The following is a 46,055-nucleotide window of genomic DNA, read 5'->3' as shown; positions in this document are numbered from 1 at the left end:
GGTTTTCTGGGCACAAAAAAAGCAGCGCAAATGCGCTGCCTGTTTATCAACTCCCCGCCGAAGGGTTTATTCGTATTCGCTCATCGGTACGCAAGAACAGAACAGGTTACGGTCGCCGTACACGTCATCCAGACGTTTCACGCTCGGCCAGTATTTGTTCTCACGCACACCGGCGATTGGGAACACCGCCAGCTCGCGGCTATAGGCGTGCTGCCAGTCACTGACCAGTTCGGCCTGAATGTGCGGCGCGTTCACTAATGGGTTGTCTTCCAGCGGCCATTCACCTTTCGCCACCCGATCAATCTCGCCGCGGATAGCCAGCATCGCGTCGATAAAGCGATCCAGCTCTGCTTTGCTTTCAGATTCGGTAGGTTCAACCATCAGCGTACCCGCTACCGGGAACGACATGGTCGGCGCATGGAAACCGTAGTCGATCAGACGTTTGGCGATATCCATTTCGCTGATGCCGGTCTCTTCTTTCAACGGACGAATGTCGAGAATACATTCATGCGCCACGCGGTGATCGCGACCGGTATACAGCACCGGGTAAGCGTCTTTCAGACGGGTCGCAATGTAGTTGGCGTTCAGGATCGCCACCTGGCTCGCCTGCTTCAACCCTTCTGCGCCCATCATGCGGATATACATCCAGCTGATTGGCAGAATTGAGGCGCTGCCGAACGGTGCAGCGGAAACTGCGCCCTGCTGGGTGGTCACACCGTCGATCTGCACCACGCTGTGGCCCGGAACGAAAGGTGCCAAATGCGCTTTGACGCCGATTGGCCCCATGCCTGGACCGCCACCGCCGTGTGGGATACAGAAGGTTTTATGCAGGTTAAGGTGTGAGACGTCCGCACCAATGTAACCTGGGGTGGTGATGCCCACCTGAGCATTCATGTTGGCGCCGTCGAGGTACACCTGGCCGCCGAACTGGTGAACGATCTGGCACACTTCACGGATAGTTTCTTCGTACACGCCATGGGTCGACGGGTAAGTCACCATGATACAAGACAGCTCTTCACCCGCTTGCTCGGCCTTGACGCGCAGGTCGTGCAGATCGATGTTGCCATTCTTGTCGCAGGCCACCACTACCACGCTCATGCCCGCCATTTGGGCAGAGGCCGGGTTGGTGCCGTGTGCAGAGCTTGGGATCAGGCAGATATGACGGCCCGCTTCGTTACGGCTTTCATGGTAATGACGGATAGCCAACAGCCCGGCGTATTCACCCTGCGCGCCGGAGTTCGGCTGCATGCAAACCGCGTCGTAGCCGGTCAATTGCACCAGCCACTGTGACAGCTGACCGATCATCTGCTGATAGCCTGCCGCCTGTTCTGGCGGGCAGAACGGGTGCAGCTCAGAGAACTCAGGCCAGGTAATCGGGATCATTTCCGCCGCGGCATTCAGCTTCATGGTGCAAGAACCGAGCGGGATCATCGCCTGGTTGAGCGCCAGATCCTTGCGTTCCAGACGGTGCATATAACGCATCATCTCGGTTTCGCTGTGGTAGCTGTTGAATACCGGGTGAGTCAGGATCGGATCCTGGCGCAACATACCCGCCGGGATCGATTGGCTATTTTTGCTCACCGCCGCGTCCAGCGCGTCGATGTCCAGACCGTGCTCGTCACCCGCCAGCAAGGCGAACAGCGTTTGCACGTCTTCACGTGAGGTCGCCTCGTCCAGCGTGATGCCCACCGCACCGTGAATATCGGTACGCAGGTTGATGCCGAAGCTCAAGGCGCGTTCCAGCACCGCGGCCTTGTCTTTCACTTCCACCGTCAGGGTATCGAACCAGGTTTTGTGACGCAGTTGCAGCCCGGCCTGTTGCAGCCCGGCGGCCAGAATGTCGGTCAGGCGATGGATACGCCCGGCGATACGTTGCAGGCCTTGTGGGCCATGGTACACCGCATATAGGCTGGCGATGTTGGCCAGCAGTACCTGCGAGGTACAGATATTTGAGTTGGCTTTTTCGCGGCGAATATGTTGCTCACGGGTTTGCATCGCCATGCGCAGCGCAGTGTTACCGGCAGCATCGCGAGAAACACCAATGATGCGACCTGGCATCGAACGTTTGAATTCGTCACGGCAGGCGAAGAAGGCCGCGTGTGGGCCACCGTAACCCATCGGCACGCCAAAGCGCTGTGCGGAGCCGAACACCACGTCGGCGCCCTGTTTGCCCGGTGCGGTCAACAGCACCAGTGCCATAATGTCGGCAGCCACGCTGGTACCGATTTTGCGGGTTTTCAGCTCGGCCAGCAGTTTGCTGTAGTCGTGCAGTTCACCGGTGGTACCGACCTGTTGCAGCAGCACGCCAAACACGCCCTGCAGCTCCAGCACTTTCTCGGCTTTATCGACGATCACTTCAAAACCGAAGGTGGCGGCACGGGTACGTACCACGTCCAGCGTTTGAGGATGCACGTCGTCAGCCACGAAGAAACGGTTAGCGTCTTTCAGCTTGCTGGCGCGTTTGGCCAGCGCCATCGCTTCGGCGGCCGCGGTCGCCTCGTCCAGCAATGAAGCCGATGCCAGATCCAGACCGGTCAGATCGAGCGTCACGGTCTGGAAGTTCAACAGCGCCTCAAGGCGGCCCTGCGACACTTCCGGCTGATAAGGGGTATAAGCGGTGTACCAGCCCGGATTTTCCAGCATGTTGCGCAGGATCACCGGCGGTGTCAGCACCGCGCTGTAGCCCATACCGATATAGGATTTGTAGCGCTGATTCTGCGAGGCAATCGCCTTCAGTTCGGCCAGCGCCTGATGTTCAGTAGCCGCATCGCCCACCGGCGGCGGCGCAGGCAGTTGAATGTCTGCCGGCACAATCTGTTGGATCAGCGCGTTGAGCGAGCGTGCGCCCACCGCTTCCAGCAACTGCTGCTGTTGTTCTGCAGAAGAGCCGATATGGCGTTCGATGAACGCACCGCTGTGTTCAAGTTGGCTGAGTGTCTGAGTCATTGCTACAAATTCCTGAATGCTTACGGGGTACGGGATATAGCCTGATCTATAACTAAAACGCCCCGGCCAATGGGCCTGGGGCGTTACAACAGTTACTCGTCGATAGAAGCCTGATACGCACCGGCATCCAGCAGGTTGCCGAGTTCGGCACTGTCAGAAGCCTTGATGCGGAACAGCCAGCCTTCGCCGTACGGGTCACTGTTAACCAGCTCCGGAGAGCTTTCCAGCGCATCGTTGGCAGCGATGATTTCGCCGCTGATAGGTGCATAGATATCGGAAGCGGCTTTCACCGATTCCGCTACTGCGCAGTCTTCGCCAGCGTTAACCGCGGTGCCCACGTCAGGCAGGTCGACAAACACCATGTCGCCCAGCAGTTCCTGCGCGTGTTCGGTAATGCCTACCACGTATTCGCCGTTGCCTGCGTCACGCACCCACTCATGGGATGTTGCGTATTTCAATTCTGTTGGCACATTGCTCATCGCCAGCTACTCCTTCGAAGAAATAAAGAATCAATAAACAAAAAATTAATTAGTCAGTGGCTTACCGGCACGCACAAATCCAGGTTTGGTGACCTTGACCGGCATTTCACGGTTGCGGATCTGAACGATGGCCTGCTCGCCGATACCGGCGGGTACGCGGGCCAGGGCGATGCTGAAGCCCAGGGTCGGTGAGAATGAACCGCTGGTGATCACCCCTTCATGCGTCTGACCTGCTTCATCGGTGAAACGCACCGGCAGCTCATTACGTAATACGCCTTTTTCCGTCATGATCAAGCCGACCAGTTGTTCGGTGCCCACTTCGCGCTGTTTTTCCAACGCTTCACGGCCGATAAACTGACGGTCTTCCGGCAGCCAGGCAATGGTCCAGCCCATGTTGGCAGCCAGCGGCGAAATCCCTTCATCCATCTCTTGCCCGTACAGGTTCATACCCGCTTCCAGGCGCAGGGTGTCACGCGCCCCCAGGCCAGCCGGCTTCACGCCCGCCGCCAGCAGTTTCTGCCAGAAATCGACCACCTGCTCTTTCGGCAGGGCAATTTCATAACCCGCTTCGCCGGTATAACCGGTAGTGGCAATAAACAGATCCCCGGTCTGTACGCCGAAGAACGGCTTCATGCCTTCAACCGCGCTTTTTTGTTCCGGGGTAAATAAGGTGGCGGCGCGCTCTTTGGCCTGTGGGCCCTGCACCGCAACCAGCGCCAGATCGTCACGCACCGTCAGCGCTACGCCGTACGGAGCTGCGTGTTCTTCGATCCAGGCCAGGTCTTTGTCGCGGGTGGCGGAGTTCACCACCAGGCGGAAATAGTCTTCAGTAAGGAAGTAAACGATCAGGTCGTCGATCACACCGCCAGACGCATTCAGCATGCCGGTGTACAAGGCTTTGCCAGGTTGAGTGAGCTTGGCGACGTCATTCGCCAGCAGGTAACGCAGGAACTCGCGGGTGCGGGCACCGCGCAGATCCACAATGGTCATATGGGAGACGTCGAACATACCGGCATCCTGACGCACGGCGTGGTGCTCATCGATCTGGGAGCCGTAATGCAGCGGCATCATCCAGCCATGAAAATCTACCATGCGCGCACCGCACGCCACGTGCTGGTCGTACAGTGGGGTTTGCTTTGCCATCTTTTCCCTCATTTCACTCAGAAGCTGAAGATAGGGTGCTGCTACGCAATACATCAGATAATGGCTCGCGGCCGGATTGCGTGGCGCACTGACTGCCCAACAGAAACGCTGCGCCGAACGTGCAAAAACTGCGGCTAACCGCCGCGACGCAAACGATACCTTTGTCCTGACGTTATCACCGAACGACCCCATTAACCATAAGTTAAAATAGGCTTGGCGTCGCTCAGGGCCAGTAAAATGCCGGGCTAGTGTGCAGAGTTTTTGACTGGAAAAATGCGCTTTAAGGCACAAAACCAACAATTAAAGCACCAAAAATCCGAAGTTATATAACAAACCCAAGGCCGGATACGGAATTTCGACTTTTGATAACCGAACATGGAATTAGAAAAACTAATGGCAAAACCGGCCTGGAATTAGATTATTTCAAATGAAGGGTTATATAAGAAAAAGCTATGGGTATAAGGCGCAGGGCTGCGCCTTTGAGAATCGATGATATCGCGGGGAAAATGAGGCAGAGAGGCCTGACGACCTCTCTCAGGCTGCCGTCAGGCCAGCCATTCCGGCAGGTCATTCAGGCCCATCGCCTGACGCACCAGCTTGGGCTTCACGCCCGGCAAGCTGTCGGCCAGGCGCAGCCCGACATCACGCAACAGTTTCTTCGCCGGGTGGTTACCATCAAACAGTTCGCGGAACCCTTGCATGCTGGCCAGCATCACCGCAGCACCGTGTTTGCGACGGCGTTCGTAGCGGCGCAGATACAGGTGTTGACCAATATCCTTGCCCTGACGTTGCAGACGGCGCAGTTCGGCGATCAGCTCTGCCACATCCATAAAGCCCAGATTCACCCCCTGCCCGGCCAGCGGATGCACGGTATGCGCCGCATCGCCCACCAGCGCCAGACGGTGCGCGGCAAAGTTGCGGGCATAACGCCCGGTCAGTGGGAAGGTCTGACGTTCACTTTCCAGGGTGCAGGCACCGAGGCGCAGGTCAAAAGCCATCGCCAGCTCACGGTTAAACTGCTCCGGCTCCAGTTGCTTCAGGCGTTCAGCCTCCTCCGGTGCCACCGACCAGACGATCGAGCTTAAATGCGGATCGCTGAACGGCAGAAACGCCAGAATGCCATCGCCGTGGAACACCTGACGCGCCGTCGCCAAATGCGGCTCTTCGGTGCGGATCGTGGCCACCAGCGCATGGTGGCGGTAATCCCAGAAGGTCAGCGGGATATCGGCATGCTGACGTAGCCAGGAATGGGCACCATCGGCCCCAATCACCAGTCGGGCGGTCAGCATGCGGCCGTCTTCCAGAGTGATGAAAGCGTCGTTCTCGCCCCAGGCCACCTGCTTGAGCGCCGCAGGCGTCATCAGCGTGACGTCGCTCAGGCTTTCCGCCCGCTTCCACAACGCCTGCTGGATCACCGAGTTTTCGATGATATGGCCAAGATGATTAAAACCGCATTCGTCACCACGAAAGGCTATTTTGCCGAAGCTGTCGCGATCCCAGACTTCCATGGCGTTATAGGCGCTGGCGCGCAGGGAGAGGATCTCGTCCCACACGCCAATGTGCTGCAGCAGGCGCTCGCTGGCGGCATTGATGGCGGAAACGCGCAGTTCCGGCTGTGGTTGCGGCGGCGTCATATCCGGTTGCTGCTGTTCCAACACTGCAACGCGCAGACCGCTGCCCTGCAAACCACAGGCCAATGCCAACCCCACCATACCGCCGCCGGCGATAACCACGTCAAATGATTGCATGCTGCTTAATTTCCTTAAATGACTCGCTGTGCCATTGCCCAGCGCTTTGGGCACAGCATGCTGCGCCTGTGCTTATACACCGCTTAGCGATCCACCCAGCCCAAAGTACGTTTGGCAAAGGCGTCCCGCACCGACGGTAACTGGGCCATCGCCATCAGACCCAGATTACGACCGACCACCAGGGGGTCGTAGCGATTGGCAAACAGCCGGATCAGGCCGTCTGTCACACCAATGGTAGCCTGCTGATCTTGCTGTCGCCGTTGTTGATAACGCCCCAACAGCGCATAGCCACCGGGATCTTCTCCGGCCTGCTGCGCCTCGGCCAGCGTTTCCGCCAGCGACATCACGTCACGCAGGCCAAGATTGAACCCCTGCCCGGCGATCGGATGCAGCGTCTGTGCGGCATTGCCCACCAGTGCCAGCCGGTGGCTGACATGCTGATTGGCGGTCAGCAGGCTGAGCGGGTAGCTGTGGCGTTTGCCGGCGCGAAGAATACGCCCCAGACGCCAGCCAAACGCCTGCTGCAATTCACTGATAAAACGCTCATCGTCCCATCCGTCGACCTGCTCGCGATCTTCACGCGCATGGCACCACACCAGTGAGCTGCGCCCCTGAGACATCGGCAGTAAAGCCAAGGGCCCGTGACGGGTGAAGCGTTCAAAAGCGCGCCCCTGTGGATGCTCTGCAGTGGTGACGTTGGCAATGGTAGCAAACTGCGGATAGTCACTTTGCTGCCACTGCAGATTACAGGCCTGTGCCAGCGCCGAACGTGAGCCGTCCGCCGCCACCAGCAGTTGCCCGCTGATACGCTGACCGTTATCCAGCAGTACTTCGGCCTGCTCTGCTGTACGCACCACATCGACCACCCGGGCCGGACAGTGCAACGTCACACCCGGTGCCTTGGCCAGCAGCGCAAACAACCGTTGACCGGCATCGTGCAGCTCAATCACCTGCCCCAACGCATCGACCTGGTAATCCTGCGCGTGCAAATTAACAAACCCGGCATGACCGCGATCGCTAACGTGCACCTGGGTAATGGCCGTCGCACAGTCGCGCAGCGCCGGCCAAACGCCAATGCGCGTCAACTGCTGACAGGTGCCCTGCGCCAAGGCAATGGCGCGGGCGTCAAATCCCGGATGGCTGCGGTCGTCCGGTCGGGTCGCTTCGACCAGGTCAACCGCCAATCTTCCCTGAGTCAGCGAGGAAATGGCCAGCGCCAAAGTCGCCCCCGCCATACCGCCGCCAACGATGATTACACTCATGCTGTTACCTTGCCGCCGCCATCAGTGCTTCGATGGCATCTGCGTCTTTCACTACGCTGGCCGTCAGATTCTCAATGCCGGTGGCGGTGATCAGGATGTCGTCTTCAATACGAATGCCCATGCCACGATATTCTTCCGGCACATCAGCATTCGGCGCAATGTACAGCCCCGGTTCGACGGTCAGCACCATGCCCGGTTCCAACGTACGGTCGCGATCTGGCGTACCGTAATGGCCGACATCATGCACATCCAGCCCCAGCCAGTGACCCAGGCCATGCATGTAGAACGGACGATGTGCCTGTTCGGCAATCAGCTGCTCGACTTCGCCTTTCAGGATCCCCAATTCCACCATCCCGGTAATCATGATGCGTACGACTTCATCGTTGACCACGCGGATGCTGATGCCCGGTTTGAACATCTCCAGCGCCCGTTGCAACGACGCCAACACGATGTCATACACTGCGCGCTGCGGTCGGCTGAATTTGCCGTTGACCGGGAAGGTGCGGGAGATGTCGCCAGCATAGCCTTTGTACTCGCAACCGGCGTCGATCAGCACCAAATCGCCATCGCGCAATTCACTTTCGTTCTCGGTGTAGTGCAGGATACAGGCGTTGTCACCGCCACCGACAATGGTGTTGTAAGACGGGTAGCGGGCACCGAAGCGGGTAAACTCATGATGAATTTCCGCCTCGAGCTGATATTCGAACATGCCGGGACGGCATTTCTGCATTGCACGGGTATGGGCCAGCGCGCTGATCTCACCGGCGCGACGCATAATCACCATCTCTTCCGATGACTTGAACAGACGCATTTCGTGCAGCCACGGACGCCAGTCGGTCAGAGTTGCCGGTGCCTGCAGGTTCTGGCGGAAACCCTTGCGCAGCTTGTCCAGCGCAGCAAACAGGATTTGATCGGCATAGTCGTATTGGCCCTGCGCGTGGTAGATCACGTCCAGGCCATTGAGCAACAGGGGTAATTGGTCGTTGATTTCATCGAACGGCAGCGCGCGGTCCACACCCAGCTTCGCCGGGGCAGCCTCTTGGCCCAGACGGCGGCCAAACCAGGTTTCCGCCGTCAGATCGCGCACCCGGTTGAACAGCACGCTGTGGTTATGCATCTCGTCACTCTTCACCAGAATCAATACCGCGCCCGGCTCGTTGAAGCCGGTCAGGTACCAGAAATCGCTGTTCTGACGGTAAGGATATTCGGTATCTGCACTGCGCGTTGCTTCCGGCGCAGAGAAAATAATCGCCGCGCTGGCCGGAGCCATTTTCGCCAACAGCGCCTGACGGCGGTTGTTGAATTCCTGCTGAGTCATCACCTTCTCCTGAAATCAATCTGCCTGTGCTCACGACCTTAAGGACGTGAAATAGGATGTTTAGTGCAAGGTCGGTTTGGCATTTTCCGGCGCCGTCGGCTTGCGGCGAGTAAATTCGGTGTGGCACAAAATGGCCGCCATCCGCACATACTCCACCACTTCCTCCAGAGAGTGCTCAAGCTCTTCCTGGTCTTCATCTTCTTCATAACCGAGTTGGGCGATGTTACGCAGATCGTCGATCGCCTCACCCAGCTCGTCTTTCACCTGGGCCAGTTTCGGCTGCATCATGCCAAGGCCGAGCAGGAAATGGTTCACCCAGCCGCTCAGCGCGTCGGCGCGATCAAACACGCTGACCGTTTCGCCTTCCGGCATCATCAGTTGGAACATGAAATCGTCGTCTTCCAGCGTTTCACGCGTAATTTCATGAAGTTGCTGAAGCGGCAAGCTTAGCGCCTGCGGGAAGGCTACGCCTTCATTAGTCAGATCATAGACCAGTGATTGCCAGCCGGCGTCACGGCTGCCACCGCACAACAGGCCACTGATCAGGCCGTGCATTTCTGCTGCGGTCAACGCCACCGCTTGCTGGTTAAGGGCAAGGGTCAAAGATTGGTAACTTGGAAATGTATTCTGTATAGACATGCGCATTCGTCATCGTTGGCAGGATAAGTTCGTGTTATGCTACCACCAAGGTCCGTCGCTGTGCCAGATAAGCACGACACCTCAGTGGCTAGTTATAATCGTGATGCGTCAGAATTCACACAGTACCGGCAGGGAACAAAATGAAGCTAAATACGCATTTTGAAACCCTTTTTTGACTGGTAATGTCTGTCGCGGTAGATTACAACCAGGTACTGAAAAAGGGGTTGTATCTTGGTACCGAGGTATATATAGTGGCGCCCGCTTTGGTGGCCCGGTAAGGGTAGACTGGGGCTGGCGCGAAATTTAGGCAGGAAGGTGGCATGTCTGCACAACCGGTAGATATTCAAATTTTTGGTCGCTCTTTAAGAGTCAATTGCCCGCCAGAACAACAAGATGCGTTGAACATGGCAGCGGTCGATCTTAACGAACGGTTGCAAGATCTTAAAGTTCGCACTAGAGTCACAAATACTGAGCAGCTCGTTTTCATTGCAGCATTGAATGTTTGTCACGAACTTGCTCAAGAACGGTTGAAAACCCGTGATTATGCGTCCAATATGGAACAACGCATTCGCATGCTACAACAGACCATTGAACAGGCTTTGCTTGAACAGGGTCGCATCTCTGAACGTCAGGATGCACAATTCGAATAACTTAAGTTGCTGAAATCCTGGATTTCGGCAATGAGTAAAAAATTTCTCTGAGATGTTCGCCAGCGGGCCAGTCCCCTGAGCCGATAATTAGTACCAACAGAATGTGATGATCCGCGATCGGTGTGCATGCTCGGCCCGCCGAGAAGCCTTAAGATTGCGACAGCACGTTCACCTTGAACCATGGGTTCAAGGGTTACAGCCTGCGACGGCATCTCGGAGATTCCCCTTCCTCAGCGGTAAGTGTGCTGACTATGTCTTTTCAAGCCCAGTATGCCCAACAGCGGCAAAACATCCGAAACCAAATCCGTCAACTTCGACGCGCCCTAACACCCGAACAACAAAATAATTTCGCCCTGCAGACGGCTGAACGCATCGCTGCGCATCCGCGCATCCAGGCGGCACAAAGCATTGCGGTGTTTTTGTCGTTCGATGGCGAGCTCGATACCCGTCCGCTGATTGAACGGTTATGGCGGCAAGGCAAACAGGTTTATCTGCCGGTGTTGCACCCGTTTAGCCCCGGCAATCTGCTGTTCCTGCGCTACACCCCGGAGACGCCGCTGGTTAACAACCGCTTCAATATCCTTGAGCCACAGCTCGATGTGCGCAACGTCTTGCCGATCGGCTCACTCGACGTGGTGCTTACGCCACTGGTGGCGTTTGACAGTACGGGTCAGCGTTTGGGGATGGGTGGCGGTTTTTACGATCGCACTCTGCAAAACTGGCAACATCTCGGCCCCTACCCGATCGGGTTGGCACATGACTGCCAGCAGGTGGAACAGCTGCCGGTGGAACATTGGGATATCCCGCTGCCGGAGATCGTTACCCCATCGCAGAATTGGGTATGGCGGATAGCCGAATAGCAAAAGGCCGGATAAATCCGGCCTTGGTTATTACAACGCGTTCAATCAGAGCAGCAAGCGAGCACGGATAGTGCCGGCAATCGCCTTCATACGTTGCAGTGCCGCGTCGGCACGTTCGGTTTCAGCTTCGATGTCGATCACCACGTAGCCGATTTCCGGACCGGTTTGCAGGTACTGCGCGGCGATGTTCACCCCTTCTTCAGCGAAGATCTGGTTAATCTGCGTCAGTACGCCAGGACGGTTTTCATGGATGTGCAGCAGACGGCTGGCATTAGGGCCATGCGCCGGCAGTGACACTTCCGGGAAGTTAACCGCCGACAGCGTCGAACCGTTGTCGGAGTATTTCGCCAGCTTACCGGCCACTTCGTCACCGATGTTCTCCTGCGCTTCCTGAGTCGAACCACCAATGTGCGGGGTCAGGATCACGTTGTCGAACTCGCACAACGGTGAGTTGAACGGCTCACTGTTGGTCGCAGGTTCTTCCGGGAAGACGTCGATCGCCGCACCGGCCAAATGCTTGCTGGCCAATACTTTGCACAGTTCAGGAATATCCACCACGGTACCGCGCGAGGCGTTGATCAGAATTGAGCCCGGCTTCATCAACGCCAGCTCTTCTGCACCCATCATATTCTTGGTCGACAGGGTTTCCGGCACGTGCAGCGTCACTACGTCGCTCATGTTGAGCAAATCGGACAGGTGGCGTACCTGTTGGGCATTGCCCAACGGCAGCTTGTTCTCGATATCGTAGAAGAACACTTTCATGCCCAGGCCTTCGGCCAGGATACCCAACTGGGTGCCGATATGGCCGTAGCCGATAATCCCCAGCTTCTTACCGCGCGCCTCAAACGAGCCCACGGCCAGTTTCTGCCATTCACCGCGGTGTGCCTTGGCGTTGGCGGACGGAATGCCGCGCAGCATCAGCAGCAACTCGCCCAGCACCATTTCGGCCACGGATCGGGTATTAGAGAAAGGTGCGTTAAACACCGGAACGCCGCGCTTGGTCGCCGCCTTCAGATCAACCTGGTTAGTACCGATACAGAAACACCCTACCGCCACCAGCTTTTCTGCAGCGGCGAAAACTTCTTCGGACAGATGCGTACGCGATCGGATGCCGACGAAGTGAGCATCGCGGATCGATGCCTTAAGCGATTCGGTGTCTAACGCACCTTTGTGATATTCAATGTTGGTATATCCGGCTGCCAGCAGATTATCTACCGTGCTCTGATGAACCCCTTCCACCAACAGGAATTTAATCCTGTCTTTCTCCAATGATACTTTTGCCATTTACCCGACCCTATGTTCAGACTTCAGAAGCGGCTGTTGTGAAACAGCACGCATCCAACATAACAAAAATAACGCAGGCGGCAATACAAACGATTGCCCGCCCGTCAGGACAAGGCTCAGCGTTGTTGCTGGTTTCTGGCAGAAAATGCCATAGGGAAAGAAATAGGCAGAAGCTTCGTGGAGCTATCGCTCGTAATGTGACATATGTCACCAAATTTAGCGCTTTTAATAAAAGATATTTTAACCAGTGAATTATGCGGCCCGGTGGGATCCAAGACCGCATACCTGTAGAGGGTTCTACATTATCCGATGACCTTCACGCCATCAGGCGTGCCGACCAGCGCCACGTCGGCGCCACGGTTGGCAAACAGCCCCACGGTCACTACACCGGCGATGCCATTGATTTTATTTTCCAGCGCAATGGCATCGAGAATGCTGAGATTATGCACATCCAGGATCACGTTGCCGTTATCGGTCAGGACATTCTGACGATACTCCGGCAGTCCGCCCAGCTTCACCAGCTCACGCGCCACGTAGGAGCGCGCCATTGGGATCACTTCTACCGGCAGCGGGAATTTACCCAGCACGTCGACCTGCTTGGTGGAGTCGACAATACAGATAAACTTGCGCGCGATGGCAGCAATGATTTTTTCACGCGTCAGCGCAGCGCCGCCGCCTTTGATCATCTGCATCTGGCGGTTGATTTCATCCGCGCCGTCGACATAAATATCCAGCGAATCCACTTCGTTGCTGTCGAACACGTGGATACCGAGGCTTTTCAGCTTGGCAGTGGAGGCGTCGGAGCTGGACACCGCCCCTTCGATCTGGTGTTTGATCGAGCCGAGCGCGTCAATAAAGTGGGCGGCGGTCGAGCCGGTACCCACCCCGACGATGGTGCCCGGGGTCACGTAATCCAGCGCTGCCCAGCCAACCGCTTTTTTCAGTTCATCCTGCGTCATAATATGTCCATTGCCTCTGTACGAAAACGTGTGCGTATTATAGGGTAAATCGCTATTTTTCACTTAGGCAGGATCACACTTCTTCACCCTGAGCCGCATTTTTAGGCGCGCCGCGGCAAGATGGCCCGGTGATTTTCCACCTGTAAAACACCAGAGATGTGGCATAGTGCCAGTATCAATTTACTTTAAGGGATATCTTTCCGATGAAACGCCCAGACTATCGAACGCTACAAGCGCTGGACGCGGTGATCCGTGAGCGTGGCTTTGAGCGCGCCGCGCAAAAACTTTGCATCACACAATCGGCAGTATCCCAGCGCATCAAGCAGTTGGAAAACCTGTTTGGCCAACCGCTGTTGGTGCGTACCGTGCCGCCACGCCCGACCGAACAGGGCCAGAAGCTGCTGGCGCTGCTGCACCAGGTGGAATTGCTGGAAGAAGAGTGGCTGGGCAACGACACCGGTATTGATACGCCGCTGCTGCTGTCGCTGGCGGTTAACGCCGACAGCCTGGCAACCTGGCTGCTGCCGGCGCTGAAGCCGGTGCTGACCGATTCTCCGATCCGTCTGAACCTGCAGGTAGAAGACGAAACCCGGACTCAGGAACGTCTGCGCCGCGGTGAAGTGGTGGGTGCGGTGAGTATCCAGCCTCAGCCACTGCCAAGCTGTCTGGTGGACCAACTGGGCGCGCTGGATTATCTGTTTGTCGCCTCGAAAGGTTTTGCCGAGCGCTACTTCCCGAACGGGGTTACGCGCTCCGCGCTGCTGAAAGCGCCGGCGGTGGCATTCGACCATCTCGACGACATGCACCAGGCTTTCCTGCAGCAGAACTTTGATCTGTCGCCGGGTAGCGTACCCTGCCATATCGTCAACTCATCGGAAGCCTTCGTGCAGTTGGCGCGTCAGGGCACCACCTGCTGTATGATCCCGCATCTGCAGATTGAGAAAGAGTTGGCCTCGGGCGAACTGATCGATCTGACACCGGGCCTGTTCCAGCGCCGCATGCTGTTCTGGCACCGCTTCGCGCCAGAGAGCCGCATGATGCGTAAAGTGACCGATGCCCTGCTGGAGCATGGTCGCCAGGTTCTGCGCCAGGATTAAATAGAAAAGGTTGCTGTTCAGGTTGTTTTTAAGCCCGAGATACCCGGGCCTAGCGCACCGAGGGTGCGCTCTCCCTAATAACGGGCTTTATCAGTAGTCTGAAAGACCCATCTTATACCCTAAATAATTGGAGTTGCATCAAGGCGGCCAAGGCAGGAGTCCCCAGGAGCTTACTCAAGTAAGTAACTGGGGTGACTGCCTGCAGCCAACACAGATGCAGCTTCAAGTATGACGGGTATATTATTGCGCCGCGTTGCGCTGCAACTCAAACACCACATCCACCTGATCGTCAAAGTGAATGCTTTGCTGTTCGTAGGTTTGCGCCGCGTCGCTTTCCGCCGCTGCACCCGCCGATTTATACATGCGTGCTACCGGCATCGGCTGGTAGTTGGCAACGTGATAACGAATGCTGTAAACCGGCCCCAGCTTGGCGTTAAAGCCTTTCGCCAATGAAGCCGCCTGCTGAGTGGCGTTCTCGATGGCTTTCTGACGCGCCTGCTCACGGTAAACGTCCGGTTTCGCCACGCCCAACTCAACGGCGCGGATCTCATTCAGGCCGGATTTCAACGCGCCGTCCAGCAGCTCGTTCAACTTATCCAACTGACGCAGCGTCACCTGCACCTGACGTACCGCACGGTAGCCTTTCAGCACCGATTCACCGGTTTTCAGGTAGTCATATTCCGGCTGGGTGCGCAGGTTGGCGGCGCTGATGTCTTTCTTCTCAATGTTATTTTTCTGCAGGAAATCAAAATATTGCGCTACGCGCTCATCAACCTGCTTTTTCGCCTGTGCGGCGTCTTTGGAAGAGACGCTGACCTCGATCGCCAGGGTGGCGATATCAGGCGTCGCGTCAACGCTGGATGTGCCCGAGGTCACCACGTGTGGCCCTTCCGGCACTTCTGCCGCTTGCAGCGCCAGAGGTAACGTCCCTAATCCAACCATTGCGGCCATAGCCAATGCTTTAAGCTTCACAGTGTCTCCTTGATGACAGGCTGTAACTGATTACCGGCCTTTCTCTACTGAGAACAGCCGGTTCCTTGGCATCAAACGTAGCATATCGCGCGGGCTTTTGAATTCGGATTAGTGACAAATTCTTATAAACCTGCCCCCTGCCAGGCCAACTGCAAAGCGATGCCCCACATCACCACGCCGACCAGCGTATTGATGATGCGCTGCACCATTCGGGTGTTCAGCCAGGGTGCCAGCCAGGAAGCCAGCAGCGCCAGCCCGAAGAACCAAACGATGGAAGCGCTCACCGCCCCCAAGGCAAACCAGGAACGAACATCCGGCGTCAGTTGCCCCCCCAGGCTGCCCAGCACCACAAAGGTATCGAGATAAACGTGCGGATTCAGCCAGGTCACCGCCAGCATGGTGACCACCAGCCGCCAGCGGCTCTGCTTCAATTCCTCAGCGGTTGCCAGTGCCAGTTGCCGGCTGAAGGCAGTGCGAAACGCGCCCCAGCCGTACCACAGCAAAAAGGCGACGCCGCCCCAGGTTACCAACGCCAGCAACAGCGGCGAACGACTCAGCAAGGCGCTGCCGCCGAAAATCCCCCCGCAGATCAGCACGATATCACTCAACGCACACAGCGACGCGACCATCAGGTGGTACTGACGGCGAATGCCCTGATTCATGACAAAAACATTTTGCGGGCCCAGCGGCAGGATCATCGCGGCACTCAGGGCAAAGCCCTGTAAAAAGACAGCTAACATGGTATTCCTCACAGAGAACAAAGCGCCGGGCAGCGGCGCGTATCGGTCAATACGCGCATCATAGGAGGAAAAAATTATTAGGTGAAATTGATATTTCTAATCAACTATCAGCAATGCTAATAATCAGGCCGGAGTAACAAACCCCAGCTCCTGAGAAATGCGCTGCGCGGTCGCCAGCACTGGCTTAATCAGGGCTTTGACGCCAATCTGCTGCAGCTTGGCAGTCGGTAGCGAAACCGACACCGCATAGGGCACCCGTTGCTGAATATCAAACACCGGCGCCGCCACGCAGGACACTCCCAGCTCATTCTCTTCGCGATCCATCGCCATGCCGCGCAGGCGGATATCGGCCAGCTCTTCATACATCTTCGGCAGCTCGGTGATGGTATTGCGCGTTAATGTCTGGATCTCATGCTGATGGGTTTGCCAGTAGCGATCGGGATAATCGCTGTTGCCGTAGGCCATAAAAATCTTGCCCATCGCCGAGCAGTACAGCGGCATATGCTGGCCGATATAGGCACGGGTACGCATCATGCCGGTAGTCGGCTCCAGCTTGTAGATCAAAATGACGTGGTCGTCTTCGCGGCTGGAGAAGTTGACCGTCTCCCCCACTTCCAGATTGAGCTGCTCCAGGTGCGGCGCAGCGACATGGATAATATTCAGCGAGGAAAGCGCCTTCTGACCGATAGAAATAAACTTGGTGGTCAGACGATAGCTGCCGGGCGACGGGGCCTGGGTGACATAGCCGCTGGTATGCAGCCCTTGCAGCAGGCGGTGGACGGTACTTTTGTTCATGCCGGCCAACTCAGACAGGTGCGCCAATGGGCAGCCGTTAGGGAAGTTACTCAGGATCTCAATCAGTTGCAAACCGCGGAACAGGCTTTGACTGCCCAGGGGTTTATCTTTCTTGTCATCTTTCTCGTCGACAGCTTTCAGGCTCATAGCGCAATTTCTCCAGTGTCGAGCCGCCAGCCAACGCCACGGCGTGGTAAACGGACCCTTTGCCGGGAATGTTACCCCAAGGCCCGCATCAGGTGAAGACGGAACGCCGTTTCATTGTCGGTAGCAGGTTAAAAATCCGCAACATTCCGCTAACTTCCGAAGTGAGTTGTGCGTCACAATTCCGCAAAGATATAAATAACTGATTGTTTTAAAAGGACAATTAAAACCTCTCCGGCTTTGCTTTAGATCGGCAATCGGCATATTATTTTTGAAATTGAATTTCGCATATTGAAATTTAAAGGCGATATAACAACCAATCAGCATCTCGCCGATCGCGGATGCAGGGACCAGGGGCGCATCACATGACACCAGATAATGCGGAACAACCCATTCTTAGCCTCAGCCATATTGTTAAACGCTTTGGCGGCAACGTCGCGGTGAATGACGTCAGCCTGCAGGTGATGCCGGGCGAAGTCCTGGCCCTGCTGGGCGAAAATGGCGCGGGCAAATCGACGCTGATCAAAGTACTGGCCGGGGTTTACCCACGCGACGGTGGCGATATTCAGTTTCAAGGGGCCAGCATAGCCTCCGCCGCAGCAATAAAAAGTGACAGCCGCCAGCCTATTGCCTTTATTCATCAGGATCTCGGGCTGATCGAGTGGATGACGGTGGCGGAAAATATGGCGCTGGTGATGGGTTTCCCGCGCCGCTTCGGCCTGATCGACTGGCGTGCCAACCGTCGCCGCGCCGTTCAGGCACTGCAGGATGTCGGCATCGCGCTGGATCCCGATGCCAGAGTTTTTGAGCTGTCACGCACCGAAAAATCGCTGCTGGCGATCGCCCGGGCGGTCGCGGTTAACGCCGAACTGCTGGTGCTGGATGAACCCACCGCGTCCTTGCCCGCCAACGATGTGCGCCATTTGTTCGCGGTGATTAACCGGCTACGTGCCAAAAAGGTCGGCATGATTTACGTCACCCACCGGCTGGATGAAGTGATCGAGATCGCCGATCGGGTCTGTGTCATGCGCGACGGGCGCTACGTGGCGGGCGGCAATACTGCCGACTACTCGCTGCGCGATCTGGTGCAGATGATCGTGGGTGAAGCGATGGCGGACGATCAGCGCGAACCCTTACCGGAGGATCGCCCACCGGTGCTGCAGCTCAATAACGTGGCGGTAGGCGATATCGGCCCGGTCAGCTTCACTCTGCAGCCCGGAGAAATGCTGGCGCTGGCGGGGTTGCGCGGTGCCGGTCAGGAAGAGATTGGCCGGTTGCTGTTCGGCCTGCGTCACGCCGATGAGGGCGAAATCCGCTTTCGCGACCAGCCTTACACCGCCAGCAGCCCACAGCAGGCTATGGCCCGCGGCGTCTCGCTGGTTGCGGGGGATCGCACCGGCGAAAGCCTGGTGATGTCGATGAGCGTGCGTGAAAACCTGTTTATCAACCCTGTGGCCAGCGGTCATAAACTGCTGTCACGCTACAGCCGCCGGGCCGAGATTGGCGCCAGTTGGTGGAAAGTACAGCTGTTCGACGTACGCCCCAAGGACGTCAATATCGATATCAGCGCCCTGTCCGGCGGTAACCAGCAAAAGGTGGTGATGGCGCGCTGGATGCACCTGGGCGCCCCGCTGTTGATCCTGGAAGACCCCACCGCCGGCGTCGACGTGGGCGCACGGGCGGAAATTTATCATCTATTAAATAAATCCCTGGAAGCAGGCGTGGCGGTATTGGTGATCTCCAACGACTTTGAGGAGATCGCCCATATCTGCAACCGCGCACTGGTGTTTAACCGGGGAAAAGTGGTCGGCGAGCTGAAAAATCAGCAGGTGTCATTCGCCAATTTATTGGAACTGGCCTCCGCCAGCTCCGGGGAAACCCTCGCGACAACGTTAGAATCTGAGGTGGGTCATGTCTAAAACATCTGTTAAATCAACGGCACTGGAGCAAAGAGTCAGCCTGTCACAGGACGGTACCGGCCCGTGGCTGATGCAGGTTCTCACCCGCTACGGCCTGCTGCTGCTGTGCATTGCGCTGGTGATCCTGTTTTCGCTGATCTCCCCCTCGTTCGCTTCAATGCTAACGCTGCAGGCGATCCTCTCCAGCAAGGCCAAGATCGCCCTGCTGGCGCTGGCGGCGACCATCCCGATGATCGTCGGCAAGATTGACCTTAACGTCGGCTTCGGCATCGTGCTGTGGCATATCCTGGCCATCACGCTACAGGTGGAATACGGTTTTTCGTGGCAGATGGCGGTGCTGACGGTGCTGGTACTCTCCGCGCTGTACGGCCTGTTGAACGGCATTCTGGTGGCGCTGGCGGATATCGACAGCTTTGTCGCCACCCTGGGATCCGGCACCGTGCTGTACGCCATTGCGCTGTGGCACTCCGGCGGGCGACAGATCGTCGGCGATCTGCCTGATGCCTTTACCGCCCTGCACCACACCGAGATCGGCGGGATCCCGATCGTGGCCTTCTACGTGTTGATCGTCGCGGTAGTGCTGTGGTTGATCACCGAACACACCCCACTGGGCCGTTGCATGTACGCGGTGGGCGGCAACCCGGCGGCCGCGCGGTTGAACGGCATTTCGGTCAATCGCTTTACCATCGGTGCCTTTATTGCCTCCAGCGTGCTGACCGGCTTTAGCGGAGTGTTGATCGCCGCCGAGCAAGGGGTTGGCCAGGCCAGCGTCGGCATGGACTACCTATTACCGGCGCTGGTTGGTGCCTTCCTCGGCAGCACCACTATTCGTCCCGGCCGGGTTAACGTCTGGGGCACCGTAGTCGGCATTGCCATTCTGGCCATCGGCATCGCCGGTATCCAGCAGTTCGGCGGCGATTTCTGGGTCGAACCGCTGTTTAACGGCGCGACGCTGTTGCTGTCGATCACCCTGGCGGGTTATGCCCAGCGCCGCCGGTTACTCAACCAAAAAGCGGTACAACGCATCCCAGCCACTCCGGCTGATAAAAATAACCAAAAAGCGATCAATCCTTAACCAGGAGTCCACCCTATGAAACGTCTTTGGATATTACCGACTACCCTGCTGCTGGCCGGCGCGGCCTCATCCGCCTGGGCCGATGCCTATCTTGATCAAGCCACGGCGGCGGTCACCAAGGCCACTGCCAGCGTGACCCAATGGGACGGGCCGACCAGCGGACCGAAGCTACAGGCCAACAAGAAAATCATCTTTATCGCTTCGGACATGAAAAACGGCGGTGTGCAGGGAGTGCAGGAAGGGCTGAGTGAAGCGGCGAAAGCGGCCGGCTGGAAATTGGAAACCCTGGACGGCGGCGGCTCGGTAAAAGATCAGCTGGCGTCGCTGAACCAGGCGATTGCCCAGAAGCCGGACGGCATCGTCATTGGCGGCTGGAACCCGAACGTGGCCAAGATCCCGCTGAAGAAAGCCATCCAGCAAGGAATAGTGCTGACCGCCTGGCATGCGGTACCTGAGCCGGGACCGATCGCCAAGTACAACGTGTTTTACAATGTCACCTCCGACTCCAACGAAGTGGCGCGCATCGCTGCCCAATATGCGGTGGTGCAGTCCGGCGGCAAGGCCAGCGTGCTGATCTTTACCGATTCGCTGTACCAAATCGCGTTGGACAAGGCCAATGTGATGAAAGAGGAAATAGGTAAATGCAGCGGCTGCAAGGTGGTCGAGTTTATTGATACCCCGCTGGCCGATACCGCCAACCGCATGCCGACCATGACCTTCAGCCTGCTGCAAAAATACGGCGACCAGTTCCAGTACGCGCTGGCCATCAACGATCTGTATTTTGATTTCATGGCACCGGCGCTGAAAACCGCCGGTAAAGGCGGCAAGAATGCGCCCTACAGCATCTCTGCCGGCGACGGCTCTATTTCTGCCTACCAGCGCATCCGTTCCGGGGGCAGCCAGTCGGCCACGGTACCGGAACCGCTCAAACTGCACGGCTGGCAGCTGCTGGACGAGTTCAACCGCGCCTTCGCCAAACAGCCGCCTTCCGGCTACGTTACCCCGGCGCATCTGGTGACCCGCGACAATATCACTGCCGACGGTGGCAGCAGCAATCTGTATGACCCGCAGAATGATTATCAGGGCCACTACAAAGCCATTTGGGGCGTGAAGTAAGCGGAGGTCAGCATGAATGAACTGATGGCGGACCACCCGCTTGAACGCCTGTGCTCACCGGCCATTTGGGCCGAGGGGCCGGTGTGGCTGCCGCAGCAGGATGCGGTGGTGTTCAGCGATGTGAAGGGCAACCGCATGTTCCGCTGGTCGCGACAGGGGGAACTGAGCCAGTGGCGCTCCCCGTCGCATTACGCCAATGGCAATGCGCGCGACGCCGAAGGTCGGGTGGTCAGTTGCGAGCATGGGCGGCGCGGCGTCAGCCGCACCGAAAGTAACGGCGAGGTACAGATGCTGGTCGATCGGGTGGATGGCAAGCGTTTCAACTCCCCCAATGACCTGGCGGTTCGCTCCGACGGCACCCTTTGGTTTACCGATCCGCCCTATGGCATTACCGGTGATGAAGAGGGTTACAAGTCGGAAAGCCAGGTGATCGGCTGCTACCTGTACTGTTTTGACCCGCGCGACGGCTCGCTGAACATTGCCGCCAGCGATCTACAGCGGCCAAACGGCCTGGCGTTCTCACCGGATGAGTCGCTGCTGTATGTGGCAGACATGTCGATCGTCGATTTCCCGACCCTTGGGCGCAGTGAACTGCGGGTATATCAGGTCAACGGACGTGAACTGGAAGCCGGTCGGCGTTTCGCCCAGGTTGCCCCCGGTTTCCCGGACGGTTTTTGTGTCGACAGGGCCGGAAACCTGTTTTGCAGCTGTGCCGACGGGGTACTGATCTTCGACAGCCAGGGTAAACAGCTCGGTAAAATCAATCTGCCGGAACGCGTCTCTAACTGCACCTTCGGCGGGCCGGACGGCAATGAGTTATACATTACCGCCACCACCTCGTTATACCGCATGGTGCTGAATACTCGCGGATAATGGGCAAAAATGAAGATCGCAGAGCGGGCCTGTTCCGCTCTGCTTTGCCACGTCTGAAACACGCCAGCAGGCCAAAACGTGCCGCCGATCACAAATTCACCAAGTTAATTTAACACACTGTTTTATATAAATAACTTTCTCCCCCCTCGCTTTGACTTCATCTAACCGCAGGTATAGCATTTATTTGAAATGCAATTTCGCATAATGAAATTTAAAGAACACAAAACAAACAAATGCGCCGTAGCGGAGAATCAGCATGAGAGTGAGTTACCCCGATCTGAAACAGCAATTCAAACGCGTACTTCTGGCGCGGGGCGTGGCCGAAGCCACCGCCGATGACTGTGCCGGTATGTTCGCCGACACCTCCGCCAGCGGCGTTTACTCCCACGGCGTTAACCGTTTCCCACGCTTTATCCAGCAGTTGGACGCGGGTGATATCGTGCCGGACGCCGAACCCAGCAAGCTGCTGTCGCTGGGTGCCATTGAGCAGTGGGACGCCCATCAGGGCATCGGTAACCTCACCGCCCGCAAAATGATGGATCGCGCCATGCAGTTAGCCGACAGTCACGGCATCGGCCTGGTGGCCCTGCGTAACGCCAACCATTGGATGCGCGGTGGCGGCTACGGCTGGCAAGCGGCGGAGAAAGGGTATATCGGCATTTGCTGGACCAATTCGGCAGCCGTGATGCCACCCTGGGGGGCCAAAGAGTGCCGTATCGGCACCAACCCGTTGATCGTGGCGGTACCGGGCAACCCAATCACCATGGTAGATATGTCGATGTCGATGTTCTCCTATGGCGCGCTGGAGCTGAACCGGCTGGCGGGCAAAACCCTGCCGGTGGACGGCGGCTTTGACAATGACGGTCAGCTGACGCGCGATCCTGCCACCATTGAAGAAAACCGGCGCATTCTGCCGATGGGCTACTGGAAAGGATCGGCGCTGTCTATCGTGCTGGATATGATCGCCACCCTGCTGTCCGGCGGCTCTTCGGTGGCGGAAGTGACCGAAGACAACCGCGATGAGTACGGCGTGTCGCAGGTGTTTATCGCCATAGAGATCGAACGGCTGATCGACGGTGCCACTCGCGATGCAAAACTGCAGCGCATCATGGACTACATCACCAGCGCCGAACGTGATAACCCGGAAGTGGCTATCCGCCTGCCGGGCCATAAATTCCCGCGCATTCATGCAGAAAACATGCGTGACGGCATCCCGGTGGATGAGCGCATCTGGGCGCGCATTCAGGCGCTGTAACAGGAGAATAACCATGATCTTCGGCCATATCGCCCATACCTCACCGGAGCAGTATCCGGCACCGGTGGCTAGCGCCATCGCCTATTTGCAAAGCACCGACTTCAGCGCCCTGCCCGCCGGACGCTATCAGGATCCCGCCACCGGCTACGTGGTGCAGGTGCTGGATCTGCATACCCAGCAGCCGAGCGATCTGCGGCCTGAAGTGCACCGCAAAAATGTCGACGTGCAGTTTCTGGTCAGCGGCACCGAATTGATCGGCGTGGCGGCAGATCGCGGCGATAACCTGATCCACCAGGAGTTACTGGCGCAGCGCGACATCATTTTTTATCAGGAGGTCGCGGATGAATCCTGGTTAACCCTGCAGCCCGGTAACTTTGCGGTATTTTTCCCGCAGGACGTTCATCGCCCGGCCTGCATTAATCAACAGCCCGGCGCTATTCGTAAAGTGGTGGTGAAAATACCGCTGGAATTATTTAGCGCCTAACCGACAGCAAAGAAATTAAAGATAAAAAACATCGGCCTGCGGGCCGTTGCGGGCGCCCCTACGCCTTAAACCACCAAAACAATAAAATCTGACTCTACAGGTGTACATATGAACACTGCCTCTGTTTCTGTCACTCAAAGCCAGGCGATCCCTAAATTACGCTGGTTACGGATCGTGCCGCCGATCCTGATTACCTGCATCATTTCCTATATGGACCGGGTGAATATCGCCTTCGCCATGCCCGGCGGCATGGATGCCGAGCTGGGTATCACCGCCTCGATGGCCGGGCTGGCCGGCGGCATCTTCTTTATCGGTTATCTGTTCCTGCAGGTGCCCGGCGGCAAGCTGGCGGTGTACGGCAACGGCAAAAAATTCATCGGCTGGTCGCTGCTGGCCTGGGCGATCATTTCGGTGCTGACCGGGCTGGTCAGTAACCAGTACCAACTGCTGTTCCTGCGCTTTGCCCTGGGCGTCTCAGAGGGCGGCATGCTGCCGGTGGTGCTGACCATGATCAGCAACTGGTTCCCGGACAAGGAACGCGGGCGCGCCAATGCCATCGTCATCATGTTCGTGCCGATTGCCGGTATTCTCACCGCCCCGCTGTCCGGCTGGATCATCACCGTCTGGGACTGGCGCATGCTGTTCCTGGTGGAAGGCGCGCTGTCGCTGGTGGTGATGGTGCTGTGGTATTTCACCATCAGCAACCGCCCGCAGGAGGCCAGGTGGATTTCAGCAGCGGAAAAAGACTACCTGATCAAAACGCTGCATGACGAACAACTGCTGATCAAAGGCAAAACGGTTCGCAACGCCTCGCTGCGCCGGGTACTGGGCGACAAGATCATGTGGCAACTGATCCTGGTGAACTTCTTCTACCAAACCGGGATTTATGGCTACACCCTGTGGCTGCCCACCATCCTCAAGGGGTTGACCAACGGCAATATGGAGCAGGTGGGAATGTTGGCGATCCTGCCTTATATCGGCGCCATCTTCGGCATGCTGGTGATTTCCTCACTTTCTGATCGTACCGGTAAACGCAAAATCTTCGTCGCACTGCCGCTGGCCTGCTTCGCCATCTGTATGGCGCTATCAGTGCTGTTGAAGGATCACATCTGGTGGTCCTATGCCGCGCTGGTCGGCTGCGGCGTATTCATCCAGGCGGCAGCCGGGGTGTTCTGGACCATTCCACCCAAACTGTTCAACGCCGAAGTCGCCGGTGGCGCACGCGGTGTGATCAACGCGCTGGGTAATCTGGGTGGCTTCTGTGGCCCCTATATGGTCGGGGTATTGATCAGCCTGTTCAGCAAGGACGTCGGCGTTTACAGCCTGGCGGTATCGCTGGCCATCGCCTCGGTACTGGCGCTGATGCTGCCGAACAAATGCGACCAAAGTGCGAGGGCCGAATAATGGACTATTGGCTGGGACTGGACTGCGGCGGCACCTTTATCAAGGCCGGGCTGTATGACCGTCAGGGCGCTGAGCTGGGTATCGCTCGCCGCAACCTGGAGATTATCTCGCCCCAGCCCGGCTGGGCGGAACGGGAGATGCCTGCGCTGTGGCACACCGCTGCCGAGGTGATCCGTGAGCTGCTGACCCGCAACCAGATTACCGCCGGAGATATTCAGGCGGTCGGCATCTCGGCGCAGGGCAAAGGCGCGTTTCTGCTGGACAAGCAGGGGCTGCCGCTGGGCAACGCCATGCTGTCTTCCGATCAGCGTGCGCTGACGCTGGTGCAGGAATGGCAAAAACAGGGCGTGCCGCAAGCGCTGTATCCGCAGACCCGGCAAACGCTGTGGACCGGTCACCCGGTGTCGTTACTGCGTTGGGTTCGGCAGCATCAGCCGGAACGTTATCGCCAGATTGGCAGCGTGCTGATGGCGCACGATTACCTGCGCTACTGCCTGACCGGCGAGCTGGCCTGTGAAGAAACCAATATCTCCGAATCCAACCTGTACCAGATGGCCGCTGGCCGCTATGACCCGGCGCTGGCACAGCTGCTGGGCATCGGCGACATCATGCCGGCACTGCCACCGATAGTGGGTTCAGGTGAGATCACCGGGCGAGTTAACGCGGCCGCTGCGGCGGCAACCGGGCTGCTGGCGGGTACGCCGGTAGTCGGCGGGCTGTTCGACGTGGTGTCCACCGCTCTCTGTGCTGGGTTGCGGGACGAAACGCGGCTCAACGCGGTGATGGGCACCTGGTCGGTCACCAGCGGCATTACCGACAAAATCACCGAAGGGTTCGACTACCCGTTTGTCTATGGCCGCCACGCTGAAGCCGGTCAATACATTGTGCACGAAGCCAGCCCGACCTCGGCCGCCAACCTGGAATGGTTCTGCCGCCAATGGGGCTTGCAGGACTACGCCCAGCTCAACGACTGGGTAGCCACGCTGCCGAAGGCCGACAGCAGCCTGCTGTTTGTTCCCTTCCTGTACGGCTCCAACGCCGGGCTGGGCCTGAGCGCCAGCTTCCACGGTCTGCAGGCCTTCCACCAGCGCGAACATCTGGTGCAGGCAATTTACGAAGGCGTGGTGTTCTGCCATATGACCCACCTTACCCGCATGCGGCAACGCTTCCCTGCGGCCACCGCTCTGCGCGTCACCGGTGGCCCGGCCAAATCCGCTCCCTGGATGCAAATGTTCGCCGACGTCAGCGGCCTGCCGGTGGAACTGCCGCAGGTGGAAGAAACCGGCTGCCTGGGTGCGGCCATGGCAGCGATGGTCGGCAGCGGCGCCTTCAGCAATTTCACCGCTGCCCAGCGGGCGTTGGCACCGCGTATCGAACGGGTGCTGCCGGATGCCGCCGCCGCAGAGGCTTACGGTAAAAAATATCAGCGTTATCAGGCGCTGGTAGCAACGCTGCAAACGCTCAATCAACCCGGTCAGGAGGCTCTATGAGCAATAAACCGCGCCTGCAACTGGCGCTCGATCACACCCGGCTGGACGCCGCCCTGCAGACGGCAGACCGCCTGCAACCGCACGTCGACATCATCGAGGCCGGTACCATTTTATGCATCAGCGCCGGTATTCAGGCGGTGAGCGCGCTGCGTGAACGCTGCCCGCAACATACGCTGGTGGCCGACCTGAAAGTAGCCGATGCCGGCGGCACGCTGGCGCAGCAGGCCTTCAGCCACGGTGCCAACTGGATGACGGTGATCTGCGCCGCCCCGTTAGCCACCATGGCCAGTGCGCTGGAAGTGGCGCAACAACACCAGGGGGAGATCCAGATTGAGCTGTTCGGCCGCTGGACGCTGGACGACGCCCGGCAGTGGCGCGAACTCGGTATCCGCCAGGCGATCTACCACCGTGGCCGCGACGCGCAGGCCAGCGGGCAAACCTGGAGCCAACAAGATTTGGATCTGATGAAAGCCCTGTCGGAGCTGGGCATTGAGCTGTCGGTTACCGGTGGCATCACACCGACCGATTTACCGCTGTTTAAAGACATCGCCGTCACTGCCTTTATCGTCGGCCGGGCGCTGGCGGAGGCCGCCGATCCGCTGGCCGCCGCCGGTCAGTTCCGCACCGTCATTGATGACATCTGGAGAAGTTGATATGCGCCAGCACCCGTTGGGAATCTATGAAAAAGCCTTGCCGAAACACCTGACCTGGCCCGAGCGGCTGGCACTGGCCAAGGCCTGCGGTTTTGATTTTGTCGAAATGTCGGTGGATGAAAGTGACGAACGGCTGGCACGCCTGAACTGGAGCAAGGAACAGCGGCTGTCGCTGGTCAGCGCCATGCTGGAAACCGGCATCAGCATCCCGTCGATGTGCCTGTCCGGTCACCGCCGTTTTCCGTTCGGCAGCCATGACGATGCGCTGCGCCAGCGCGCCTTCGAGGTGATGGAACAGGCGATTCAACTGGCGAAGGACGTGGGTATCCGCACCATTCAGCTCGCCGGTTATGACGTCTATTACGAGCAGCAGGACGAAAGCACCCTCGCCCGCTTTACCGAAGGCATGCAATGGGCGGTCGAACGCGCCGCCGCCGCCCAGGTGATGCTGGCAGTGGAGATCATGGACACCGCGTTTATAAACTCGATCAGCAAGTGGAAAGCCTGGGACGCCTGCCTGGCATCGCCGTGGTTCACGGTCTATCCGGACGTCGGCAATCTCAGCGCCTGGGGTAATGACGTGGCGCAGGAGCTGGCGCTGGGTATTGATCGCATTGCCGCCATCCATCTGAAAGACACCTATCCGGTCACCGAAAGCTCGCCGGGACAGTTCCGCGATGTGCCCTTTGGCGAAGGCTGTGTCGACTTTGTCGCCGTGTTCCGCACGCTGAAACAGCTTAACTATCGCGGTGCTTTCCTGATTGAAATGTGGACCGAAAAAGCCGAAGAGCCGGTGGCCGAAATCGTTCAGGCACGCCGTTGGATCGAACAAAAAATGCAACAAGGGGGTATGACATGCTAACGCTGCCGCAACTGAAGCAACAGGTACTGGAAGCCAACCTCGACCTGCCGCGCCACAATCTGGTGACTTTCACCTGGGGCAACGTCAGCGCGGTGGATCGCGAACGCGGGCTGGTGGTGATCAAGCCTTCCGGCGTGGAATATGAACACATGGCGGCCGGGGACATGGTGGTGGTCGACCTTGCCAGTGGGCAAACCGTCGAGGGCAGCAAAAAACCCTCTTCGGACACCGCCACCCACCTGGCGCTGTACCGCGAATTTGCCGATATTGGCGGCATCGTGCACACCCATTCGCGCCACGCCACCATCTGGGCACAGGCCGGGCTGGACATCCCCGCCTGGGGCACCACCCACGCCGACTACTTCTACGGTGCCATTCCCTGCACCCGGCTAATGACCGAGGCCGAGATTGCGCATGATTACGAACTGGAGACCGGCAAGGTGATTATCGATACCTTCCGTCGCCGTGGCATCAGCCCGAACGCCATTCCGGCGGTGCTGGTCAACTCACACGGTCCCTTTGCCTGGGGCAAGGACGCACACAGCGCGGTGCACAACGCGGTGGTGCTGGAAGAAATTGCCTATATGGGGATTTTCTCGCGTCAGCTGACGCCAGGCATCGGCAGCATGCAGCCCGCGCTGCTGGATAAACACTACCTGCGTAAGCACGGCAAGAATGCTTACTATGGGCAGTAGATTGGGTTAGCAGGGACTTTCTTCTAGTATCAATAGGTTTCACCAGATGCTTCGGCGTCTGGCGAAAACTGGTTAGAAAGTGCCTGGATTACCAATGACGATTTGGTCTAAACTGAATTTCTATACTAATGGAAACGCAAAAATTAATTCTATCTGCTAGATAGTGTTTTGAGCGGAGTAATAGGGAAATTCTGATGATTTACCAATGTTATTCATGTAATAAAACCTCCTTCGAAGTTAACTGTCCATGGTGTTCCGGAATGATGACAGTTACATCATCGCCATGGGGTACCAGAACCTCACCAACACCAGAGTCGGAATCTGATATACAACAGATGACTCCCCTTAACCCGGCCTTCTATCCAGAGTTTCAATACCAATCAAAAGGTATGTTGAAAGACTTATTTGGAAAAAAGAAAGAGCAATCGCAGCTCAACCAGTTACTGGGGAATGTTTTGGAAAAATATTCCAGCTTTAAAGATCCATACTTTACAAATTTCATTTATACATCCAGATTCTCTCATGATAAAAATTCAGAAAGAGATTATCCAGAAGATAATGGTATTTACTCGGAATTAAGCCTCTTCAGAGAAGTGCTCGCCAGGAAAGGTTTCAACGAGCTTGAACAATTACCTGTATTATTGGATAAACTTCTACTGACAACATCATTTAATGCTCTTTATTCTGGTTTTGCTAAGGAGGTCAAGAGGCATATTAAACCTACTCTAACCGAATCTTTAAAGTCATGGATAGAAGAGGCTGGCACAACCTTTCGGGCTGACCTCTCATTATTCTTTTTCTATCTTTGGAAAAATAAAGTAAACTTTTCATCGATAGAGTTTAATAATGATTCAGAAACCACTCCCAGCGTGCCATTGATCTCATTTTCTAATATTAAAAACTATCTATCTATATGCGAAAATATCTATTTTGACATTCTAGTTGATAGGTTAGCTACTCGACTTGAGCATTTCAATCCGAACAAATTTGTCACTATGTATTTGGTTGATGCAATGGATGGGTTTCAGTTTGAAGATTTCCTGGTCGAGATTTTCCAGACTATGGGATATGACGTTAAGGAAACCAAGAGAACTCAAGATCAAGGAGCGGACCTATTCGTTACTCGGTTTGATAAAAACATGGTCATTCAAGCGAAAAATTACTCTGGCTCTGTAGGTAACTCTGCAGTACAGCAAGTGATCTCCGCGAAAGCGTTTTACGGCTGCGATGAAGCAATGGTAGTTACAAATTCTTATTTTACCAAGTCTGCAAAAGAGCTGGCTGAATCTGCAATGGTTCGTTTGATCGACAGGGATGAACTACAGAATTATCTGGATGACTATAATCAGAAAATAATTGAGGATTTTCAATCAAATTCATAATAATTAATGCTTTCCTAGGCAATAATTAGCTAACTATTAGCTCAGGAAATCATTAACAGTAATGCAGGTCACCGGCAGTGGCGTTCAGCGTGGGTACCGTATTAGCCGCTCACCATGCTAATAATGTCGGCCTAGTGACCCGCTTCCATTTTATTTCCCATAAGAACCGGCCATAAACGTTTAACCGGGATCTGCTTATTTGTGGTGATAATACGAAAAATAAATTTCTATTTATGGTTGGCCGTGCATATTCCAGCGCGCAGACCCCATAACATCGTAAACATGCTGGTCAGCAAATGCTGGGAATTTGGCTCGCTTGGCAGCTTCGGCCAGGGCATCACAATAATCCTTATCTCCGCTCTTTATGATGAAATTCTGAAGGGTGCCATCAATTTTGAAATCCAGATGCACATTACATCTTTTACCATCCCAGGCATGGGGTTTTGTAAGCGCAGCATCCAGGGCCTTTTTAAGGCCAGACGCTTGCTCACCATAGATATCTTTATCAGTGACTTTACCAGAGCGGTCGTAAGTGCATGAAACAAGCGCACCCGTTTTCTTGCAATCTTTGGGGGTCAGAGGGGAACAGCCGGCCACAGTGGCTGATAGTAGTATCAGAACCAATATTTTTGTCATGATTAAGTCCGTTTATGATGATTGCCCAGAAGCTACGATTCCTGTCAGTTATTCAGATCATTATGCCACTGTCTACGGAGGGACGTTAATCTGACTTACAACCCCGCAAGAATAATGGGTGCATGTCAGACTGGAACATAACACCGTAATATATGGAATAAATAGGGATTATCAACGCACCATGATGTTGAAAACATCCGCTCATGATACCAAGCTGCCCGTGGCAGCCCACAGGACGCTCTGAACCAAAACCGTCGTCATTCGCCTGTCGGTTTAAAATTCGTTATCATCCGCACCCACTCTCCCTCTGGTTGGCCTGATGTCCAAGATTATCGATACCTTTATTGCCCCACCGTGCCATGACCAGATCGAGATCCTCTATCAGGACGAGAGTCTGGTGCTGATCAACAAACCCACCGGGTTACTCAGCCTGTCGGGGAAGAATCCGCAAAATCTCGATTCGGTGCATCATCGGCTGGTACAGCAATTCCCCGGCTGTACTTTGATCCACCGCCTGGATTTCGGCACTTCCGGGCTGATGGTGATTGCCCGCAATAAGGCTATCAATGCCGCCCTCTGCCAACAGTTCAGCCAGCGCACAGTGACCAAAGTGTACAGCGCACTGCTGTGTGGGCATCTGGACGACAACGAAGGGGTGATAGACGCAGCGATTGCCAAAGATCCGGCGCTGTTCCCGCTGATGTCGATTTGCGCCATCCACGGCAAGCCAGCTCGCTCTGGCTATCGGGTCATTGAACGCTTTTACCACGAGTTGGAAGACGGGAGATCACTGCCATTGACGCGGATACAGCTAACCCCGGAAACCGGGCGTACCCATCAACTGCGCATCCACTGCCAGCAGTTGGGCCACCCTATTTTGGGCTGTGACCTGTATGGCGGTCGCCTGCTGCCGGGTACCGAACAGACCCCGCGGCTGATGCTGCACGCCAGTGAGCTGCATTTTGTTCATCCTGTCAGCCAAGAGCCGATCAAAGCCCATAATGCCAGCCCGTTCTGAACGCGGTAGAAACGGCATTGATGTACCTGGAGCAGAGCTACAAAAATAAAACTGCCCTATTAACGACATGTTGTTAAGCTAATGCGAAGATTAATCGATAATTTGGGGAATGTGCTTCCCATATCACGGGAAACACAGGCTTTCACTCAAAGAGTAAAATGATGGAACTGAATCGTATTGGTGATATTGCGGCCTTCGTCGCAGCCGTTGACGCCGGGAGTTACACCCGTGCCACGCCAAGCGTTGGTCTTTCTCGTTCAGCTATCGGCAAAAGCATTACACGCCTGGAAGCACAATTGGGCGTGAGATTACTTAACCGGACCACTCGTCAGCTCAGTCTGACGGAAGAGGGGCGGATTATGTACGATCGCTGTAAGCAAATACTGGAAGACCTGGAGGAAGTTGATGCAACCATGGCTCTGCGCAGGGAAAAGCCCACCGGAACGCTTCGCCTGACGGCACCATTATCGCTGGGACAGCGTCACATACTTCCTGTTATCGACAGTTTTTTGAAAAAGTGGCCTGAGTTGCGGGCATATATCGTTTTTACCGATCGCTATGTTGACCTGATCGAGGAAGGATTCGATATTGCCATCCGCATTGGAGAGCCGAAAGATGACTCGCGGATACTGACCAGAACTATCGCCACTCAGCACATGGTCACCTGCGCTTCGCCGGAATACCTTTCCCTGCACGGTGTCCCTGTTGTGCCGGAAGATCTATCCAGACACGACATCATCTTCTTACGCAGTGCTGAAAAACGTCGTTCATGGCGCTATCAGACACCAGAGGGGTATTTCATTTACGACGGCCCAGGCCGTATGGATATCGACAGTTCAGAGGCCATGCTCTCCTCCGCTATCTCCGGCTTTGGTATCATACAGCTTCCTGACTACCTGGTATTTCAGTCTCTCGAAAAGGGAGAACTGACAGCCATTCTCACCGAGTATAAAACGGAACCTGAGCCAGTAAGAATTATTTACCCCAGTAAACGCCATTTATCCCCAAGAATTCGTGGTTTTGTTGACATGATTGCGGAAGACTGGCAAAGCAACGGCGTCCCCTGGAAAGGGCGTTGATTACATACTTGTTTTTTATTTAACTGCGCCAGCATTAATGACATGTTTATATTAATTCTGATAGTAACACCTGCGTGCAACACACCAAAATTATCTTTAATTATCAATATACCAAACCCGTTCATATAGCGAGCTGCCTTTATTTAAAATCCTTATGAGCAATTCCGTCCCGTCATATGGGAAGCACATTCCCGAATTTTTGCTTTATTGTGTTGCGACAGACTTAATTAAACTAATTAGCAGGTATTAATATGTCAAAACTTACACTGCCGCTGCACCTCCAACAACATACTGCTTTCAAACGTGTATTTCAGCCGGGTAAACTGACCTTTGGTCTTATTGCCCCCTTTAAAGGATATCCTGAAGGCCCGATTCCAAATATGGACGATCACCGCGAATTAGCGCAAATGGCCGATGAGGGTGGGATTTCTGCCTTGTGGGTACGCGATGTTCCTTTCTACGATCCTAATTTTGGTGATGTCGGTCAGGTCTATGATCCGATGGTAGATTTAGGCTACCTCGCTGCGATCACCAAAAATATCGCATTAGGCAGTGCCGGGATTGTATCTCCACTGCGTAATCCTGTGCTTACCGCCAAGCAAGCGGCGAGTGTGGATCGTCTGTCAGGTGGGCGCTTTCTTCTGGGAATGTCGAGTGGTGACCGTCCGGTTGAGTATCCAGCCTTTGGTTATGAATTTAACAATCGAGCCGATCGTTTCAGAGAAGCATGGGATGTTGTTCGTCTGCTGACTGAAAACAGTTTCCCCAAAGGCTCGACAGAATATTACGGCAACTTCAACGGCGGGATTGATTTAGTGCCAAAACCGACCGTTCCACGCCTGCCAATGATCACCATTGGCCGTGCCCGTCAGGAGATGTCCTGGTTCGCCAATCAATCTGATGCCTGGATTTGGCATGGCGTTGATCCTAAACGCTCGGGTGATATCGTGAATGAAATTGCCGAACTTGGAGATGGCAAGACATGGCATCCGTTTGGCTATTCGAACTTCCTGGATTTAAGTGAAAACCCGGATGAACCTTTACGCCTGTTCAATAATGTATTCATGAGCGCGGGCCGAAACACCCTGATGGAATACTGGAAGCAGCAGGAGAGCGTTGGCGTATCTCATATCGCGCTGAATCTCAAGCCAAGCAAGCGCCCGGCGAAAGAGGTATTACAGGAACTGATTGAGGATGTTTTACCGTCGTTTTCAGCAAATTCGTAAGCTAAATATCAGCATTTTAGAAACGCCAGGAGGTGGCCAAGACGTCATCCTCCTGGTTTTTTCAGGAACATTATTCCCAGTAGCGCCTGTCCCTGAGTATGAGCATCGAAGATGCGGAAACGATGGAGACAGCGGTTAAGCTTCTTACCATTGAAAAACTCATCAACATCTCCCCCTACTGCATCCTCCGCAAGCCCCAGGCTCTGGTGTATACTCGGGGCTCTACGCCATGCAAGCCAAAGCGGCTTTGGATCAGGCCCGTTTCAGCAAGAACCTGACGCCTACATTGCCCTCCAGCCAGCTCCACACTCGTCTATTCAAGTGGAACCTCCATGAGCCAAAACACCGCTCGTATCAGTGAGATCATCGACAACGCGAAGATCTCGCCTTACCAGATCCTGATCCTCAGCCTGTGCTTTCTGATCGTCCTGTTGGACGGTTTTGATACCGCGGTCATTGGTTACATTGCCCCTGCCCTGCGTGAAGAGTGGGGTCTGCTGCCTGCACAGTTGTCTCCCGCCTTCGGCGCGGGGTTGCTGGGCCTGTTAATCGGCAGTCTGATCTTCGGGCCGGTCGCCGATGCCATTGGCCGCAAACGCGTGCTGCTGGTCTCGATACTGATCTTTGGCGGGGGCACCCTGGCCTCGGCCTATACCCATTCCATCGAGTCGCTGACCCTGCTGCGTTTAATCACCGGTATTGGTTTGGGTGGCGCAATGCCCACCTGTATCACCCTCAGTTCGGAGTACTCCCCGGCACGTCGGCGGATGATCATGGTCACCCTGAGTTGGAGCGGTTTCACCGCCGGTCTGGCTCTGGGCGGTCTGCTTGCCGGGCAGATTATCCCGGCGTTCGGCTGGCGTGGCGTACTGATGCTCGGTGGTATTGTGCCGTTGTTGCTGCTGCCATTGCTGGCCTGGCAGATGCCCGAGTCCGTGCGCTTTATGACTTCCAGCCCAAAACATGCCGATAGGTTACGTCTGGTGGTCGAACGCATTACTGGTAAAAGCTGGGCTAGCGTGGCGATTATTGATGACGAGCGCCCAACGCAGGTCAGATCGCCGATATCGCACCTGTTCATCGAAGGCCGCGCGGTGCGTACCCTGCTGCTGTGGCTGGCCTTCTTCTGCTCGCTGTTCGTGTTTTACCAACTCACCAGTTGGCTGCCGAGCATTCTCCAGGATGCCGGTTACGATATCGTTCACGCATCACGCATTGGGGCGATGGTGCCACTGGGCGGCACTCTCGGGGCCATCCTGATGGCGCTGCTGATGGACCGCGTTGGGCCTTACCGGGTACTGGCCTTGTCCTACCTGGGTGCAGCGCTGGTTGTCGGTGCCACCGGCTATTTGATGGGTGATGTCTATACGCTGGCCGCCACCGTGTTCCTCATCGGTTTCGGCGTGGCCGGCGCGCAGAACGGTTTGAATCTGGTTTCCGCCACTATCTACCCCACTGCGGCTCGCGTCACCGGGGTAAGCTGGGCGATGGCTAGTGGCCGCTTCGGTTCCATCGTCGGTTCGATGCTCGGAGCCTGGATGATTGCCGCTGCGGGTTCCTCTGAAGTGTTCTTTATCTGGCTGGCGCTGCCGGTGTTGGTGGGCTCTGCCGCCATCTTCCTGCTCTACAGACTCAGTTTACACCGCCTGGCACCTGCGGTTGATTCTGCATTACCCAATTGACCCAATAAAAAAGCCGAGACCCATCTCAGTGATGTCGTCTCGGCCAGCAATAAAAAAGGGGCCTGGGCCCCTGTTCGTTATTCCGCTTTCGCGGTGGTCGCATCGTTGCGATACAGATGAACGTCCATCTGCGGGAACGGAATACCGATGTTGTTGGCATCCAGCGCGCGCTTGAAGTTCTCCATCAGATCGAAGTACACGTTCCAATACTCGGCATTGGTGGTCCAAGAGCGGGTCACGAAATTCAGTGAAGAAGGCGCCATCTCGTTCAGACGCACGGTCACGCCTTTGGCGTGCATGATACGCTTGTCGGCGGCGATCACATCGCCCAGTACCTTTTTCACCACATCGATATCGGCGTTATAAGCCACGCCGACCACGATATCCACACGGCGGTTCGGCTCGCGGGAATAGTTGATGATGTTACCGGCGATGATTTTACCGTTCGGTACCACGATGGTTTTGTTGTCTGCGGTGCGCAGCGTGGTGGAGAAAATCTGCACCTGGTCGACGGTACCGGCTACGCCGCCCAGATCAACATACTCACCGGCACGCAGTGGACGGAAGGCTACCAGCAATACGCCTGCGGCGAAGTTGGACAGCGAGCCCTGCAGCGCCAAACCGACGGCCAAACCGGCGGCACCCAGCACGGCGATCACCGAGGTGGTCTGTACGCCAACGCGCCCCAGCACAGCGATAAAGGTGAAGGCCAGAATGCCGTAACGCGCCATGGCCGACAGGAAATCCGCTACCGTGGCATCGATGCCGCGCAGCTTCATCACCCGGTTTACCGCATTGCTGACTATACGGGCAATGATCGAACCAATGATGAAAATAACGATCGCCGCGACGATGTTCACCGCATACTGAATCAATAAATCCTGGTTCTGCACCAGCCAGTTACCGGCACCGTTGATGCCGTCTACTACGTTCAGATCTTTCATTCGTGTCGTCCTAACTTTTCCCTAAGGGGATAAACTCGCAAAAAAGACTGACATAGGGCGTCAGTCGGAAACCACCGCCCTAGGTTAACCAACATTTCCGCAGCATGCCAACCGTAAGCGGTAAAAATAGCCGAACTTCCTCTATGCTGAACACAGCGCTATCACCTTTATCAGGATAAGGAACTTCGCTCGTTATGCACATTTCCTCATCGATTAAACACTATTGGCAGGTCCGCCCCAGGCTGCTGCTTTCCGTCGCTGCGGGTATCCTGTGTTATCTGCTGCTGCCGCACCGGCTCAATGAATTGCAACGATTGATGCTCGGCTGGAACATGTTGGCCTGGATTTATCTGTTGTCTCTCTGGCGGCTGATGCTGATCAGTACGCCGAAGCACATCCGCCAGCTCGCCCGCAGGCAGGATGAAAGTGCCAGCATGGTGCTGGCGCTGGTCAGCATCGGCTGTCTGGTGAGCATTCTGTCGATTCTGTTCGAGCTGAGTACCGCCAAGCAGGTCAGCGACTCGCTGAAAACGCTGCATCTGGTGCTGACCGGTGCCACGCTGGTGGTGTCCTGGCTACTGCTGCCCACCGCATTCACCATGCACTATGCTCATCAATTTTATCGTCAGGACGCACAGCAAGATCCGCTGCCGTTGCTGTTTCCCGGCGATCTCAAAGAACCGACCTATTGGGACTTCGCCTATTTCTCGTTCACCATTGCCGTGGCGTCGCAAACCGCCGACGTGGCGGTCGGCGCGGCCGAAGTGCGCAAAATCGCCCTGCTGCAATCGGTGATTTCCTTTGTCTTCAACCTGGTGATCCTGGGGCTGTCAATTAACGTTGGCGCCAGCCTGCTGAGCTAGAAACGAAAAAGGCTCCCCGAGGGGAGCCTTGATATCAGCAGCTAACCGAGATTACAGAACGTCTACTGCGTTCAGATCTTTGAAAGCCTGTTCCAGACGAGTAATCATCGAAGTCTGGGCTGAACGCAACCATACGCGTGGGTCGTAGTATTTCTTGTTCGGCTTGTCAGCACCTTCTGGGTTACCCAGTTGGCCTTGCAGATAGCCTTCGTTCTTTTTGTAGTACTGCAGGATGCCGTCCCAGGTTGCCCATTGGGTATCGGTATCGATGTTCATTTTGATCACGCCGTAACCTACGGACTCTTTGATCTCTGCATCGCTAGAACCAGAACCGCCGTGGAACACGAAGTTCAGGCTGTTGTGCGGCAGGTTATATTTCTTGGAAACATAGTCCTGAGAATCACGCAGAATAGTCGGGGTCAGTTTCACGTTGCCTGGCTTGTAAACGCCGTGCACGTTACCGAAGGACGCCGCGATAGTGAAGCGTGGGCTGATCGCATTCAGTTTTTCGTAAGCGTAAGCCACGTCTTCTGGCTGAGTGTACAGGGAGGATGCGTCCATATGGCTGTTGTCCACGCCATCTTCTTCACCACCGGTGCAACCCAGTTCGATTTCCAGGGTCATACCGATTTTCGCCATGCGAGTCAGGTATTTGCTGCAAATCTCGATGTTTTCTTCCAGAGACTCTTCAGACAGGTCGATCATGTGGGAAGAGAACAGTGGTTTGCCGGTAGTCGCGAAATACTTCTCGCCAGCGTCCAACAGGCCGTCAAGCCATGGCAGCAGTTTCTTCGCACAGTGGTCGGTGTGCAGAATAACCGGCACGCCGTAATGCTCAGCCATCTGGTGAACATGGTGTGCACCGGAGATAGCGCCCAGAATTGCTGCACCCTGTGGAACGTCAGTCTTCACGCCTTTGCCGGCGATAAACGCGGCACCGCCGTTAGAGAACTGAACGATAACCGGAGCACGTACCTTCGCGGCTGTTTCCAGCACGGCGTTGATAGAGTCGGTACCTACACAGTTCACTGCTGGCAGAGCAAAGTTGTTCTCTTTAGCTACTGCGAATACTTTCTGAACGTCATCACCAGTGATGACACCCGGTTTTACGAAATCAAAAATTTTAGACATGTTACTTTGTCCTGTTTCGTCGGCCGTAGATGGATGTAAATCGATTTTTTCATGCCGCGCCGCCTAAGCCACGCGGTATAAAATAAACGGGCGACTTTCGCCTCCCGCTGTCTGAATTACTGCTTGGCGCGCTCTTCCAGCATGACTACTGCCGGTAACGCTTTACCTTCCACAAATTCCAGGAAAGCACCGCCGCCGGTAGAGATATAAGAGATTTTATCTTCAATACCGAACAGATCGATAGCCGCTAGCGTATCACCACCACCAGCGATAGAGAATGCATCACTCTCTGCGATAGCGCGTGCGACAATTTCGGTGCCCCGGCGGAAGTTAGGGAACTCGAATACGCCAACCGGGCCATTCCACAGAATGGTTTTGGCTTCTTTCAGCAACTTGGCCATAGCCAGCGCGGTTTCGTCACCGAAGTCCATGATCTCTTCATCATCTTTCACTTCGCTGACTTTTTTCAAGGTAGCAGGGGCAGTTTCAGAGAACTCCGTGCCTACGCGAGAATCGGTAGGAACCGGAATTTTAAACTCGTCACGCAGTTTTCTCGCTGCATCGACGAAGTCAGGTTCGTACAGGGATTTACCAACGTTGTTATCGATAGCCACGAAGGTGTTGGCGATACCGCCGCCCACGATCACCGTATCGGCGATTTTCACCAGCGAGTTCAGCACATCGAATTTGGTAGAAACCTTAGAACCGCCCACCACGGCAACCATCGGACGAGCCGGGCTTTTCAGCGCTTTGCCCAGGGCTTCCAGTTCTGCTGACAGCAGCGGGCCCGCACAGGCGACTGGGGCGAACTTGCCCACGCCATGGGTGGAAGCCTGCGCACGGTGTGCAGTACCGAAGGCGTCCATCACGTACACGTCACACAGCGCCGCATATTTCCTGGACAGGGTTTCGTCGTCTTTTTTCTCGCCCTTGTTGAAACGGACGTTTTCCAGCACGACCAGTTCACCTTCTGCAACGTCAACACCTTCCAGGTAGTCTTTAGCCAGACGAACCGGAGCTTTCAGGTGGTCTTTCAGATAGTTGACAACAGGCAGCAGGGAGAATTCTTCGTTGTACTCGCCTTCGGTAGGACGACCCAGGTGGGAAGTTACCATCACGCGGGCGCCTTGTTTCAGCGCAGCTTCAATAGTCGGCAGGGAGGCACGGATACGTGCATCGGAAGTCACTTTACCGTCTTTCACTGGAACGTTCAGATCGGAGCGGATCAGAACGCGTTTACCGGCCAGATCCAGATCGGACATGTTAATTACAGACATGGTGAACCCTCTTGGTTGATTCTCTATAAACTATAAAGTTGCCTGGGCGGCGCATCGGTCATGCCAATGCCGCCGTACTAGAAACCGCTAGCGGCCATTGCCCGTGTTGTATCCAACATCCGGTTGGCAAAGCCCCATTCATTATCACACCAGACCAAGGTCTTGATCAGGTGCTGACCGCTGACCCGGGTCTGCGTACCGTCGACGATAGCGCTGTGCGGGTCATGGTTAAAATCGATCGAGACTAATGGTAGTTCCGTATAGTCAACTATACCACGAAATGATCCCCGTGCGGCCATTTGCAACAGCTGGTTGACCTCTGCCACCTTCACCGCCGAGCTAACGCTGACGCTGAGATCGATGGCCGTCACGTTGATGGTTGGCACGCGCACCGAAATCGCTTCGAAACGATCGCAAAACTGCGGAAAAATGCGGGTAATGCCCGCGGCCAGCTTGGTGTCGACCGGAATAATCGACTGGCTCGCCGCGCGGGTACGCCGCAAATCCTGATGATAGGCGTCTATCACCGGCTGATCGTTCATCGAAGAGTGAATGGTGGTCAGGGTGCCCGATTCGATGCTGTAGGCATCGTCCAGCAGCTTGATCACCGGAATAATGCAGTTGGTGGTGCATGACGCATTGGAAACAATGCGGTGTTCTGCCAGTAGCGTCTGATGGTTGACCCCAAACACAATAGTAGCATCCAGATCGTTACCGCCAGGGTGGGCGAACAACACTTTTTTCGCCCCCGCCGCCAGATGGGCTTCGCCATCCGCCCGGCTGCCGTACACACCGCTGCAATCCAGCACCACGTCGACGCCCAGCTCGCCCCAGGGAAGCTGTTCCACCGCCGGCTGATGCAGCAAACGAATGGTGTCGTCCCCGACGGTTAGCATGTCGCATTCCTGGCGGACATCCCAGGCAAAGCGGCCATGGCTGGAGTCATATTTCAGCAGGTGGGCCATCCCCTCGGCATTCGCCAATTCGTTGATCGCCACCACGGAAATTTCCGCTCTTCGTCCCGATTCATACAGTGCGCGTAAAACGCTGCGGCCTATGCGGCCAAAGCCGTTTATCGCTATGCGGATTGTCATGCTGCTCCTGAAAAAGGGCCTTCTCTCACCGGGCATACTCACCGTGTTCAAGAGGGCGCTGACTGGTTACCAAGCTAACCCGCATAGAGTACTTTAGCGCACCACCTGCTGTGAATCGGCACATCACATTATTCCTTCGGTCCGGCGCTGTTTCACCGGTCTCACTCCGCCGTTTCTGTTGAACACTGTCACAACTGAAACGCTTCAGCCGAGCATAAACCAAAGTTTTAGCAAAAGGAACAGGTGCGGCAGCCTGCCCGACAACGGAACGACACTTTGCGAGAATAAGATGATCTGGCGCACACTTTTTCATAGCCAATCCTTGGTCGTGCGCCAGATATTTTGACAATAACCAGGCTCGCAGCCTTAAATTTTAGGGAAAATCCACAGGTGCTCGGCCGGCAGGGAAAGCCGACACAGGGTTTGACCACGCACTTCAGTGCCATAAGCGCGTACCACAAAATCTTCGGCAACGGTACGGAACAGGTATTCCCAACGGTCGCCGAGATACATGCTGGTCAGCAGCGGCAACTCAAGCTGATTGCCCTGCGGATCATCCCCCAGGCGCACGCGCTCTACACGGATCACCGCCGTAGCTTCTTCGCCGACTTTTACTCCTGCACCCGCCATGCCCCACAGCGTCCAGTCTTTGCCTTCGATGCGCGCCTTGCCCTCACTCACCTCGCTGATCTTGCCGTGCAGACGGTTATTGCTGCCCATAAACTCGGCGGTAAACAGGGTCGACGGCGAACCGTACATTTCCTGCGGCGTGCCCTGTTGTTCGATTTTTCCGTTGTTGAGCAACAGGATGCGATCGGAGATCGCCATCGCCTCGTTCTGATCGTGAGTCACCATCAGTGCCGAAAGCCCCAGCTTGATAATCAGCTCACGCAGGAACACCCGCGCCTCTTCACGCAGCTTGGCGTCGAGATTCGACAAGGGCTCATCCAGCAGGATCACCGGCGGGTTGTACACCAGCGCCCGGCCAATCGCCACGCGCTGCTGCTGGCCACCGGACAACTGATGCGGATGACGCTTGCCCAATTGCCCCAGCCCAAGCTGGTCCAGCACGCCCTGCACCCGCTGGTTGATTTCCGCCGAGGCGACCTTGCGTAATTTCAGCGGGTAGGCGACGTTTTCAAACACGGTTTTATGCGGCCACAGCGCGTAGGACTGAAACACCAGCCCCAGATTGCGCTCTTCCGCCGGGATTTCGCTGCGCGCGCTGCCGTCGTAAACGGTATTGCTGCCGATGATAATGCGCCCCTGGCTCGGTTTCTCCAGCCCGGCGACCGCACGCAGCAGCGTGGTTTTACCGCTGCCCGACGGCCCCAACAGTGAAACCACCTCGCCGCGCTTTAAGTCCATCGAGACCCCCTTCAACACCGGGTTGTCGCCGTAGGTCAAATGCAGGTTTTCTACCGAAAGTTCAATCATGTAATTTCACTCCAAAGCGCAGGGCGATACCCAGACCCAACACCACCAGCAGGATGTTAATAAACGAGAGCGCGGCAACGATATCAATGGCGCCCGCCGCCCACAGGGAAACCAGCATCGAGCCTATGGTTTCGGTACCCGGAGACAACAGATACACCCCGGTGGAATACTCACGTTCGAAAATCAGGAACATCAGCAGCCACGAGCCAATCAGGCCGTAACGCGATAGCGGAATGGTGACGTGACGGGTGATCTGTCCCCGGGTCGCGCCAGCGCTGCGCGCCGCCTCTTCCAGCTCCGGGCCCACCTGCAGCAGCGTCGAAGAGATCAGCCGCAGGCCATAAGCCATCCACACCACGGTGTAAGCCAGCCAGACGCTGAAGATGGTGCTGCGCAAAGACCGCAACCAGACGATCAGGTGCTCCCGCAGCCATTCGGCCACCGGCAACGCCGACAACCAGCCCTCTTTCAAAGACTTATCCAGCCACATCGGCAGGAACAGGAACACCCACAGGAACGCCAGCCCCGCCAGCAGGCCGGGCACCGCACGCGGCACCAGCACGCTGTAATCGAGGAATCGGGTGGCACCGTCGGGTTTGCGGTGCATGGCAATGCCGATAAACAGGTAGCAAACCACCGCCAGCGCGCCGCCGAACACCCCAATCGCCATCGAGTTGACGATCGCCCGCAGCAGGTTCGGCTGCTGCCAAATGGTGCGGAAGGTATTAAGCGACAGCTCGTCCCAGATTGAAACGCCCACGCCCCAGTTGGAGATAAAGGCGCGCAGCACTACCCCTACCAGCGGTACGCCGATGGTCACCGTCAGCCAGAACACCACTACTGCACCGGCAACCCAACGCCATTTACCCAGCGGCAGCGCCCGCGCCTGCGACGCCTTGCCCTTGACGGTGACGAAGCGGTTAGCGGTGCGCATCAGACGGCGCTGTAACATCACCAGCGGTATGGTGATGCAGATCAGCACCACCGCCACCGCCGCCATCAGATGGTAAGACGGCGTGCCCAGCTTATTGGTCAGTTGATACAGGTAGGTCGCCAGCACCAGGTTGCCTTCCGGATCGCCCAGCACCAACATCAGGCCAAACACTTCCAGCCCGAGGAAAAACAGCAGTACCCCGGCGTACAAAATCGACGGTCGCACCATCGGCAAACTGACCGCGGTCATCACCTGCAAAGGCGAGGCCCCCGCCGTTCGTGCGGCTTCTTCCACGTCAGAGCCGACGCTGCGCAAGGCCGAGGAAATATAAAGATAGGCGTGCGGTACGTGCGTCAACCCGGCGATCACCACGATGCTGGGCATCGAGTAGATATTCCACGGCACAAAGCCGAACAGCGCTTCCGCCCACAGCGAAAAGAAGCCGACCGGCCCGGCGGCCACCACGTAGCCAAAGCCCAGAACCATCGGCGAGACAAAGATCGGCACCAGGATCAGCGGCTCAATAAAACGCCGGCCCGGCAAATCGGTTCTGACCATCAAAAAGGCCAGAATACCCCCTAGCGGAATGGCGATCACCACCAGGCCGAAAGCCAGAATAAACCCGCTTTTCAGCGCCTTGTAAAAGTCCGGATCGGTGAAAATAAACTGGAACGCCTCCAGGCTGAAGACCTTGGAGGGGGAGAAAAAGGGAGCGGAGAGGAAACTTTGAATTACGATAAACGACAACGGCACATAGATAACCAGTGCGGTTATCAGCACCACCAAGCCGCGCGGCAGGCTCTGCCACTTTCTGCGCCATGCTTCCATAATATATCCCGATGGTTGTAAACGACGACGACCAAAGGGCGCGCGCCACAATGGCAGACGCGCGTCCGTATCCTGTGTTATTTTGCTGCGGCGGTACGCCACTGCTTGATGTAATCCAGGCGTTTGGCCGGTTGCAGATACTCCAGCAGGCTTTCATCTACCGGGATCGGTTTCAACGCATTGCCAAGCATTTTGGTCATGCCTTCAATGTCGTTTTTGCCTTCAATATCATTGCGAATCGAAGGAATGTCGGCCTGATTGGCAAGAATGCTCTGACCCTTTTCCGACAGCACATAGTTAAGCCACAGTTTTGCCGCATTGGCGTTGGCCGCCTCTTTGCTGATAAAGGACACGCGCGACAGCACCAGGGTGTAATCCTTCGGATAAGAGATGCCCAGAGAAGGATCGGTTTTGGCGCGGGCCTCGGCGTAGGAGCCCAGGATGTTGAAACCAATCAGGTTCTCACCGGATGACACCCTTTCCATCATGGTACCGGTGGAGGATTGCACCGCCAGACCCCCTTTGGCGACCTCAGCCAGCGTGGCGAAATAGTGAGGATCGGCCTTGAAGTCCTGCACCGACAGCATGAAACCCAGCCCTGACTTTTCAATGTCATAGGTGGTGACTTTCTTTTTGAATTTGTCGGTCTGGCTGGCGATCAGCTTGGCCAGCGCGGCGTGCGAGTCCGGCACATCCCCCTGCGGGATCAGCCGTTTGTTATAGATGAAAACTACCGGCTCGTAGGTGGTACCGTAGGCTTTCTCTTTCCATACCGCCCACTTGGGCAGTTGACCCTGCTCCGGCGAAGCGTATTCCTGCGCATAGTCGGTCGCCAGCTTCAGCGCGGTGTCCATCGACGAACTCCATACCACATCGCCGCTGGTGCCTCCCGCCGCCTGTTCGCTGATATACCGGTTGTACAGCTCGGTGCTGTTCATGTCGTTGTATTCGACCTTCACGCCCGGATACTGCGCTTCGAACCCCTGGATCAGCGGGCCGGCAGCCTTGGTATCGGTAGTGGAGTACACCACCACCTTGCCTTCTTTCTTCGCGCCGTCCACAATTTTCTGATAGTCGGCTGGATAGCCGGCCGGAAATTCAGCGTAAGCAGGCACTGCACCCAGTACCGCCATCGCCACCACCGACGCGCCGATTCTTGTCAACATGATCAACTCCTGGTTACATTTAAGAAACTAAAAATTAACATATAGTTAATAAGTGTTCCTAAGCAACGCCGTTGATTTTTTATCTTCGGGTTTTGTGAGGTTGGCCGATTTTTAGGCAATAAAAAACCCGGCATTGCCGGGTTATCGTCATCATGTTCAGGGCGCAGCATGCGGTGCCCCTACTTACGGCTTACTTCAGCAGTGCCTGCGCCTTGGCCACCACGTTTTCCACGGTGAAACCAAACTCTTTGAACAGCTGCTCCGCCGGTGCTGACTCGCCGAAGCTGGTCATGCCCACGATGGCGCCGTTCAGGCCCACATACTTGTACCAGTAGTCCGCGATACCCGCTTCCACCGCCACGCGTGCGCTTACCGCCGCCGGCAGCACGGATTCACGGTAGGCCGCATCCTGCTTGTCGAACGCGTCGGTAGACGGCATGGAGACCACGCGCACCTTAGTGCCCGCTGCGGTCAGCTGGTCTGCCGCTTCCACGGT

At 56.1% G+C, this 46,055-nt stretch carries 41 protein-coding genes and 1 other RNA gene; 21 read left to right on the top strand and 21 right to left on the bottom strand.

Features of this window, described 5'->3' with window-relative positions:
* Nucleotides 1-66 precede the first annotated feature (66 nt).
* The 7 genes from gcvP to BEI65_RS23520 form a co-directional block, all read right to left on the bottom strand.
* On the bottom strand, nt 67-2,946 hold the full coding sequence (gene gcvP, locus BEI65_RS23550) for an aminomethyl-transferring glycine dehydrogenase (RefSeq protein ID WP_099065328.1): 2,880 nt from the start codon (nt 2,944-2,946) through the stop codon (nt 67-69).
* A 92-nt stretch (nt 2,947-3,038) separates the two neighbouring features.
* Nucleotides 3,039-3,425: a glycine cleavage system protein GcvH gene (gene gcvH, locus BEI65_RS23545; RefSeq protein ID WP_085118731.1), complete on the bottom strand. Its 387-nt coding sequence runs from the start codon at nt 3,423-3,425 to the stop codon at nt 3,039-3,041.
* Between the two features lie 45 nt (nt 3,426-3,470).
* Nucleotides 3,471-4,568 carry a glycine cleavage system aminomethyltransferase GcvT gene (gene gcvT, locus BEI65_RS23540; RefSeq protein ID WP_099065327.1) on the bottom strand — a complete coding sequence of 366 codons (1,098 nt, stop codon included), beginning with the start codon at nt 4,566-4,568 and terminating at the stop codon, nt 3,471-3,473.
* A gap of 545 nt (nt 4,569-5,113) precedes the next feature.
* On the bottom strand, nt 5,114-6,316 hold the full coding sequence (gene ubiI / locus BEI65_RS23535; RefSeq protein WP_099065326.1) for an FAD-dependent 2-octaprenylphenol hydroxylase: 1,203 nt from the start codon (nt 6,314-6,316) through the stop codon (nt 5,114-5,116).
* An 83-nt stretch (nt 6,317-6,399) separates the two neighbouring features.
* Complete coding sequence (gene ubiH, locus BEI65_RS23530; RefSeq protein ID WP_099065325.1) at nt 6,400-7,578, bottom strand: 2-octaprenyl-6-methoxyphenyl hydroxylase; 1,179 nt, start codon at nt 7,576-7,578, stop codon at nt 6,400-6,402.
* 4 nt (nt 7,579-7,582) lie between these two features.
* Nucleotides 7,583-8,896: a Xaa-Pro aminopeptidase gene (gene pepP, locus BEI65_RS23525; RefSeq protein ID WP_099065324.1), complete on the bottom strand. Its 1,314-nt coding sequence runs from the start codon at nt 8,894-8,896 to the stop codon at nt 7,583-7,585.
* Between the two features lie 60 nt (nt 8,897-8,956).
* Complete coding sequence (locus BEI65_RS23520) at nt 8,957-9,535, bottom strand: YecA family protein (RefSeq protein ID WP_099065323.1); 579 nt, start codon at nt 9,533-9,535, stop codon at nt 8,957-8,959.
* A gap of 320 nt (nt 9,536-9,855) precedes the next feature.
* Between BEI65_RS23520 and zapA the strand changes: the two genes are divergently transcribed.
* The 3 genes from zapA to BEI65_RS23505 all read left to right on the top strand — a co-directional run bounded on the left by zapA (nt 9,856) and on the right by BEI65_RS23505 (nt 11,045).
* The gene (zapA, locus tag BEI65_RS23515; RefSeq protein WP_012146623.1) at nt 9,856-10,185 is read left to right on the top strand and encodes a cell division protein ZapA; all 330 of its coding nucleotides are present in this window, start codon (nt 9,856-9,858) and stop codon (nt 10,183-10,185) included.
* A 41-nt stretch (nt 10,186-10,226) separates the two neighbouring features.
* Nucleotides 10,227-10,409: non-coding RNA, 6S RNA (gene ssrS, locus BEI65_RS23510), on the top strand.
* A 27-nt stretch (nt 10,410-10,436) separates the two neighbouring features.
* On the top strand, nt 10,437-11,045 hold the full coding sequence (locus BEI65_RS23505; RefSeq protein WP_099065322.1) for a 5-formyltetrahydrofolate cyclo-ligase: 609 nt from the start codon (nt 10,437-10,439) through the stop codon (nt 11,043-11,045).
* A 45-nt stretch (nt 11,046-11,090) separates the two neighbouring features.
* Here the strand turns inward: BEI65_RS23505 and serA are convergent, their stop codons facing one another.
* Nucleotides 11,091-12,329: a phosphoglycerate dehydrogenase gene (serA, locus tag BEI65_RS23500; protein WP_099065321.1), complete on the bottom strand. Its 1,239-nt coding sequence runs from the start codon at nt 12,327-12,329 to the stop codon at nt 11,091-11,093.
* Nucleotides 12,330-12,631: 302 nt separating this feature from the next.
* Nucleotides 12,632-13,288: a ribose-5-phosphate isomerase RpiA gene (gene rpiA, locus BEI65_RS23495; RefSeq protein ID WP_085118743.1), complete on the bottom strand. Its 657-nt coding sequence runs from the start codon at nt 13,286-13,288 to the stop codon at nt 12,632-12,634.
* 203 nt (nt 13,289-13,491) lie between these two features.
* Between rpiA and BEI65_RS23490 the strand changes: the two genes are divergently transcribed.
* Nucleotides 13,492-14,385: a LysR family transcriptional regulator ArgP gene (locus BEI65_RS23490; protein WP_012146627.1), complete on the top strand. Its 894-nt coding sequence runs from the start codon at nt 13,492-13,494 to the stop codon at nt 14,383-14,385.
* A 240-nt stretch (nt 14,386-14,625) separates the two neighbouring features.
* Here the strand turns inward: BEI65_RS23490 and BEI65_RS23485 are convergent, their stop codons facing one another.
* The 3 genes from BEI65_RS23485 to BEI65_RS23475 form a co-directional block, all read right to left on the bottom strand.
* Nucleotides 14,626-15,357: an oxidative stress defense protein gene (locus BEI65_RS23485; RefSeq protein WP_099065320.1), complete on the bottom strand. Its 732-nt coding sequence runs from the start codon at nt 15,355-15,357 to the stop codon at nt 14,626-14,628.
* Nucleotides 15,358-15,479: 122 nt separating this feature from the next.
* On the bottom strand, nt 15,480-16,097 hold the full coding sequence (gene argO / locus BEI65_RS23480; RefSeq protein ID WP_099065319.1) for an arginine exporter ArgO: 618 nt from the start codon (nt 16,095-16,097) through the stop codon (nt 15,480-15,482).
* Between the two features lie 123 nt (nt 16,098-16,220).
* Nucleotides 16,221-17,039, bottom strand: a complete 819-nt coding sequence (locus BEI65_RS23475) for an IclR family transcriptional regulator (protein WP_099065318.1) — start codon at nt 17,037-17,039, stop codon at nt 16,221-16,223.
* A 362-nt stretch (nt 17,040-17,401) separates the two neighbouring features.
* On the opposite strand from BEI65_RS23475, the gene BEI65_RS23470 reads away from it, so the two are divergent.
* From BEI65_RS23470 to BEI65_RS23415, 12 genes are all read left to right on the top strand, one after another.
* The gene (locus tag BEI65_RS23470; protein WP_099065317.1) at nt 17,402-18,955 is read left to right on the top strand and encodes a sugar ABC transporter ATP-binding protein; all 1,554 of its coding nucleotides are present in this window, start codon (nt 17,402-17,404) and stop codon (nt 18,953-18,955) included.
* A complete protein-coding gene (locus BEI65_RS23465; protein ID WP_085118751.1) occupies nt 18,948-20,030 on the top strand; it encodes an ABC transporter permease in 1,083 nt (360 codons plus the stop codon). Before BEI65_RS23470 ends, BEI65_RS23465 begins: the two co-directional genes overlap by 8 nt.
* Nucleotides 20,031-20,045: 15 nt before the next feature.
* Nucleotides 20,046-21,146 carry a substrate-binding domain-containing protein gene (locus BEI65_RS23460; RefSeq protein ID WP_099065316.1) on the top strand — a complete coding sequence of 367 codons (1,101 nt, stop codon included), beginning with the start codon at nt 20,046-20,048 and terminating at the stop codon, nt 21,144-21,146.
* A gap of 12 nt (nt 21,147-21,158) precedes the next feature.
* Entirely contained in the window at nt 21,159-22,019 is an 861-nt protein-coding gene (locus BEI65_RS23455) for an SMP-30/gluconolactonase/LRE family protein (protein ID WP_099065315.1), read from the top strand.
* Between the two features lie 256 nt (nt 22,020-22,275).
* The gene (gene yiaK / locus BEI65_RS23450) at nt 22,276-23,274 is read left to right on the top strand and encodes a 3-dehydro-L-gulonate 2-dehydrogenase (protein ID WP_099065314.1); all 999 of its coding nucleotides are present in this window, start codon (nt 22,276-22,278) and stop codon (nt 23,272-23,274) included.
* Nucleotides 23,275-23,287: 13 nt separating this feature from the next.
* The gene (locus BEI65_RS23445; protein WP_099065313.1) at nt 23,288-23,758 is read left to right on the top strand and encodes a YhcH/YjgK/YiaL family protein; all 471 of its coding nucleotides are present in this window, start codon (nt 23,288-23,290) and stop codon (nt 23,756-23,758) included.
* 108 nt (nt 23,759-23,866) lie between these two features.
* Nucleotides 23,867-25,162: an MFS transporter gene (locus BEI65_RS23440; RefSeq protein ID WP_099065312.1), complete on the top strand. Its 1,296-nt coding sequence runs from the start codon at nt 23,867-23,869 to the stop codon at nt 25,160-25,162.
* Nucleotides 25,162-26,652, top strand: a complete 1,491-nt coding sequence (locus BEI65_RS23435; protein ID WP_099065311.1) for an FGGY-family carbohydrate kinase — start codon at nt 25,162-25,164, stop codon at nt 26,650-26,652. Before BEI65_RS23440 ends, BEI65_RS23435 begins: the two co-directional genes overlap by 1 nt.
* Nucleotides 26,649-27,305, top strand: coding sequence for a 3-keto-L-gulonate-6-phosphate decarboxylase UlaD (gene ulaD, locus BEI65_RS23430; RefSeq protein WP_099065310.1), 657 nt, complete (start codon nt 26,649-26,651; stop codon nt 27,303-27,305). Before BEI65_RS23435 ends, ulaD begins: the two co-directional genes overlap by 4 nt.
* 1 nt (nt 27,306) lies before the next feature.
* Nucleotides 27,307-28,167 (top strand): L-ribulose-5-phosphate 3-epimerase, encoded by an 861-nt coding sequence (locus tag BEI65_RS23425; RefSeq protein ID WP_099065309.1) that lies wholly within the window; start codon nt 27,307-27,309, stop codon nt 28,165-28,167.
* On the top strand, nt 28,161-28,862 hold the full coding sequence (gene araD / locus BEI65_RS23420; protein ID WP_099065308.1) for an L-ribulose-5-phosphate 4-epimerase: 702 nt from the start codon (nt 28,161-28,163) through the stop codon (nt 28,860-28,862). Before BEI65_RS23425 ends, araD begins: the two co-directional genes overlap by 7 nt.
* 194 nt (nt 28,863-29,056) lie before the next feature.
* Complete coding sequence (locus tag BEI65_RS23415) at nt 29,057-30,244, top strand: restriction endonuclease (RefSeq protein WP_099065307.1); 1,188 nt, start codon at nt 29,057-29,059, stop codon at nt 30,242-30,244.
* A 231-nt stretch (nt 30,245-30,475) separates the two neighbouring features.
* On the opposite strand, the gene BEI65_RS23410 is transcribed toward BEI65_RS23415, so the two are convergent.
* Complete coding sequence (locus BEI65_RS23410; protein ID WP_099065306.1) at nt 30,476-30,880, bottom strand: cell envelope integrity TolA C-terminal domain-containing protein; 405 nt, start codon at nt 30,878-30,880, stop codon at nt 30,476-30,478.
* Between the two features lie 319 nt (nt 30,881-31,199).
* Here BEI65_RS23410 and BEI65_RS23405 point away from each other — a divergent pair, with 319 nt between their 5' ends.
* The 4 genes from BEI65_RS23405 to BEI65_RS23385 all read left to right on the top strand — a co-directional run bounded on the left by BEI65_RS23405 (nt 31,200) and on the right by BEI65_RS23385 (nt 35,885).
* The gene (locus BEI65_RS23405) at nt 31,200-31,898 is read left to right on the top strand and encodes an RluA family pseudouridine synthase (protein WP_099065305.1); all 699 of its coding nucleotides are present in this window, start codon (nt 31,200-31,202) and stop codon (nt 31,896-31,898) included.
* A 161-nt stretch (nt 31,899-32,059) separates the two neighbouring features.
* Nucleotides 32,060-32,977, top strand: coding sequence for a LysR family transcriptional regulator (locus BEI65_RS23400; RefSeq protein WP_099065329.1), 918 nt, complete (start codon nt 32,060-32,062; stop codon nt 32,975-32,977).
* Between the two features lie 251 nt (nt 32,978-33,228).
* Nucleotides 33,229-34,203 carry an LLM class oxidoreductase gene (locus tag BEI65_RS23395; RefSeq protein ID WP_099065304.1) on the top strand — a complete coding sequence of 325 codons (975 nt, stop codon included), beginning with the start codon at nt 33,229-33,231 and terminating at the stop codon, nt 34,201-34,203.
* A gap of 332 nt (nt 34,204-34,535) precedes the next feature.
* A complete protein-coding gene (locus BEI65_RS23385; RefSeq protein WP_099065302.1) occupies nt 34,536-35,885 on the top strand; it encodes an aromatic acid/H+ symport family MFS transporter in 1,350 nt (449 codons plus the stop codon).
* A gap of 77 nt (nt 35,886-35,962) precedes the next feature.
* Here the strand turns inward: BEI65_RS23385 and mscS are convergent, their stop codons facing one another.
* On the bottom strand, nt 35,963-36,829 hold the full coding sequence (gene mscS, locus BEI65_RS23380) for a small-conductance mechanosensitive channel MscS (RefSeq protein ID WP_085118980.1): 867 nt from the start codon (nt 36,827-36,829) through the stop codon (nt 35,963-35,965).
* A 194-nt stretch (nt 36,830-37,023) separates the two neighbouring features.
* Between mscS and BEI65_RS23375 the strand changes: the two genes are divergently transcribed.
* On the top strand, nt 37,024-37,692 hold the full coding sequence (locus BEI65_RS23375) for a DUF1345 domain-containing protein (protein ID WP_099065301.1): 669 nt from the start codon (nt 37,024-37,026) through the stop codon (nt 37,690-37,692).
* Between the two features lie 51 nt (nt 37,693-37,743).
* Here BEI65_RS23375 and fbaA read toward each other — a convergent pair whose 3' ends face one another.
* The 7 genes from fbaA to BEI65_RS23340 form a co-directional block, all read right to left on the bottom strand.
* A complete protein-coding gene (gene fbaA, locus BEI65_RS23370; protein ID WP_099065300.1) occupies nt 37,744-38,823 on the bottom strand; it encodes a class II fructose-bisphosphate aldolase in 1,080 nt (359 codons plus the stop codon).
* 116 nt (nt 38,824-38,939) lie between these two features.
* Nucleotides 38,940-40,100: a phosphoglycerate kinase gene (pgk, locus tag BEI65_RS23365; protein WP_099065299.1), complete on the bottom strand. Its 1,161-nt coding sequence runs from the start codon at nt 40,098-40,100 to the stop codon at nt 38,940-38,942.
* Between the two features lie 77 nt (nt 40,101-40,177).
* Nucleotides 40,178-41,194, bottom strand: a complete 1,017-nt coding sequence (gene epd / locus BEI65_RS23360; protein WP_017893895.1) for an erythrose-4-phosphate dehydrogenase — start codon at nt 41,192-41,194, stop codon at nt 40,178-40,180.
* Nucleotides 41,195-41,560: 366 nt separating this feature from the next.
* On the bottom strand, nt 41,561-42,631 hold the full coding sequence (locus BEI65_RS23355) for an ABC transporter ATP-binding protein (RefSeq protein WP_099065298.1): 1,071 nt from the start codon (nt 42,629-42,631) through the stop codon (nt 41,561-41,563).
* Nucleotides 42,624-44,393, bottom strand: coding sequence for an iron ABC transporter permease (locus BEI65_RS23350; RefSeq protein ID WP_099065297.1), 1,770 nt, complete (start codon nt 44,391-44,393; stop codon nt 42,624-42,626). The genes BEI65_RS23355 and BEI65_RS23350 overlap by 8 nt, the downstream gene beginning before the upstream one ends.
* Nucleotides 44,394-44,470: 77 nt before the next feature.
* A complete protein-coding gene (locus BEI65_RS23345) occupies nt 44,471-45,559 on the bottom strand; it encodes an ABC transporter substrate-binding protein (protein WP_099065296.1) in 1,089 nt (362 codons plus the stop codon).
* A gap of 190 nt (nt 45,560-45,749) precedes the next feature.
* A partial coding sequence (locus BEI65_RS23340; RefSeq protein ID WP_304528411.1) for a transketolase C-terminal domain-containing protein occupies nt 45,750-46,055 on the bottom strand: 306 nt, incomplete at its 5' end.

The organism is Serratia sp. BW106 (assembly GCF_002607755.1).
Classification (GTDB): Bacteria; Pseudomonadota; Gammaproteobacteria; order Enterobacterales; family Enterobacteriaceae; genus Serratia; species Serratia proteamaculans.
The sequence above is the reverse complement of the archived record's forward strand: the minus strand, read 5'-3'. Positions and strand labels throughout refer to the sequence as shown.

What these genes read in the sequence shown, in the direction of transcription:
- gcvP (WP_099065328.1), bottom strand. Translation starts at nt 2,946, where the DNA reads ATGACTCAGACACTCAGCCAACTTGAACACAGCGGTGCGTTCATCGAA.
- gcvH (WP_085118731.1), bottom strand. Translation starts at nt 3,425, where the DNA reads ATGAGCAATGTGCCAACAGAATTGAAATACGCAACATCCCATGAGTGG.
- gcvT (WP_099065327.1), bottom strand. Translation starts at nt 4,568, where the DNA reads ATGGCAAAGCAAACCCCACTGTACGACCAGCACGTGGCGTGCGGTGCG.
- ubiI (WP_099065326.1), bottom strand. Translation starts at nt 6,316, where the DNA reads ATGCAATCATTTGACGTGGTTATCGCCGGCGGCGGTATGGTGGGGTTG.
- ubiH (WP_099065325.1), bottom strand. Translation starts at nt 7,578, where the DNA reads ATGAGTGTAATCATCGTTGGCGGCGGTATGGCGGGGGCGACTTTGGCG.
- pepP (WP_099065324.1), bottom strand. Translation starts at nt 8,896, where the DNA reads ATGACTCAGCAGGAATTCAACAACCGCCGTCAGGCGCTGTTGGCGAAA.
- BEI65_RS23520 (WP_099065323.1), bottom strand. Translation starts at nt 9,535, where the DNA reads ATGTCTATACAGAATACATTTCCAAGTTACCAATCTTTGACCCTTGCC.
- zapA (WP_012146623.1), top strand. Translation starts at nt 9,856, where the DNA reads ATGTCTGCACAACCGGTAGATATTCAAATTTTTGGTCGCTCTTTAAGA.
- BEI65_RS23505 (WP_099065322.1), top strand. Translation starts at nt 10,437, where the DNA reads ATGTCTTTTCAAGCCCAGTATGCCCAACAGCGGCAAAACATCCGAAAC.
- serA (WP_099065321.1), bottom strand. Translation starts at nt 12,329, where the DNA reads ATGGCAAAAGTATCATTGGAGAAAGACAGGATTAAATTCCTGTTGGTG.
- rpiA (WP_085118743.1), bottom strand. Translation starts at nt 13,288, where the DNA reads ATGACGCAGGATGAACTGAAAAAAGCGGTTGGCTGGGCAGCGCTGGAT.
- BEI65_RS23490 (WP_012146627.1), top strand. Translation starts at nt 13,492, where the DNA reads ATGAAACGCCCAGACTATCGAACGCTACAAGCGCTGGACGCGGTGATC.
- argO (WP_099065319.1), bottom strand. Translation starts at nt 16,097, where the DNA reads ATGTTAGCTGTCTTTTTACAGGGCTTTGCCCTGAGTGCCGCGATGATC.
- BEI65_RS23475 (WP_099065318.1), bottom strand. Translation starts at nt 17,039, where the DNA reads ATGAGCCTGAAAGCTGTCGACGAGAAAGATGACAAGAAAGATAAACCC.
- BEI65_RS23470 (WP_099065317.1), top strand. Translation starts at nt 17,402, where the DNA reads ATGACACCAGATAATGCGGAACAACCCATTCTTAGCCTCAGCCATATT.
- BEI65_RS23465 (WP_085118751.1), top strand. Translation starts at nt 18,948, where the DNA reads ATGTCTAAAACATCTGTTAAATCAACGGCACTGGAGCAAAGAGTCAGC.
- BEI65_RS23460 (WP_099065316.1), top strand. Translation starts at nt 20,046, where the DNA reads ATGAAACGTCTTTGGATATTACCGACTACCCTGCTGCTGGCCGGCGCG.
- BEI65_RS23455 (WP_099065315.1), top strand. Translation starts at nt 21,159, where the DNA reads ATGAATGAACTGATGGCGGACCACCCGCTTGAACGCCTGTGCTCACCG.
- yiaK (WP_099065314.1), top strand. Translation starts at nt 22,276, where the DNA reads ATGAGAGTGAGTTACCCCGATCTGAAACAGCAATTCAAACGCGTACTT.
- BEI65_RS23445 (WP_099065313.1), top strand. Translation starts at nt 23,288, where the DNA reads ATGATCTTCGGCCATATCGCCCATACCTCACCGGAGCAGTATCCGGCA.
- BEI65_RS23440 (WP_099065312.1), top strand. Translation starts at nt 23,867, where the DNA reads ATGAACACTGCCTCTGTTTCTGTCACTCAAAGCCAGGCGATCCCTAAA.
- BEI65_RS23435 (WP_099065311.1), top strand. Translation starts at nt 25,162, where the DNA reads ATGGACTATTGGCTGGGACTGGACTGCGGCGGCACCTTTATCAAGGCC.
- ulaD (WP_099065310.1), top strand. Translation starts at nt 26,649, where the DNA reads ATGAGCAATAAACCGCGCCTGCAACTGGCGCTCGATCACACCCGGCTG.
- BEI65_RS23425 (WP_099065309.1), top strand. Translation starts at nt 27,307, where the DNA reads ATGCGCCAGCACCCGTTGGGAATCTATGAAAAAGCCTTGCCGAAACAC.
- araD (WP_099065308.1), top strand. Translation starts at nt 28,161, where the DNA reads ATGCTAACGCTGCCGCAACTGAAGCAACAGGTACTGGAAGCCAACCTC.
- BEI65_RS23415 (WP_099065307.1), top strand. Translation starts at nt 29,057, where the DNA reads ATGATTTACCAATGTTATTCATGTAATAAAACCTCCTTCGAAGTTAAC.
- BEI65_RS23410 (WP_099065306.1), bottom strand. Translation starts at nt 30,880, where the DNA reads ATGACAAAAATATTGGTTCTGATACTACTATCAGCCACTGTGGCCGGC.
- BEI65_RS23405 (WP_099065305.1), top strand. Translation starts at nt 31,200, where the DNA reads ATGTCCAAGATTATCGATACCTTTATTGCCCCACCGTGCCATGACCAG.
- BEI65_RS23400 (WP_099065329.1), top strand. Translation starts at nt 32,060, where the DNA reads ATGGAACTGAATCGTATTGGTGATATTGCGGCCTTCGTCGCAGCCGTT.
- BEI65_RS23395 (WP_099065304.1), top strand. Translation starts at nt 33,229, where the DNA reads ATGTCAAAACTTACACTGCCGCTGCACCTCCAACAACATACTGCTTTC.
- BEI65_RS23385 (WP_099065302.1), top strand. Translation starts at nt 34,536, where the DNA reads ATGAGCCAAAACACCGCTCGTATCAGTGAGATCATCGACAACGCGAAG.
- mscS (WP_085118980.1), bottom strand. Translation starts at nt 36,829, where the DNA reads ATGAAAGATCTGAACGTAGTAGACGGCATCAACGGTGCCGGTAACTGG.
- BEI65_RS23375 (WP_099065301.1), top strand. Translation starts at nt 37,024, where the DNA reads ATGCACATTTCCTCATCGATTAAACACTATTGGCAGGTCCGCCCCAGG.
- fbaA (WP_099065300.1), bottom strand. Translation starts at nt 38,823, where the DNA reads ATGTCTAAAATTTTTGATTTCGTAAAACCGGGTGTCATCACTGGTGAT.
- pgk (WP_099065299.1), bottom strand. Translation starts at nt 40,100, where the DNA reads ATGTCTGTAATTAACATGTCCGATCTGGATCTGGCCGGTAAACGCGTT.
- epd (WP_017893895.1), bottom strand. Translation starts at nt 41,194, where the DNA reads ATGACAATCCGCATAGCGATAAACGGCTTTGGCCGCATAGGCCGCAGC.
- BEI65_RS23355 (WP_099065298.1), bottom strand. Translation starts at nt 42,631, where the DNA reads ATGATTGAACTTTCGGTAGAAAACCTGCATTTGACCTACGGCGACAAC.
- BEI65_RS23350 (WP_099065297.1), bottom strand. Translation starts at nt 44,393, where the DNA reads ATGGAAGCATGGCGCAGAAAGTGGCAGAGCCTGCCGCGCGGCTTGGTG.
- BEI65_RS23345 (WP_099065296.1), bottom strand. Translation starts at nt 45,559, where the DNA reads ATGTTGACAAGAATCGGCGCGTCGGTGGTGGCGATGGCGGTACTGGGT.